At 55.5% G+C, this 57,671-nt stretch carries 42 protein-coding genes, 2 tRNA genes and 21 pseudogenes (1 of these 65 running past the window's edge); 51 read left to right on the top strand and 14 right to left on the bottom strand.

The annotated features are described in order from the left end of the window. The 4 genes and pseudogenes from B4967_RS13530 to B4967_RS13515 all read left to right on the top strand — a co-directional run. Nucleotides 1-413, top strand: a pseudogene (locus B4967_RS13530) (threonine aldolase family protein); it begins 639 nt to the left of the window's first position. A 266-nt stretch (nt 414-679) separates the two neighbouring features. Further along, nucleotides 680-2,604: pseudogene (locus tag B4967_RS13525) on the top strand (PrkA family serine protein kinase). Between the two features lie 71 nt (nt 2,605-2,675). Continuing rightward, nucleotides 2,676-3,965: pseudogene (locus tag B4967_RS13520) on the top strand (YeaH/YhbH family protein). A 20-nt stretch (nt 3,966-3,985) separates the two neighbouring features. After that, a complete protein-coding gene (locus B4967_RS13515) occupies nt 3,986-5,548 on the top strand; it encodes a SpoVR family protein (protein WP_083025745.1) in 1,563 nt (520 codons plus the stop codon). A gap of 76 nt (nt 5,549-5,624) precedes the next feature. On the opposite strand, the gene B4967_RS13510 is transcribed toward B4967_RS13515, so the two are convergent. Beyond that, nucleotides 5,625-5,939, bottom strand: a complete 315-nt coding sequence (locus B4967_RS13510) for a high-potential iron-sulfur protein (RefSeq protein WP_083025743.1) — start codon at nt 5,937-5,939, stop codon at nt 5,625-5,627. A 252-nt stretch (nt 5,940-6,191) separates the two neighbouring features. Between B4967_RS13510 and B4967_RS13505 the strand changes: the two genes are divergently transcribed. Together B4967_RS13505 and B4967_RS13500 are read left to right on the top strand one after the other, a co-directional pair. Further along, complete coding sequence (locus B4967_RS13505) at nt 6,192-6,467, top strand: Lrp/AsnC family transcriptional regulator (RefSeq protein WP_044628486.1); 276 nt, start codon at nt 6,192-6,194, stop codon at nt 6,465-6,467. Nucleotides 6,468-6,529: 62 nt separating this feature from the next. Then, nucleotides 6,530-7,393 carry a DNA/RNA non-specific endonuclease gene (locus B4967_RS13500; protein ID WP_192859214.1) on the top strand — a complete coding sequence of 288 codons (864 nt, stop codon included), beginning with the start codon at nt 6,530-6,532 and terminating at the stop codon, nt 7,391-7,393. Nucleotides 7,394-7,623: 230 nt separating this feature from the next. Here B4967_RS13500 and B4967_RS13495 read toward each other — a convergent pair. After that, nucleotides 7,624-7,710, bottom strand: a tRNA-Leu gene (locus B4967_RS13495). 86 nt (nt 7,711-7,796) lie between these two features. Continuing rightward, a tRNA-Leu gene (locus tag B4967_RS13490) sits at nt 7,797-7,884 on the bottom strand. A gap of 344 nt (nt 7,885-8,228) precedes the next feature. On the opposite strand from B4967_RS13490, the pseudogene rnr reads away from it, so the two are divergent. The 12 genes and pseudogenes from rnr (at nt 8,229) to B4967_RS13445 (ending at nt 17,204) form a co-directional block, all read left to right on the top strand. Then, nucleotides 8,229-10,614 (top strand): annotated as a pseudogene (rnr, locus tag B4967_RS13485) (ribonuclease R). A gap of 2 nt (nt 10,615-10,616) precedes the next feature. Next, nucleotides 10,617-11,418, top strand: a pseudogene (rlmB, locus tag B4967_RS13480) (23S rRNA (guanosine(2251)-2'-O)-methyltransferase RlmB). A gap of 211 nt (nt 11,419-11,629) precedes the next feature. Beyond that, a complete protein-coding gene (gene rpsF, locus B4967_RS13475) occupies nt 11,630-12,007 on the top strand; it encodes a 30S ribosomal protein S6 (RefSeq protein WP_044628490.1) in 378 nt (125 codons plus the stop codon). A 33-nt stretch (nt 12,008-12,040) separates the two neighbouring features. Next, entirely contained in the window at nt 12,041-12,268 is a 228-nt protein-coding gene (rpsR, locus tag B4967_RS13470; protein ID WP_083025740.1) for a 30S ribosomal protein S18, read from the top strand. A 12-nt stretch (nt 12,269-12,280) separates the two neighbouring features. Continuing rightward, entirely contained in the window at nt 12,281-13,132 is an 852-nt protein-coding gene (locus B4967_RS13465) for a hypothetical protein (RefSeq protein ID WP_083025739.1), read from the top strand. A gap of 15 nt (nt 13,133-13,147) precedes the next feature. Next, nucleotides 13,148-13,594 carry a 50S ribosomal protein L9 gene (rplI, locus tag B4967_RS13460; RefSeq protein WP_044628492.1) on the top strand — a complete coding sequence of 149 codons (447 nt, stop codon included), beginning with the start codon at nt 13,148-13,150 and terminating at the stop codon, nt 13,592-13,594. A 156-nt stretch (nt 13,595-13,750) separates the two neighbouring features. Continuing rightward, a pseudogene (gene dnaB / locus B4967_RS19695) lies at nt 13,751-14,923 on the top strand (replicative DNA helicase); the annotation flags it as partial. Then, entirely contained in the window at nt 14,906-15,457 is a 552-nt protein-coding gene (locus tag B4967_RS19690; RefSeq protein WP_340638780.1) for a hypothetical protein, read from the top strand. The pseudogene dnaB and the gene B4967_RS19690, both read left to right, overlap by 18 nt. A gap of 101 nt (nt 15,458-15,558) precedes the next feature. Beyond that, nucleotides 15,559-16,143, top strand: a pseudogene (locus B4967_RS19685) (LAGLIDADG family homing endonuclease); the annotation flags it as partial. A 27-nt stretch (nt 16,144-16,170) separates the two neighbouring features. Continuing rightward, nucleotides 16,171-16,386: pseudogene (locus tag B4967_RS19680) on the top strand (DnaB-like helicase C-terminal domain-containing protein); the annotation flags it as partial. Nucleotides 16,387-16,469: 83 nt separating this feature from the next. Next, nucleotides 16,470-16,762 (top strand): annotated as a pseudogene (locus B4967_RS13450) (hypothetical protein). Between the two features lie 139 nt (nt 16,763-16,901). Continuing rightward, entirely contained in the window at nt 16,902-17,204 is a 303-nt protein-coding gene (locus B4967_RS13445; RefSeq protein ID WP_074210310.1) for a DUF6482 family protein, read from the top strand. Nucleotides 17,205-17,224: 20 nt separating this feature from the next. On the opposite strand, the gene B4967_RS13440 is transcribed toward B4967_RS13445, so the two are convergent. Continuing rightward, nucleotides 17,225-17,611, bottom strand: coding sequence for a thiol-disulfide oxidoreductase DCC family protein (locus B4967_RS13440; protein WP_083025737.1), 387 nt, complete (start codon nt 17,609-17,611; stop codon nt 17,225-17,227). Further along, a pseudogene (locus B4967_RS13435) lies at nt 17,608-19,193 on the bottom strand (cryptochrome/photolyase family protein). The gene B4967_RS13440 and the pseudogene B4967_RS13435 overlap by 4 nt, the downstream one beginning before the upstream one ends. 112 nt (nt 19,194-19,305) lie before the next feature. Between B4967_RS13435 and hemH the strand changes: the two are divergent. The 13 genes and pseudogenes from hemH (at nt 19,306) to rloA3 (ending at nt 30,683) form a co-directional block, all read left to right on the top strand. Then, nucleotides 19,306-20,383, top strand: a pseudogene (gene hemH / locus B4967_RS13430) (ferrochelatase). Between the two features lie 200 nt (nt 20,384-20,583). Then, nucleotides 20,584-22,932, top strand: a pseudogene (locus tag B4967_RS13425) (putative monovalent cation/H+ antiporter subunit A). Further along, nucleotides 22,925-23,356 (top strand): Na+/H+ antiporter subunit B, encoded by a 432-nt coding sequence (locus B4967_RS13420; RefSeq protein ID WP_083025735.1) that lies wholly within the window; start codon nt 22,925-22,927, stop codon nt 23,354-23,356. The pseudogene B4967_RS13425 and the gene B4967_RS13420 overlap by 8 nt, the downstream one beginning before the upstream one ends. Before the next feature lie 33 nt (nt 23,357-23,389). Further along, nucleotides 23,390-23,736 (top strand): annotated as a pseudogene (locus B4967_RS13415) (Na+/H+ antiporter subunit C). Further along, a pseudogene (locus tag B4967_RS13410) lies at nt 23,733-25,321 on the top strand (Na+/H+ antiporter subunit D). Before B4967_RS13415 ends, B4967_RS13410 begins: the two co-directional pseudogenes overlap by 4 nt. After that, nucleotides 25,318-25,790: pseudogene (locus B4967_RS21060) on the top strand (Na+/H+ antiporter subunit E). The pseudogenes B4967_RS13410 and B4967_RS21060 overlap by 4 nt, the downstream one beginning before the upstream one ends. Beyond that, nucleotides 25,790-26,059, top strand: coding sequence for an MrpF/PhaF family protein (locus B4967_RS13400; protein WP_083025733.1), 270 nt, complete (start codon nt 25,790-25,792; stop codon nt 26,057-26,059). Before B4967_RS21060 ends, B4967_RS13400 begins: the two are co-directional and overlap by 1 nt. Next, on the top strand, nt 26,052-26,456 hold the full coding sequence (gene mnhG / locus B4967_RS13395) for a monovalent cation/H(+) antiporter subunit G (protein ID WP_044628503.1): 405 nt from the start codon (nt 26,052-26,054) through the stop codon (nt 26,454-26,456). The genes B4967_RS13400 and mnhG overlap by 8 nt, the downstream gene beginning before the upstream one ends. A gap of 192 nt (nt 26,457-26,648) precedes the next feature. Next, a complete protein-coding gene (locus tag B4967_RS13390) occupies nt 26,649-26,825 on the top strand; it encodes a DUF2256 domain-containing protein (protein ID WP_083025732.1) in 177 nt (58 codons plus the stop codon). Then, nucleotides 26,809-28,229 (top strand): annotated as a pseudogene (locus B4967_RS13385) (DASH family cryptochrome). The gene B4967_RS13390 and the pseudogene B4967_RS13385 overlap by 17 nt, the downstream one beginning before the upstream one ends. 2 nt (nt 28,230-28,231) lie before the next feature. Next, the gene (locus tag B4967_RS13380; RefSeq protein WP_083025730.1) at nt 28,232-28,678 is read left to right on the top strand and encodes a DUF3429 family protein; all 447 of its coding nucleotides are present in this window, start codon (nt 28,232-28,234) and stop codon (nt 28,676-28,678) included. 68 nt (nt 28,679-28,746) lie between these two features. Next, the gene (locus tag B4967_RS13375; RefSeq protein ID WP_083025728.1) at nt 28,747-30,039 is read left to right on the top strand and encodes a lytic murein transglycosylase; all 1,293 of its coding nucleotides are present in this window, start codon (nt 28,747-28,749) and stop codon (nt 30,037-30,039) included. A 71-nt stretch (nt 30,040-30,110) separates the two neighbouring features. Further along, complete coding sequence (gene rloA3, locus B4967_RS13370; protein WP_083025726.1) at nt 30,111-30,683, top strand: retropepsin-like aspartic peptidase RloA3; 573 nt, start codon at nt 30,111-30,113, stop codon at nt 30,681-30,683. On the opposite strand, the gene B4967_RS13365 is transcribed toward rloA3, so the two are convergent. Beyond that, nucleotides 30,669-31,379 (bottom strand): 16S rRNA (uracil(1498)-N(3))-methyltransferase, encoded by a 711-nt coding sequence (locus B4967_RS13365; protein WP_083025724.1) that lies wholly within the window; start codon nt 31,377-31,379, stop codon nt 30,669-30,671. The two genes, rloA3 and B4967_RS13365, sit on opposite strands and share 15 nt — an antisense overlap. Before the next feature lie 135 nt (nt 31,380-31,514). Between B4967_RS13365 and phaR the strand changes: the two genes are divergently transcribed. From phaR to B4967_RS13340, 5 genes and pseudogenes are all read left to right on the top strand, one after another. Further along, the gene (gene phaR, locus B4967_RS13360) at nt 31,515-31,979 is read left to right on the top strand and encodes a polyhydroxyalkanoate synthesis repressor PhaR (protein WP_083025722.1); all 465 of its coding nucleotides are present in this window, start codon (nt 31,515-31,517) and stop codon (nt 31,977-31,979) included. 78 nt (nt 31,980-32,057) lie between these two features. After that, nucleotides 32,058-33,345: pseudogene (gene purD, locus B4967_RS13355) on the top strand (phosphoribosylamine--glycine ligase). A gap of 47 nt (nt 33,346-33,392) precedes the next feature. Further along, a complete protein-coding gene (locus B4967_RS13350; RefSeq protein WP_083025719.1) occupies nt 33,393-33,833 on the top strand; it encodes an acyl-CoA thioesterase in 441 nt (146 codons plus the stop codon). Continuing rightward, entirely contained in the window at nt 33,833-34,705 is an 873-nt protein-coding gene (locus tag B4967_RS13345; protein WP_083025718.1) for a phosphoribulokinase, read from the top strand. The genes B4967_RS13350 and B4967_RS13345 overlap by 1 nt, the downstream gene beginning before the upstream one ends. Before the next feature lie 59 nt (nt 34,706-34,764). Next, nucleotides 34,765-35,106 carry a histidine triad nucleotide-binding protein gene (locus B4967_RS13340; protein ID WP_083025716.1) on the top strand — a complete coding sequence of 114 codons (342 nt, stop codon included), beginning with the start codon at nt 34,765-34,767 and terminating at the stop codon, nt 35,104-35,106. 95 nt (nt 35,107-35,201) lie between these two features. Here the strand turns inward: B4967_RS13340 and ettA are convergent, their stop codons facing one another. The 4 genes from ettA to B4967_RS13320 form a co-directional block, all read right to left on the bottom strand. Then, nucleotides 35,202-36,863: an energy-dependent translational throttle protein EttA gene (gene ettA, locus B4967_RS13335; protein ID WP_083025714.1), complete on the bottom strand. Its 1,662-nt coding sequence runs from the start codon at nt 36,861-36,863 to the stop codon at nt 35,202-35,204. 199 nt (nt 36,864-37,062) lie between these two features. Beyond that, nucleotides 37,063-37,275 carry a PA3496 family putative envelope integrity protein gene (locus B4967_RS13330; protein ID WP_044628513.1) on the bottom strand — a complete coding sequence of 71 codons (213 nt, stop codon included), beginning with the start codon at nt 37,273-37,275 and terminating at the stop codon, nt 37,063-37,065. Nucleotides 37,276-37,402: 127 nt separating this feature from the next. Next, complete coding sequence (locus B4967_RS13325) at nt 37,403-37,876, bottom strand: PAS domain S-box protein (RefSeq protein ID WP_083025713.1); 474 nt, start codon at nt 37,874-37,876, stop codon at nt 37,403-37,405. Nucleotides 37,877-38,062: 186 nt separating this feature from the next. Next, nucleotides 38,063-39,376, bottom strand: coding sequence for an MFS transporter (locus tag B4967_RS13320; protein WP_083025711.1), 1,314 nt, complete (start codon nt 39,374-39,376; stop codon nt 38,063-38,065). 157 nt (nt 39,377-39,533) lie between these two features. On the opposite strand from B4967_RS13320, the gene B4967_RS13315 reads away from it, so the two are divergent. Together B4967_RS13315 and B4967_RS13310 are read left to right on the top strand one after the other, a co-directional pair. Further along, nucleotides 39,534-39,803, top strand: a complete 270-nt coding sequence (locus B4967_RS13315) for an Rdx family protein (protein ID WP_083025710.1) — start codon at nt 39,534-39,536, stop codon at nt 39,801-39,803. Then, nucleotides 39,800-40,661 (top strand): annotated as a pseudogene (locus B4967_RS13310) (DMT family transporter); the annotation flags it as partial. The gene B4967_RS13315 and the pseudogene B4967_RS13310, both read left to right, overlap by 4 nt. Before the next feature lie 231 nt (nt 40,662-40,892). On the opposite strand, the gene B4967_RS13305 reads toward B4967_RS13310, so the two are convergent. The 3 genes and pseudogenes from B4967_RS13305 to B4967_RS13295 form a co-directional block, all read right to left on the bottom strand. Continuing rightward, entirely contained in the window at nt 40,893-41,195 is a 303-nt protein-coding gene (locus B4967_RS13305) for an addiction module antidote protein (protein WP_083025790.1), read from the bottom strand. Then, nucleotides 41,192-41,416 carry a type II toxin-antitoxin system RelE/ParE family toxin gene (locus B4967_RS13300; RefSeq protein ID WP_479694234.1) on the bottom strand — a complete coding sequence of 75 codons (225 nt, stop codon included), beginning with the start codon at nt 41,414-41,416 and terminating at the stop codon, nt 41,192-41,194. The genes B4967_RS13305 and B4967_RS13300 overlap by 4 nt, the downstream gene beginning before the upstream one ends. 154 nt (nt 41,417-41,570) lie before the next feature. Next, a pseudogene (locus B4967_RS13295) lies at nt 41,571-42,258 on the bottom strand (arylesterase). Here B4967_RS13295 and B4967_RS13290 point away from each other — a divergent pair. From B4967_RS13290 to B4967_RS19655, 13 genes and pseudogenes are all read left to right on the top strand, one after another. Further along, entirely contained in the window at nt 42,257-43,072 is an 816-nt protein-coding gene (locus B4967_RS13290) for an ABC transporter ATP-binding protein (RefSeq protein ID WP_083025708.1), read from the top strand. The pseudogene B4967_RS13295 and the gene B4967_RS13290 overlap by 2 nt on opposite strands. After that, nucleotides 43,065-45,630: pseudogene (locus B4967_RS13285) on the top strand (ABC transporter permease). The gene B4967_RS13290 and the pseudogene B4967_RS13285 overlap by 8 nt, the downstream one beginning before the upstream one ends. Nucleotides 45,631-45,983: 353 nt before the next feature. Further along, complete coding sequence (locus B4967_RS13280) at nt 45,984-46,601, top strand: DUF6036 family nucleotidyltransferase (RefSeq protein ID WP_044630553.1); 618 nt, start codon at nt 45,984-45,986, stop codon at nt 46,599-46,601. Nucleotides 46,602-46,603: 2 nt separating this feature from the next. Beyond that, nucleotides 46,604-47,032 (top strand): hypothetical protein, encoded by a 429-nt coding sequence (locus tag B4967_RS13275; RefSeq protein ID WP_044630554.1) that lies wholly within the window; start codon nt 46,604-46,606, stop codon nt 47,030-47,032. Between the two features lie 458 nt (nt 47,033-47,490). Beyond that, nucleotides 47,491-48,558, top strand: coding sequence for a hypothetical protein (locus tag B4967_RS13270; protein ID WP_083025706.1), 1,068 nt, complete (start codon nt 47,491-47,493; stop codon nt 48,556-48,558). 28 nt (nt 48,559-48,586) lie between these two features. Next, complete coding sequence (locus tag B4967_RS13265; protein ID WP_083025705.1) at nt 48,587-48,883, top strand: hypothetical protein; 297 nt, start codon at nt 48,587-48,589, stop codon at nt 48,881-48,883. 155 nt (nt 48,884-49,038) lie between these two features. Further along, nucleotides 49,039-50,302 (top strand): annotated as a pseudogene (glyA, locus tag B4967_RS13260) (serine hydroxymethyltransferase). 246 nt (nt 50,303-50,548) lie between these two features. Next, nucleotides 50,549-52,303 (top strand): type I secretion system permease/ATPase, encoded by a 1,755-nt coding sequence (locus tag B4967_RS13255; protein WP_083025703.1) that lies wholly within the window; start codon nt 50,549-50,551, stop codon nt 52,301-52,303. A 1-nt stretch (nt 52,304) separates the two neighbouring features. Then, nucleotides 52,305-53,684, top strand: a complete 1,380-nt coding sequence (locus B4967_RS13250) for an HlyD family type I secretion periplasmic adaptor subunit (protein ID WP_083025702.1) — start codon at nt 52,305-52,307, stop codon at nt 53,682-53,684. Nucleotides 53,685-53,788: 104 nt separating this feature from the next. After that, on the top strand, nt 53,789-54,394 hold the full coding sequence (locus B4967_RS19665; RefSeq protein WP_243470586.1) for a TolC family protein: 606 nt from the start codon (nt 53,789-53,791) through the stop codon (nt 54,392-54,394). 88 nt (nt 54,395-54,482) lie between these two features. Then, nucleotides 54,483-55,148 carry a TolC family protein gene (locus tag B4967_RS19660; protein WP_243470585.1) on the top strand — a complete coding sequence of 222 codons (666 nt, stop codon included), beginning with the start codon at nt 54,483-54,485 and terminating at the stop codon, nt 55,146-55,148. A 53-nt stretch (nt 55,149-55,201) separates the two neighbouring features. After that, complete coding sequence (locus tag B4967_RS13240; protein ID WP_243470584.1) at nt 55,202-56,248, top strand: sugar transferase; 1,047 nt, start codon at nt 55,202-55,204, stop codon at nt 56,246-56,248. A 46-nt stretch (nt 56,249-56,294) separates the two neighbouring features. Further along, on the top strand, nt 56,295-56,534 hold the full coding sequence (locus B4967_RS19655) for a sugar transferase (protein ID WP_243470583.1): 240 nt from the start codon (nt 56,295-56,297) through the stop codon (nt 56,532-56,534). 69 nt (nt 56,535-56,603) lie between these two features. Here the strand turns inward: B4967_RS19655 and B4967_RS13235 are convergent. Further along, the coding region (locus B4967_RS13235; protein WP_083025700.1) for an acyltransferase family protein at nt 56,604-57,671 on the bottom strand (1,068 nt) is incomplete at its 5' end.

Below are 57,671 nucleotides of genomic sequence, written 5' to 3'. Positions count from 1 at the left end.
TTTGGCGAGGCAATTCTGTTCTTCAACCGTGAGCTGGCGGAAGATTTCTCTTATCGCTGTAAGCAGGCGGGACAGCTGGCGTCAAAAATGCGCTATATATCAGCGCCCTGGCTAGGCCTTTTGGAAAGCGGTGCTTGGCTGACGAATGCCGAACATGCCAATGCCATGGCGCGCTACTTATCGGAAGGGCTACAAGCGCTGCCCGGCGTGTCGCTGATGTTCCCCACCCAGGCCAACAGTGTGTTCGTTGAATTACCTCCTCACGCTATCGAGCGTTGAAAGCCAAAGGGTGGACCTTCTACACCTTTATTGGTGCAGGCGGGGCACGGTTTGTCTGCGCCTGGAACACTACCGTTGAATTGTTGGACCAGCTGTTGGCAGATGTGAAAGCCGTGCTTGACGTTCGTGCTTGAACAATACCGCCGCTAAAAACTGCTCTGACGTTAAGCTCTCAAGCGCCGCCTTCTCAGGCGGCGCGTTGCGTTGTGGAGTTGCCACAACATTTCACGCAACTAAACCCCTGTTGCTGTGCTCATATCGTTAACAGCGCTGCGTTGAAGGTTTAGTCATCACTTTTTGCTAATGCTGACTACGCTGATAGAGCGACACCTCGAATTGCACGCCGCTTAAGGGATCTGGCTGGGCGGTTGCTGCTGGGGATGGGCCACAGGAGAGTTCCATGAGCATCTTTGATCACGTTCAAGACCGATTTGCCCGCGTTCAAGCAAGAGGACATGAGCCTTGAGGAGTACTTGGCGCTTTGTCGCCGTGACCCCAAGGTTTATGCCAGCGCCGCCGAGCGCATGCTGGAAGCGATAGGCGAGCCTGAAGTGATCGACACGGCGAAAGACCCGCGTCTATCACGTATTTTCTCGAATAAGGTGATCCGCCGCTATCCCGCTTTCGCCGAGTTTCATGGGATGGAAGAAGCCATTGAGCAAATCGTGGCGTACTTCCGCCACGCGGCCCAAGGCTTGGAAGAGCGCAAGCAGATTCTTTATCTACTGGGGCCGGTCGGTGGCGGTAAATCGTCACTGGCCGAGCGCTTGAAGCTGTTAATGGAGCGTATCCCTTTCTACGCCATTAAAGGCTCGCCTGTTTATGAGTCTCCTTTAGGGCTCTTCTCCCCCGAGGAGGATGGGGAACTGCTGGAGAAAGAGTACGGCATTCCCGGGCGCTACCTGCGCAGCGTGATGTCGCCCTGGGCGGCTAAACGCTTAAAAGAGTACGGTGGTGATATTTCCCAGTTCCGGGTGGTGCGCCTCTACCCATCGCGGCTGAATCAAATTGCCATTTCCAAAACTGAGCCGGGGGACGAGAACAACCAGGATATCTCGTCACTGGTCGGCAAAGTCGATATTCGTCAGCTGGAGCTTTACTCCCAAGACGATCCGGATGCCTACAGCTTCTCTGGCGGGCTGTGCCGCGCCAACCAGGGTCTGATGGAGTTCGTGGAGATGTTCAAGGCACCCATCAAGGTGCTCCACCCGCTGCTTACCGCCACCCAGGAGGGTAACTACAACCCCACGGAAGGCATGGGCGCGATTCCCTTTGACGGCGTCATTCTGGCTCACTCGAATGAATCTGAGTGGCAGGCGTTCCGCAATAACCGTAACAACGAGGCCTTCCTGGACCGCGTCTATATCGTCAAGGTGCCTTACTGCCTGCGGGTGTCGGAAGAGATCAAGATTTATCAGAAACTGTTGGAGGACTCCTCGCTGAATGCAGCGCCCTGCGCGCCAGATACGCTGCGCATGCTGGCGCAGTTCTCGGTGCTGTCGCGGCTTAAAGTACCGGAGAACTCCAGTATCTACTCAAAAATGCGGGTGTATGACGGTGAGAATTTAAAAGACACCGACCCACGCGCCAAATTCGATTCAAGAGTACCGCGATGCAGCTGGGGTCGATGAAGGTATGCAAGGGCTCTCTACCCGCTTTGCGTTCAAAATTCTCTCGAAGGTGTTCAACTTCGACAGTACCGAAGTCGCAGCCAACCCGGTGCACCTGCTGTACGTGTTGGAGCAGGCGCTGGAGCGCGAGCAGCTGCCTTCCGAGGTGTTCGAGCGCTATCTGGGCTTTATCAAAGAGTTTCTGGCCCCGCGCTATGTGGACTTTATCGGCAAGGAGATTCAAACCGCTTATCTCGAGTCCTACAGCGAGTACGGCCAAAACATCTTCGACCGCTATGTGACCTATGCTGACTTCTGGATCCAGGATCAGGAGTACCGTGACCCCGAAACCGGTGAGCTGCTTAATCGCCAGTCGCTGAACGAGGAGCTTGAGAAGATCGAGAAGCCGGCAGGTATCTCCAACCCGAAAGACTTCCGCCATGAAGTAGTGAACTTTGTGCTGCGGGCGCGGGCGCAAAACAACGGTATGAACCCTAGCTGGCAGTCGTATGAGAAGCTGAAAGGCGTCATCGAACACAAGATGTTTGCCAACACCGAAGAGCTGTTGCCGGTGATCTCGTTCAATGCCAAAGCGTCGAAGTCGGATCAGAAAAAGCACGAGGATTTCGTGGCGCGCATGGTGGACCGTGGCTATACCGAAAAACAGGTGCGCCTGCTCTCCGAATGGTACCTGCGCGTGCGGAAGTCTCAGTAGCGGGCCGCTGTTGGCCCGCATACAAGAGCGCCAAGAGTCGGCGCTCAAGATCGAGGTGTTGAGGAGGTCGAATGACCTACTTTATTGATCGCAGACCTAACGCTAAGCACAAGAGCGCGGTCAATCGGCAGCGCTTCTTGGAGCGTTATCGCAAGCACATCAAGCGCTCGGTGGAGGAGGCGGTCAACCGCCGCTCCATCACCGACATGGAGCGTGGCGAGAAAATTTCGATTCCTGCCAAGGACATTTCAGAGCCCGTGTTTCAGCACGGGCCGGGCGGGGCGCGCAATAGCGTCTCGCCGGGTAATAAGGAGTTTCTGGAGGGGGATAAGATTCGTCGCCCGGCGGGCCAGGGGGGCGGTAATGGTGCGGGCGAGGGCGGCGCCTCCAACCAGGGGGAGGGAAACGACGAGTTTGCCTTCACCCTCAGCCGTGAAGAGTTCTTGGAGTTTGTGTTCGACGGCTTGGAGCTGCCCCATTTGCAGCGCAAGCCGCTCAAGTCGCTGGAAGAGATCAAAATGGTGCGTGCAGGCCTTGCGCGGGATGGCGTGCCCTCACGCATTAGCATTACCCGCTCGATGCGGGAGGCCTACGCACGACGTATTGCCATGCGCGCGCCGATTAAACGCGCCCTGAAGGAGGCCCAGGAAGCGTTAGCGGCAGAAGAGCGCAAAGATCCGGTATTGCGAAACCCAGCACGCATCGTAGAGCTGAAAGCGGAGATTGAGCGGCTGGAGAGGCGTATTGAGGCGGTACCGTTTATCGATACCTACGACCTGCGCTACCACCAACTGGCCGCTCAACCGCAGCCTTCTAGCCAAGCGGTGATGTTCTGCGTGATGGATGTGTCGGGCTCCATGACCCAAAACCATAAAGACATTGCTAAGCGCTTTTTCTTACTGCTTTAACTCTTTTTAGAAAAGCACTACGAGAAAGTGGAGCTGGTGTTTGTGCGCCACCATACCGCCGCCAGGGAAGTTAATGAGGAGGAGTTTTTCTACTCCCGAGAAACCGGCGGCACCATCGTTTCCAGCGCGCTGAATTTGGTCAATAAGATCATTGAAAAACGCTACCCCGCCGGGCAATGGAACCTCTACGTAGCTCAGGCATCCGATGGCGACAACTGGGACGACGACTCCAATGTCTGTCGCGACCTGCTGGTAAAACAACTGATGCCCCAGCTGCAGTACTACGCCTATGTGGAGATCACCCCCCATGACCACCAGTCGCTATGGCACGAGTACGAAGCGGTAGCTACCCAGTTTCCCGAGCGGTTTGCCATGCGCCAGATTGTCGAGGCTGGCGATATTTACCCGGTTTTCCGTGAGCTGTTTAAGCGCCGCTTGAGCCAAGAGCGGTAGTGCGAGTTGAGGAGTGCGCCATGAGTGTAACCCGCAAGCCTATAGCGACCGGTTCTGACTGGAATTTCAGCGTACTGGAGCGTTTTGATGAGGAGCTCGCCAGGCTCGCCGATGAGTATCGGCTGGATACCTATCCCAATCAAATCGAGCTGATTACCACCGAGCAAATGATGGATGCCTACGCCAGCGTTGGCATGCCAGTGGGCTACCATCACTGGTCGTTTGGTAAGCAATTTCTCTCTGTGGAGCAGGCCTACAAACGAGGGCAGATGGGGCTTGCCTATGAGCTGGTGATTAACTCCAACCCCTGCATTGCGTACCTGATGGAGGAAAACACCCTGATGATGCAGGTGTTGGTGATTGCCCACGCCTGCTATGGCCATAACTCTTTTTTCAAAGGTAACTATCTGTTTCGCACCTGGACAGATGCGGAATCTATCGTCGACTATTTGGTGTTTGCCCGTAAATACATTGCCCAGTGCGAAGAGCGTCACGGCGTGCATGCGGTTGAGCAGTTGCTGGATGCGTGCCACGCGCTACAAAACTACGGCGTTGATCGCTACAAGCGGCCATCGCCTATCTCGGCCGAGGAAGAGGCCAAACGTCAGGATGAGCGTGAAGCGTACCTGCAGACACAGGTCAATATGTTATGGCGCACCATTCCTGAGCCACCTGCCGGGATGGCGCCTCTACCGGGAAGCTTGCACAGCGATGATGACCCGCTAGGCCTGCATAGCGGCGGCTGCTACCCCTCAGAACCACAAGAAAACTTGCTCTATTTTATCGAGAAGAACGCACCGTTGCTGGCGCCTTGGCAGCGTGAGATTGTGCGTATCGTGCGCAAGCTGGCTCAATACTTCTATCCTCAACGGCAAACCCAAGTGATGAACGAAGGGTGGGCCTGTTTTTGGCACTACACGCTGATGAACCGGCTTTACGATGAGGGCAAAGTAGATGAGGGACTAATGCTGGAGTTCTTACAGTCGCACGCGGCGGTGATCAACCAGCCAGGGTTTGATAGCCCTTATTATAGTGGCCTTAATCCCTACGCGCTGGGGTTTGCCATCTTCATGGATATTAAGCGTATTTGCGAAGCGCCGACGGCTGAAGACCGCGAGTGGTTTCCCGATATTGCAGGTAGCCCCTGGCGGGAAACCCTTGAGTTCGCGATGCGCAACTTTAAGGATGAGTCTTTCATACAGCAGTTCTTGTCACCTAAGGTGATTCGCGACTTAAAGCTGTTTTTAATTGTCGATGACGACCAGGTAGAGATGCTTGAGGTTGCTGCTATTCACGATGACCGTGGCTACAAACGCGTACGTGAAGCGCTTTCAAGCCAATATGCTCTGTCGGTGCGTGAGCCGAATATTCAGGTGGTAGAAGCTGCCATTCGCGGTGATCGCTCATTAACGCTGCATCACATTCAGGATAGTCGTCGGCCACTGGGGAGAAGTGTCTATCCGGTGATTCGCCATTTACAGCAGCTGTGGGGCTTCCCTGTACACTTGGTATCCATGGAAGATGGGAAAGTCACCCGCCGTTATCACTGGCCGGTAGAGGAAGAAAGCAAAGGGGCTGGCTAAAAACAGTGACCCCGCGCAGGGCGCGGGGTCATGGATATCGCAGTAGCCTAAGGTTTGCTTACACCTTGGGGGTTGCTTACGCTTTGGCCGTCCACGATTGGCACCAGCCTTCCGGTGCAACGCTGTTTTCTGGGAAGAGTTGGCAACCCTCTGTTTCCGCATTGAAGAACATGCAGTTGGAGCACTTCTCACCTTCTTCATAGGCGGGGTGGTCGCTGGCTTCGCTGGCCACTTCGACGTAGTTAAGCGCCTGTGCTGTGGGAGAAGAGGGATCCAGACGCGGCAGTTCCTGAGCAAATGCAGTCTTCGACAGAATGCCAGCACCAAACGGTAGGGCAGCGAGGCCTAGCACACTATTACGCATGAACTTACGACGGCTCTGATTAGCCATGGTGTCTCCTTATCGTCACGGTCTGACGTTTTGCTACGGTTGTCGGGTGGTGATCCACCTCTTAATACTCCGACAAGTCTTATAAATCGGAGGTCTACGGTACATGCTAGCGCATGCTCAAAATTAGTGCGAATAACCTTATAAATAGCGCGACAATTAGCCACGCTGTCAGGCAGCGCTTGGCCGTACCTAGCAGGCTGCTATACTCGCCCCGTAGCGTGATATCCACAAGACATGATTAGTGAGGGCGCCATGCAAAACGCAGTGATCTTGATTAATACCGAAAAAGGCCAAGTAAAGGCAGTGGCTGAACGCCTAGCCGATGTGGAAGGGATCAGCGAAGTGTACTCCACCTGCGGCCGTTACGACCTAGTCGCCATTGCCCGCACCCGCGATTTTGAGAGCCTAGCGGAGCTGGTGACCGAGCGCCTAAATGCCGTAGAAGGGATTAGTGATACCGAAACGCTGAATGCCATGCAGGTTCACTCTCGTCACGACTTGGAAACCATGTTTTCACTCGGCTGGTAACGTTAGCTACCTACTAAAAAACATACTGGTCTATCTAAAAAGCTTGTAGGGGAGTGACTCCGTTGGGGAAATCGCTTGTGCACTGGCGTCGTCAGGGGCGACGCCTGGGCATCGCTGTGCTGTTTGTAATAGTGGGAACCGGGTTATGGGAATTCCAGGGGCGCCAACATCAAGATGCCTATACCTGGCAAGGCGTGCCCACTTGGGAGGAGTTTCGCCCCACCACGTTTCATCGCGTTTTACGCAACGATGGCTTTTTAGCGGGATGGTCGGATGTTCGTGTCGGTGCGCTATGGGTGAGCTATCAAGTGAAGGCCGTACCGGACAATACCCGGATCGGCGGGCGGCCCAACTTTCAGGCTGACTGGCGCACGCTATGGCCGGTGGATACTGATAGCTACTCAGGGAGCGGCTACGACCGCGGGCATCTGGCGCCTAACTACGCTATTGCTGCCGTGCATGGGCGTAGTGCGCAAATCGACACCTTCTTAATGAGTAATATGGCTCCGCAGCGGCCCAACTTAAATCGCCAACTGTGGCAGCGTTTAGAAGAGTCGGTGATGGACCACTTCGCGCCGCGTTTTGAGCGCTTACAGGTGATCACCGGGCCGATCTACCCTGAGCGCTTTATGGATAACGTGTTTAACCGCGTCGGCTTTGTGGAAGTGCCCCAGGCGTTCTACAAAATTATCGTTGCGCCTCACGACGAAGCGCCTTTAGCGCTGGCATTTATTATGCCCCAAGACGTCAGAGGCAATGAGCCGCTGGATGACTACCTCGTCACCATTGATGATATCGAAGCGCAAACGGGACTGAACTTCTTTCCTGACTTAACCCCTACCATGGAAGCCGTGCTAGAAGGCGAGCTGCGGACACAAGGATGGGCGCTGGAAGAAATTGCTCGCCGCCCTGGGCGCTATCAATAAGCACGGAGATGCATTAACCAGCAATCACGGCGGGCGAAGCCGCATTAATGTTTCGCCCGCTTGACATGTTTGGCAAGTAAGCTAAAGCGGTAGGGTGCAATCGCAGTCATGAAGATAAGACGCAAAAAAGCGCCATACAAAGATGGTTCTCTATTAAGAATAACTCTGAGCGAGGCATTTATTGAATATCTATTAGGAAGATAAAGAGTGATGCGGACGGGACCATAAAATGGTGCCCAGGAGAGGACATGAACCTCCACGTCCATACGGACACTAGCACCTGAAGCTAGCGCGTCTACCAATTCCGCCACCTGGGCGAATACAAACTAACTGCTTTCACATCTACTTCTTGCTTGCCGCTGCACCTTACGACTTCATGAAAAGGGGATAACATGAAGTGGTTTGGTGCCCAGAAGAGGACATGAACCTCCACGTCCATACGGACACTAGCACCTGAAGCTAGCGCGTCTACCAATTCCGCCACCCTGGGCGCATCATTCTTTTTACAACTAAAACAGTTGTAGCGTCTGTATTCGTAGCGCGTCTACCAATTCCGCCATCTGGGCAAGTGGCGCGTATGATACCGAGGCGTGGTTAAATGCAAGCCCTAAGGCGCTTTTTTTAATACTGAAATCGCATTAATGCGGTGTTAGGTGGTTGGGTGATTGAACGGGCAGCGCTATACTGCGCCTATGACCAAACAAAACATGACATGCTTCAGCTTATTAGCAGCTGACAACGGCGCTAACGCCGTCGAAGACAACTCCCACCCGCAGTGCACCACGCCTGCGCTAACTGTCCGCCTCCCGCAAACGCTATCAAGGATGTTGATCGCATGAAGTATTGGACGTTGAGTGATGATCCGCACGCCGAGCGCGAGGCGCAAAAGTACGATAATCCTGCGCCCAGCCGCGAATATCTACTGGCTGCCTTAGAAAGCTACGGTAAACCGATTACTCATGAAAACATGAGTAGAATGCTGGGCATTGAAGATGAAGACCACCTAGAAGCCATTCGTCGGCGCATGGCGGCGATGGAGCGCGATGGTCAAGTGCTGCGCGACCGCCGTGGTGCTTACGCGCTGATTGGATAAGCTAGACCTAATAAAAGGCAAAGTGCTGGGCCACCGAGATGGCTTTGGCTTTGTGCTCCGTGATGACGGTAAAAAGCCGGACTTAGTACTGCCCCCGCGCCAAATGCGCCGTGTGTTCCACGGTGACCATGTGCTGGTGAGGGTTAGTGGTCGTGACCGTCGTGGCCGCGATGAAGCAACCATTGCTGATGTGAGTGCGCGCAATACCCAAACCCTTGTTGGCGTATACCGCAGCAATACGCCGGAGTTTGGGGTGCTGATTCCTGAGAATCCACGCATCACCCAAGAAGTTATTATTCCCCATACGGCTAGCGCCGGCGCCAAAGACGGACAGGTGATTTCTGCCAAAATTGTGCAGCAGCCTGCGACCCGTGTGCAGCCGGTGGGCGAAGTCATCGAAGTGCTGGGTGAGCGTATGGACCCCGGCATGGAAATCGATATTGCGATTCGCAGCTACGACATCCCTGCCGAGTTTCCGCCAGAGGTGCTGGATCAAACCAGCGAAATCTCTGCAGAGGGCTTGCAGGAGGATAAGCAGCATCGCGTCGATCTGCGCGATATCCCGCTGGTCACTATCGACGATGAGTCCGCCAAAGACTTTGACGACGCGGTCTGCGCTTGGAAAACCAAGTCCGGTAGCTGGAAGCTGTTGGTGGCGATTGCCGATGTTTCCCACTATGTGCGCCCCGGCACCGCGCTGGATGATGAAGCGCGCACGCGAGGTAACGCGGTCTACTACCCCGGCCAAGTGGTGCCGATGCTGCCAGAGCTGCTGTCGAACGGCTTGTGTTCATTGAACCCGCACGTCGACCGCTTGGTGATGGTATGCGAGATGAATATCTCCAAGACTGGTGCCATCAGCCGCTACTCGTTCTATGAAGCTGTCATGAACTCCCACGCTCGCCTCACCTATAACAAGGTAGCGGCTATGTTGGATGGCGAGAGCGAAGAAGGTGAGACGCTGCGTCGTGAGCATGCTGAGCTAGTCAAGCCACTGCAAAACCTGCACGAGCTATACGGACTGCTGCGTTCCGCCCGTGAAGAGCGCGGAGCGATTGATTTCGATACCACTGAAACTGCGATCATCTGTAACGATGAGCGCAAGATCGAAAAAATCGTGCCGCGTAACCGCAACGATGCCCACAAGCTCATCGAAGAGTGCATGCTGGCCGCCAACGTTGCCACGGCACGTTTCTTGGATAAGCATGACTTGCCGGCGCTTTACCGTATCCACGAGCGGCCTACACCTGAGCGCCTTGATAAGCTGCGTCTGTTCCTCAGTGAACTGGGCCTCTCGGTAGGCGGTGGTGATATGCCGACGCCGCAGGATTATCAGGCACTGCGGGAAGCCATTGTCGACCGCCCGGACGCCGATATTATCCAGACCGTCATGTTGCGCTCGATGAATCAGGCGGTCTATTCGCCGCAAAATGAAGGACACTTCGGCTTGGCGTACCAAGCGTATGCTCACTTCACGTCACCGATTCGCCGTTACCCGGATCTACTGGTTCACCGCGCAATACGTTCGGTCATTCGCGGTCCGCGTCAGACCAATACGGTGGTACGGGTAGAGGGAGCGCCGGTTGAGCCGCCGAGCAAGTGGTGCCCGTATACCTTCGAGCAGATGCTAGAGCTAGGCGAACACTGCTCAATGACCGAGCGGCGCGCGGATGAAGCGACCCGCGATGTCGAGAGCTGGCTCAAGTGTGAGTTTATGTCGGATAAGCTGGGCGAAACGTTCGATGGCACGATTGCTTCTGTAACGCAGTTCGGTCTGTTTGTTCGTCTGGACGACTTCTATGTAGAAGGCCTAGTGCATGTCACCTCGCTGCCGTCGGACTACTATCATTACGAAGCCGAGAAGCATCGCCTAAAAGGGGAGCGCACGGGGACTACGTATCGCTTAGGCGACGGTTTGACCGTGCAGGTAGCGCGTGTCGATATGGATGACCGTAAAATCGACTTTGGCCTCGCCGACGATAAGCCACGCCCGCGCCGCCAACCGCGCAAGCGCCGTGGTGAGAGCGGCGGCCCGAAAGCCGCTGCCGTAACCGATAAACAGCCGACTCGTCGTGGCCCGCGCCGCACTCGGAACGGCCCGCGTAAACCATCAGCGAAAAAGGGTTGAGCATGAAGTCGTCGTCATCTCGACGTAACCCGCGTACTGCCGCCATTCGCACGCCGGATGGCTTGGACCAAGTGTATGGTGTTCACGCGTTAGAGAGCCTGATCGAACGCGGTGAAGCCCCGCGCGAGCTTTGGGTTCAGCAGGGGGCGGGCAACCGCCTAAAAGACGTGGTAGCAAATGCCCAGGCAAGCGGTGCGCGTATTAAAGAGCAGCCTCGCGAGGTGCTTGATCAGCTCACCCAAGGTGCGGCACACCAAGGCGTGGTGGCGTTTTGCACGCCATTAACGCCGGAAGGCGAAGAGTCGTTATGGCTGAAGTTGCGCGCCTGGCAAGCGCCTACCCCGCCGCTACTGCTGGTGCTGGATGGCGTCGCCGGATGTGCACAACTTCGGTGCCTGCCTGCGAAGTGCCGATGCGGCTGGTGCCCATGGCGTGATTGTCGCAAAAGACAAAGCAGCACCTTTGAATGCCACGGTCAGAAAAGTCGCCTGCGGTGCTGCGGAAGTGGTGCCGGTGTATCAGGTCACTACCCTTTCCCGCACCTTGGCCAAGCTCAAAGATGCGGGCGTTTGGATTACCGGCACCGCCGGTGAAGCAGAAGCCAGCGTGTTTGAGATTGATATGACTGGCCCCACCGCGTTGGTGATGGGGGCAGAAGGGAAGGGCATGCGCCGTTTGACCCGCGAAGCCTGCGATAATCTTGCCAAGCTGCCTATGGCAGGGCAGGTGTCGAGTCTTAATGTCTCGGTGGCTACCGGTATTTGTTTGTTTGAAGCCGTTCGTCAGCGGCAGCTTGCAAGTTAGCGGCCAGCCCACTAGAATGCTTGCGCCCGTTTATTCATAAGCGGGCGTTCGTATTGGTAAGTGACTTATACGATCAACAGTTCTGCTTGATGTCCTGTCTCGGCTGTTCGCGGCCAACAACGGGCATTTCAGTTAACTCCTTGCTTCCCTGTCGCGGTTAAGGCATTTGCCCTAACGCACACCGGAAGCTGCCAAACCGCAAGGAGATTCCATGCGTCATTACGAAATCGTGTTTATGGTCCACCCGGATCAGAGCGAGCAAGTGCCAGCTATGGTCGAGCGCTACACCAGCATCGTTACCGAAAACGCTGGTACTGTGCATCGCCTTGAAGATTGGGGCCGTCGTCACCTGGCTTACCCGATCAACAAGATCCACAAAGCCCACTACGTGCTGATGAACGTTGAGTGCACCGGCGAGACTCTCGAAGAAATCGAGAACATCTTCCGTTTCAACGACGCCATCATCCGCAGCCTGGTTGTTCGCTGCAAAGAAGCGATCACCGAAGCTTCCCCGATGATGAAGCCGGCAGAAGAAAAGCGTCCGCGTCGCGAAGAAAAACCGCGCGCTGAAGCTGAAGAAACTGCCTGATTTTATCCACCGCACGTTTTAAGGAGCTAGTCCATGGCACGTTTTTTCCGTCGCCGTAAGTTTTGCCGCTTCACCGCTGAAGGCGTCAAGCAGATCGACTACAAAGATCTTGACACGCTGAAGGCTTACATCACCGAAACCGGCAAGAGCGTTCCGAGCCGCATCACCGGCACCAAAGCACGCTATCAGCGTCAGCTGGCGACCGCTATCAAGCGTTCACGCTACCTGGCACTGCTGCCCTACTCCGATAGCCACCAGTAAGCGTTTAACGTGATGCTGGCACTAGCAAGATGGCTGATGCGTGGCACGCCCTATGCCGCAGGCGGGGCAGCGCTAGCAGCGCTAGTGCCTTGGCTGTTTTTGCTAGGTGCTGCCATCGCGGCGTTAGTAACCTTGCGCAAAGGGTTCGCCCCAGCGCTTCCGGTGATTATCGCTGCGGCATTACCAGCAGGTTTTTGGTGGGTTCAGGGTGACGTTATTCCGCTGGCGAGTGTGCTGTTAGTGACACTCATGGCGGTCATTCTGCGCGAGAGGATGCGTTGGGGCGAAACATTGATCGTTGGCACCTTAGCGGCCGCGGCAATGGTACAGCTTGGCATCTTCAGTCCACCGGGTGGAACCGAGCTAATGCTAGAGCAACTGCGGGAGAGCTCAGAAGAGATCGACCGCATGCTCACAGAGTTTGCAAACCAAGGAATTGACACGCCTACCCTGGCAGCCACAGTAATTGGTGGTGTAACGGGGTTAGTGGTCCTGTTAGCGGCCATCGCATGTTTGGCGCTAGCACGCAGTTGGCAGGCTGGGCTTTATAACCCAGGCGGCTTTCGTGAAGAGTTCCATACGCTGCGCCTGACCCCTAAAGAGCTCGCTATTTTAGTGGTGCTTGGGGTGGCGGGTATGGCGTTGGGTGCGCAGGCGCTGGCAATGCTTAGTTGGATTCCGCTGCTGATAGCCGGTATTGCGTTAGTGCATGGGTTTATTGGAATTAAGGGGATGAACGGGCTGTGGCTGGTGGCATTTTATGTGCTGCTGATCACGACCTGGCCCACGATTCTCATTGTGCTGCTGTTGGGGCTGATTGATACATTCGCGAACGTTCGCGCACGCCTTGCCCGCAGCAATTGACAAGAGGTTTACGAGATGGAAGTCATTCTGCTCGACAACATTGGTAAGCTGGGCGGCCTGGGTGACAAGGTCACTGTTAAGCCTGGTTATGGTCGTAACTACTTGGTGCCTTACGGTTTAGCTGTACCGGCTACCAAAGAAAACGTTGAAGCGTTTGAAGCGCAGCGTGCAGAGCTTGAAGCTCAAGCCGCTGAGCGTAAAGCAGAAGCCCAAGCACGTGCTGAGCAGCTTAACGACATCGAACTGTCGTTGGTTTCTAAAGCGGGTGATGAAGGCAAACTGTTTGGTTCTATCGGTCCGCGTGACCTGGCCGACGCGATCTCCTCTGCTGGCATCGAAGTTGCCAAGAGCGAAGTCCGTATGCCGCAGGGCCCGATTCGTCAAACTGGCGAATACGACATCGACCTCCACCTGCATGCAGAAGTGGACGCCGTTGTACGCGTGGTTGTTGTCGCCGAGTAATTTTTCTCGACAACGCTAACGCCTCAAAGGGCGCGGGATATCCCGCGCCCTTTGTCTTTTTTAAGCCGCTGCTGACGAGTCGTGCTAGTGGTGTGAAGGAAGCTGCCCGGCTAAGATAAGCGCCGTTGGCAACGCGTTACTTTTAAGGAGCTCGCTATGCAGGACCAGCCCTCTGCTGATCAGGAAACGGCGGCGCTTAAGCTGCCGCCGCACTCGCTAGAGGCGGAGCAGTCGGTGTTAGGCGGGCTTATGTTGGACAATCAGGCGTGGGACAACGTCTCTGAGCGCTTGGTAGCCGACGATTTTTATCGTTATGAGCACCGGTTGGTGTTCAATGTCATGATTCATCTAGCGGAGTCAGGGCAGCCGCTAGACGTAGTCACGCTTTCCGAAGCGCTGGAAGCCCGTGACCAGTTAGATACTGTAGGTGGGCTCGGGTTTTTGGCAGAGCTGGCCCGCAATACACCCTCAGCCAGCAACATTCGCGCCTATGCAGATATTGTTCGCGAACGCGCCACGCTGCGTAAGCTGATTCGGGCAGCCAATCAAATTGCTGAAGGGGCGTTCTCTCCGCAAGGGCGGCCCGCCGATGAGCTGTTAAACGAAGCCGAGCGGCTAGTGTTTCAAATTGCCGAAGAGCGGCCGAAAACCGGTGGCCCTATCGGCATGAGCGAGCTGCTCACAAAGGCCGTAGACCGCATCGATGAGTTGTTTAATCTCAAAGGCGAAATGACCGGTCTTTCCACTGGCTTTCGCGATTTAGATGAGATGACCTCCGGCCTACAGCCTTCTGATTTGGTGATTATTGCCGGTCGTCCTTCTATGGGTAAGACCACCTTCGCCATGAATTTAGTAGAGCATGCGGTGATTGCCAGCGATAAGCCCGTCATGGTGTTCTCTATGGAGATGCCCGCCGAATCGTTAATGCTGCGTATGCTCTCTTCGCTAGGGCGCATTGACCAAACGCGGGTCCGCTCGGGGCAGTTAGAAGATGAGGATTGGCCCCGCCTTACCTCAGCGGTGAATCTACTTAAAGACAAGCAGCTGTTCATCGATGATACCGCCGCGCTCTCACCCAATGAGATGCGCTCACGCTTGCGCCGCGTGGTACGCGAGCACGGCAATATGGCGCTGATCATGATCGATTACCTTCAGCTGATGCAGATCCCAGGCTTTTCTGAAAACCGCACCGGTGAGATCTCTGAAATCTCCCGCTCACTCAAAGGGTTGGCAAAAGAGTTTCAGTGCCCGGTTGTGGCGCTTTCGCAGCTGAACCGCTCGCTAGAGCAGCGCCCCAACAAGCGCCCCGTGATGTCGGATTTGCGCGAATGTGTCACGGGAGACACGTTGGTCATGCTGGCTAATGGAGAGCGACAGCCCATTCGCGAGCTGGTAGGGCAAACGCCTAGCGTTGTCTCGTTAGGGGAGAACGGTAGGCTCCATCGCTCCGCCACGGATCTAGTGTGGTCAGTGGGTGCCAAACCTATATTTGAAGTCTCCCTCGCTAGTGGGCGGCGTATTCGTGCCACTGCTAAGCATCGCTTAAAAGCACTGTGGGATTGGAAAACCGTGGCCGAGCTGAAGGTGGGTGACCGTATTGCGTTAGCAAGGCAACTCCCCGAGCCAGAGAACCCGGTGGTATGGGAGGAGCACGCGCTTATCCTGCTAGCCCATTTGTTGGGCGACGGCAGCTATGTCAAAGGCCAACCGCACGTTACACCACGGCCAGCGAGGCGAATAGTGAGGCTGTCCAGCGCGCCGCTGAGCAGTTTGGTTCAACCGTTACCCGCCATGCCGGGCGTGGTAACTGGCATCAGCTCGTCATTGCTGGTAATGGCAATCGCTGGCATGCACAAGGGGTAGGGCGTTGGTTGAAATCATTGGGGATTTTTGGGCAGCGCTCTGCTGAAAAGTATATTCCTAGCGATGTTTTCAAGCTCTCCAATCAGCAGCTGGCGCTATTTATGCGTCATCTGTGGGCAACCGACGGCAGCATTACGACGGATAAAAATGGCCGAACCCGGCTCTACTTCGCAACGGTTAGCCGTCGCCTTATTGATGACGTTAGCGCCCTGCTGCTGCGCTTCGGTATTGTGGCCAGAATTTGTCACGTTCTATCGGGTGAAGGTGGCGGATGGTATACCGCGGATGTATCGGGAAGCGAGCAACAGCAACGCTTCGCCCGGCTGATTGGCGCATTTGGTCATCAGCAGCCAGCGCTGGAGCGAATTAAAGCGTCAACGATGACGGCCAACACCAATATCGATACTTTGCCGCAGGAGGTATTTGATCACGTTAAACAAGCTATGGCGGCAAAAGGGATCAGCCAGCGGCAAATGGCGGCGATGCGGGGTACGGCCTATGGCGGCGCATCGCACTTTAGCTTCGCACCTTCACGGGCCACGCTCAGCAGTTACGCTGACGTGCTCGGTGATGCTGCTTTATCGCAAATAGCCTCCAGCGAGCTATTTTGGGATCAGGTCGTCGAGATACGTTCCTGTGGGGAAGAAGAGGTGTTTGACTTAACCGTACCGGGGGATGCGTGCTGGTTAGCCGACGGTATCGTGAGCCATAACTCGGGAGCGATCGAGCAGGATGCTGACGTCATTGCCTTCGTTTACCGGGATGAGGTGTATAACCCGGATAACCCTGACAACCAGGGGATTGCGGAGCTGATCATCGGTAAGCAGCGTAACGGGCCGATTGGTACGGTGCACATGGCCTTTATTGGTAAATACACGCGCTTTGAGGACCTGGCTCCCGATAGCTACGGCGAAGCGTTTGGCGATTAACTTGAGCGACATGGGGGAGAACGTATAATGCGCAACCCTATTGAGCAGATAGCCTTGAGCAGATAGATAGACAGGAGTAGCAAATGGCAGGTGGTTTTAGGCGCGGTAACCGCAAACGTCTTCCTAAGTTGGAAGGCCGTGGTGAACTCCAGTCGCTAGAGCGCGAGGGGCCTTTTAAAGAGTGGCTGGGCATGCCCGACCTTTATCGCTACTTTCTGGTAGTGGAGGGAGAGAATACAGCTACCAAACGGAAGATGCTGAGCTTCCCGTCGCGGTCGGCGACAAAGTAGTGTTTCGGTACAAAGAGACCAAAGGCGGTAATTGGATTGACCGCAACTCGCTGGGTAAGGCGATTGACCCGTCCGAGTATCAGTAAATCGACCATAAGTTGACGAATTGGTCAGGAACTCTTTTCTGTTATTGCCCTCTTAGGCAGTTAGTGCCAAGGTAATATTATTGTCATGGGGCCGCGTCATGCTGTGCTCCATGACGATGACCAATAACAGGAGGGAACCATGGAACTGAAAGCGCTCAAACAGTTCGTCGCGAGTCACGACAACTTTGAAATTCGGGTGATTACCCATTCGGGAAGCCGCTTCTACCAAGTAGAGCTAGAAGATGTAGAAGGCGAACGCCATATGCTGATGCAACGTAATAAGCCGATGCTGTTCCGTTCATTAGATGACGTTTATCTGGAGCTAAAACGTGCAGGCATCCATCGCGCTTACCTGGTGCAACATGTGCCGCAGGATGAAGTGATTGGTCGCGACGCCCATTACAGCTCGCCGCTGACCTCGCGTATGCCGCTAGTGTTTTAATCACTGGTTCACGGTTTAACCTAACGCTTTTCCCACCACAGCCCCAGCCGGATACGGCGTCGGGCAAAAAAACGGTAGCCTGCATCCATCATGCTTCGCAGGCCCGGTAAGCAAGAAAGTCTTACCAGCCGCCGGTAGCCCAACACCGCATACAGGGCCCGGCTGGCGTCCATGCCGATAAACCATCTCCCCTGATTATCCTGCACATGCAGCTGCCCCATCATGGCATCGAAGCTGCGGCCGATTTCGCTTGCGTTAAACTCATTGCTTTGAATATCGATAAGCCTTACGCGCTCTTGATGACGGTGCTTGACAAGCCAAGCAACTTCGACCCGACAAAATGGGCAGTGGCCATCGTGATAAAGCGTGACGGGGGCCTGTGCGTTTAGCGTCGCGAATCGGCTCATGAGCGGGTCTCCTGATGAGAATAGCCTTGCGTGTGGGCTGGCTGGCCGTAGCCTTCACTGGTGGGTAGCTTGGCGAGAAACTGCTCTGCCTGCTGGCGAATCGCCTCGCGTTTCTCCTCTTTCATGCGCGAAAGCGAACCGTAGATGAGTTTCATGCGCGGGTTGCGGTTGAGCTGTTCGGCGTTGGTTTCCAGAAAATGCCAATAAAGGCTATTAAACGGGCAGGCCTTGGGGCCAGTGATCTCTTTGGGAGAGTAGCGGCAGTGCTGGCAATGGTCGGACATTTTATCGATGTACTTACCCGACGCGCAGTAGGGCTTGGAGCCCATCAGCCCTCCATCTGCATGTAACACCATACCCAGCGTGTTCGGCAGTTCCACCCATTCGCTGGCATCTGCATAAACGGCCAGATACCAGTCACACAGCGCCTCGGGCTTTATGCCGCAGAGCAGGGCAAAGTTGCCGGTCACCATGAGCCGCTGGATATGATTAGCGTAGCTATTATCGATGGTCATTTGGATAGCACGCTGTAGGCAGCGCATGTCGGTATCCGCATCCCAATAGAAGGCAGGAAGCTCGCGGGTAAACCCTAGCTGATTCTTCTGTTTGTAGCCGGGCATTTGAGTCCAGTAAAGCCCACGCACATACTCCCGCCAGCCAAGGATCTGGCGGATAAACCCTTCCACCGCATTAATCGGCGCCTTGCCCGCATGGTAGTGCGCCTCGGCGGCTTCGCACACTTCAACAGGGGAGAGCAGGCCGATATTCATCGCCGCAGAGAGCCGCGAGTGGTAGAGAAAAGGTGCGCTATCGCTGATCGCATCCTGGTAGCGGCCAAAATCCGCCAGCCCGTGTTCTATAAAGTGGTGTAAATCTACCAGAGCCTGGCGGCGTGTTACCGGTAGATTAAACGTCTCCATCGACCCCATGTGGTCGTCAAAATAGTGCGCCGCGTCATGAAGGGCTTCCTTGGTTACGCTATCCTGGCCGTGCTGAGGCAAGGCGGGGAAGCTCAATGCTGCTTTAATGGGCTCCCGGTTGTCATGGTCGTAGTTCCACTGCCCGCCAACCGGCGTATCGCCTTCCATGAGCAATCCGGTGCGCTTGCGCTGCTCTCGGTAGAAGTACTCCAAACGCAGCTGTTTGCGACCCTCTGCCCAGCGTGAGAAGTCGTCTGGTGTGGTGAAGAAGCGATCATCCTCCATTAGCTGCCAGGATAGAGCGTTGTTTTGGCGCTGCTGCATGTCGCGTTCCACAGTCGCCACTCGCCGGGGCGGGTGACGCGAATTTCGTCACAGCCGTACTGCTTGGCGAGCCGCTCGGCTTCCTCAATAAGTGAGTGAGTGTTGTCTGCGTCATCAATACGGCTGTAGTGCACCGTGTAGCCTTTATCTCTTAAAGTGACGGCAAAGTGACGCATGGCGGCCATGAATAGACCGATTTTATGCAGATGATGTGGCACGTAGCGTGCTTCTTCAGCCACTTCGCATAGCGCAACCACCGCATTGGAAGGCGCGTCGCAAAGCGTTGGAAGCGTCAGCGTGAGCTGGTCACCCAATACGAGCAGTAACGGCTTAGACATGAGTTAGCCTGCAGTTATACAAATAATGTTGATAGTATAACTTTATGCCGCGACTTTGCCGAAAAGTGTTAAGATTTTGCCCATTATGTACTGCACCTAAGGAGTGAGCGAGATGGCCGATAGCGTTGTAAAGGATCAACCCGGTGAGGGGCGTTTAACTCATGCGCCCAGCAGTCACCCTGCGGTTCCCCGCGCCAAGGTGGGCGTGGTTCTGGCCAACCTGGGAACGCCCGATGCCACCGACTACTGGTCTATGCGCCGCTATCTCAGCGAGTTCTTATCCGATAAACGGGTTGTGGATTATGCCGGTTGGAAATGGCAGCCGCTGCTGCAGCTGATCATTCTCACCAAGCGGCCTTTTTCATCTGGCCATGCGTATAAAAGTATTTGGAATAATGAGAAGAATGAAAGCCCGCTGCTAACCATCACGCGTGCCCAAACGGAAAAAATGACCGAGCGCTTAAAGGCGTTGTATGGCGATGATGTAGAAGTTGATTTCTGCATGCGCTACGGCACCCCTCCACCGATAGCGTGCTAAAGCGTATGAAAGAGAAGGGCTGCGAGCGCATTGTGTTCTTCCCGCTTTACCCGCAATACGGCTCGCCCACCACCGCGACGGCGAATGATCAGGCGTTTCGCACGCTGATGAAGATGAAGTGGCACCCTATATTCGCACCGTGCCCGCTTATTTTGAGCATCCTGCCTATATCCAGGCGCTGGCGAATTCGGTACAGGAAGCTTATGACGGGTTTGAGAGCCGCCCGACCAAGTTAGTTGCCAGCTATCATGGGGTGCCTGAGCGTTATTTAATGGAAGGCGACCCCTACCACTGCCAATGCCAGAAAACCACACGGCTGCTGCGTGAGAAGCTGGGCTTAAGCAAGGAGGAGGTGGATACCGCCTTTCAGTCGCAGTTTGGCCCCGAGAAGTGGGTTGGCCCGCAAACAGTGGAGCACGTTGCCGAGCTGGCCAAGCAGGGGCATAAGCATATTGCGATTCTTTCGCCAGCATTCTCTTCTGATTGTGTGGAAACCCTTGAGGAGATCAAAGAGGAGATCCACGACAGCTTTATGGAAGCGGGTGGCGAAACCTTTAGCTATATCCCCTGTTTGAATGACCGCGATGACCATATCGATGCACTGTTAGCAGTGGTCAATAACGAGCTCTCTGGCTGGTTGTCGACACCGTAAAGTCACGTATTTGCTATAAAAACCGTCTAGCGTATTACGTTAGGCGGTTTTTTATTGGGGCCGACTTTTCTAGAAATGTGAGAAACGCTGGTATAAGGTTTGTGCATATAAAATCACACTTATTCAACGTTTAAGCGGCTTATGCACCTGTATAGGCGGCTTATTGGGATGAATGAACGTCACTAGGGAGAAAGCGCCGGATGCAATTTGCCGTGTTAATGGGCTTCGTGTTGGCAGCGTCTTCACCGCTGCTCAACCGTTGGTTTGGGGAGCGAACAAGCCTGCTGCTTGCGCTGTTTCCGGCGTTGCTGGCTGGTTGGCTTTTTAGTCAAGCGCCCCTGGTGTTGAGTGACGGGCCTCAGTTACTTGAGTGGTCGTGGGTGCCTTCGCTAGGCATTAGCCTTAGCTTTTTACTGGATGGCCTTTCTCTGCTGTTTGGCTTGCTGATCACGGTGATTGGCACCTGTGTCCTGGTGTATGCGGGTGGCTACTTAAAAGGCCACCAAGATATTGCCCGTTTTCACCTCGCCCTCGTCGCCTTTATGGTCTCTATGCTGGGGCTTGTGTTAGCGGACGGCCTGCTGACGCTGTTTATTTTCTGGGAACTGACCAGCATCACCTCGTACCTGCTGATTGGCTTTAACCATACCGATATTGAAGCACGCAAATCCGCTCGTCAGGGGCTTTTTGTGACGGTTGCTGGTGGCTTGGCGTTAATGGCAGGTTTGGTGCTATTGGGTATCGCCAGCGGCAGCTGGTCTCTGAGTGAGATTTTGCAGTCAGACGATGACCTGCGCCAGCATGCGCTTTATGCCCCTATGCTGGTCTGCTTATTGCTAGGAGCCTTTACCAAGTCGGCGCAGTTCCCATTCCACTTCTGGTTACCTAACGCTATGGCGGCGCCGACCCCTGTGTCGGCCTACCTGCACTCCGCTACCATGGTGAAAGCGGGGATTTACCTGCTGGCACGCCTACAGCCGGAGTTGGGTGGCACGGCCATGTGGGTGACAATACTCTCAGTGGTGGGGGCGACCACCATGCTGACGGGTGCCTTCTTAGCCATTCACCATACCAATATCAAAAAGCTGCTGGCCTACTCCACCATTATGGCGCTGGGAACGCTCACCCATGCTGCTGGGGATGGGCTCCGAATACGCCATGACCGCTTTTGTCACCTTTCTGCTCGCCCACTCCATGTATAAAGGGGCGCTGTTTATGGTGGCGGGCATCCTTGACCATGAAACCGGCACGAAAGACGTCACCGCCATGGGCGGATTACGAAGCGTTATGCCTGTCACGGCAGTGATCGCTTTTGTGGCGGCGCTCTCCTTGGCAGGGGTGCCGCCGCTGTTTGGCTTTATCGGTAAGGAACTCATGCTGGAGGCAGCGTTAGGCGCCGAGCGCGTTCAACTGTTGCTGGTGCTGTTTGCCTTCCTGGCAGCCATCTTGACCATTGCGGTGGCGGCGATTATTGCGCTACGGCCGTTCTACGGCGCACGCCATGAAACTCCCCAAATACCCCATGAGGCGCCGTTGAGTATGCTGATAGGCCCAGGCCTATTGGCATTCGGGTCGCTCGCGCTTGGCTTGGCCCCTGCTGTGCTAGGGGCCGATGCGCTCTTGACCTCGGCAGCAACGGCGGTGGCGGGGGAGACGCTGCCGGTCTCGCTGTCGCTGTGGTACGGGTCAACGTGGCGCTGATTATGTCGGTGGTGAGCTTGATCCTCGGCTTTTTGCTGTTCAAGCGGTGGGACAGCGTACGCGCCCAGTTAGCCAGGTTGGCACCTGTGATGCGTCATGGCCCCGAGGCGGGGTACGAAGGCTTGATGAATGGCATCGTGCGCTTCTCTGAATGGCAGACACGCCTGCTGCAAAACGGCTATATGCGCAATTACATCCTGGTCATGCTGGTAGTGCTGATCGCGCTGATTGGCAACTCCATACTGCTGCGCCACTCTCCGCAGCTGGCGCTCTCCCTAGACGTGCGTTTCCATGAAGTCATTGTGGTGGGCACCATGGCAATGGGGGCGCTGTTTGCCACAATTTCACGCTCCCGCTTAGGCGCCGTAGTATCGGTGGGCATTATGGGCTTCTCCATCGCGCTGATCTTTATTCTGTTCAGCGCGCCAGATTTGGGGATTACCCAGCTGCTGGTAGAAACCATGACCGTGATTCTGCTGGTGCTTGTGCTCTTTAGGCTGCCGCGTTTTTCGAACCTCTCCACCAACCTTGAGCGCATCCGTGATGGGGCTGTTGCGGCCACCATGGGGGTGTTGATCTTTTTGCTGATCATAACCGCCTGGAGTATCGACCAGTTTGAATCGATCTCTACCTATATGGTGGAAAACAGCGCACCGCTTGCCCATGGCCGCAATATCGTCAACGTCATTTTGGTAGATTATCGTGCCCTCGATACGCTCGGCGAGATGTTTGTTTTAGCGTTAGCCGCGATTGGTGTGATTGCGATGCTAAAGCTGCGTCATGGGGAGACAGCTGCCAAAGCGACGGATAGCGACAAAGCCAGCGTGAAGGAGCCCTACGATGGTTAAATCAGGCACGATTATTCTGAATACGGCAGCGCGGTTTCTGATGCCTCTGCAACTGATGTTCTCTGTTTTTTTGCTGTTGCGTGGCCACGATGAGCCGGGTGGCGGCTTTATTGCTGGGCTGGTGGCCGCCGGGGCGTTCACGCTTTACCTGTTTGCCTTCGGGGTCAGCGCCACCAAAGAGGTGCTGCGCATGGTCGACCCCCGAGACTTGATCGGCGCAGGCCTGTTACTGGGAATGATCTCGGTGGTGCCCGCATGGTTTATGGGGCAGCCCTTTTTCACCGCTCAGTGGTGGACGATTCCGGTGATCGACTTTAAAGCGTCTACGCCGCTGATTTTTGATATCGGAGTATATCTGGCGGTGTTGGGGTCGGTGATGGGCATGGTCATGGCATTAATGGAGGTGGATAAGGATGAGCCGTAAGTTACCCAACCCACTATTTGCAGGGGGCCGCCCATGGAACCGTTAATGGCACTGGCGATTGGTCTGTTATACGCCACCGCTATTTTTATGATGCTACGCCGCTCTATCGTCAAACTCGTGATTGGCTTGTTGCTCTCTCTAATGCCGCCAACCTACTGATTTTTACTACCGCCGGTATGACCCGTGGCGCACCGCCGCTGATTCCTGAAGGGATGATGCAGCCTTTGGGCGATGTCGCTGACCCACTGCCTCAAGCGGTGGTGCTTACCGCTATCGTGATTGCCTTTGGGGTATTGGCGTTTGCGGTGGTATTGATCCGCCGGGCCTACGAAATCGTTAAGGCAGATGATTTAGACAAGATGAAGGATACCGACACGTGAGGCCTGAAGTCGCACTTCCCGTTTTGCTGCCGCTGCTTTCCGGGGCCATTTCGCTGATGTTTTGGCGCTCGCGGCCCATGCAGCGCTTTATTGCCGTGGCTGGCAACGTCGCACTATTTGTCGTGAGTCTTTGGCTGTTTGTCGCAGTGTTGGAAGATGGCTACATCACCATGCAAATGGGCAGCTGGCCCGCACCCTTTGGCATCACTCTCGTCGCCGATATGCTCAGTGCTGTGATGATTCTGCTCACCGGAATCATTGGCTTGGCCATGGGGATCTACTCGCTGGCGACCACCGGCCGGGGGCATGAAAGATTTGGCTACTACCCCCTCATGCATCTGCTGTTGGCGGGTGTGGCGGGTGCTTTTTTAACTGGCGATATCTTCAACCTCTATGTCTGGTTTGAAGTCATGCTGGTGGCTTCGTTTGCGCTCCTGACGCTGGGAGGCGAGCGCGCGCAGATGGAGGGCGCCATCAAGTATGTGACGCTCAATCTGCTGGCATCGGTCATTTTTCTCACTGCGGTAGGCCTGCTTTACGGCACGGTGGGCTCACTCAATATGGCCGATATCGCGCTGCGCATGGATGAAGCTGAGCACAGCCATGGGTCGAAGTGCTGGCGGTGATGTTTATGGTGGCCTTTGGTATCAAAGCCGCTGCGTTTCCGCTGTTTTTCTGGCTACCTGCTTCTTATCACACGCCTCCGGTGGCAGTATCCGCACTGTTTGCAGGCCTGTTAACCAAAGTGGGCGTTTACTCACTGTTCCGGGTATTTACGCTAATCTTCGATCAGACCATGGGCTACCTACAGGACATCATGCTGTGGGGGGCCGTTCTCACTATGGTGACCGGCGTGCTGGGGGCGGCCGCCCAGTATGAATTCCGGCGTATCCTCTCGTTTCATATCGTCAGCCAGATTGGCTATATGATCCTGGGGCTGGCGCTCTATACGCCGCTGGCGATTGCAGGCGGTGTGTTTGCCATCATGCACAACATCATTGTGAAGACGAACCTGTTCTTAATTAGCGGGATTACCCACCGCCTACAGGGCACTTACCAGCTTAAAAAGATGGGCGGGCTATATCGTGAACGCCCTTGGCTGGCCGTGGCGTTCTTTATTAGCGCCTTCTCTCTGGCGGGCATTCCGCCGCTGTCGGGTTTCTTTGCCAAATTCGTGCTGGTGCGCGCAGGCTTAGAAGCCGAGGCGTATGTGGCGACCGGTATTGCTTTAGCAGTGGGGCTGATGACCCTCTACTCCATGGTGAAAATCTGGAACGAAGTGTTTTGGAAGGCGCTGCCCGAAGAGAATCAGGTGCCCCAAACACACACACCGGAAGGGGATGATGGGCGTTTGCTCAAGCCCAGCCTGTGGATGATGTACTTGCCGGTAATAGTGCTCGCCATGATGTCACTGCTGATAGGCGTGTTTGCGGAGCCTATTATGCTGGTAATGAACCAAATTGGTGAGCAGCTAATGACACCGTCAGGTTACATTGAAGCGGTGCTTGGGGCCTCGGCCAGCGCAGAGGCGGCGCTGCTTGAGCCAGCGGTGCAGGTGGGTGATAGCGGAGAGGAGGTACCATGACCGGCGCAATTTGGAACCTCTTATTAGGCCTAGCCTGGGTGCTGCTCAGCGGCGACTTCTCGGGTTTGAACCTGCTAGTCGGCATGGTATTCGGCTATATCGCCCTGGTGCTGATTGAGCCCCAGGTAGACGCCCTAAAAGGCTATCCTGCCCGGGTGCCGCGTATTATCGGCTTTATGGCTTCTTTATTAAGGAACTGGTACGCGCCAATCTGCGGGTTGCCTTCGATATCGTAACACCGCCCTGGCATATGCAGCCGGGTGTGATTGCACTGCCGCTTTCGGCCCGTACCGAAATGGAAATCACCATTGTGGCGAATTTGATCTCACTCACCCCGGGCACGCTAAGCCTGGATGTCTCGGATGACCGTAAAGTGCTCTATATCCACGCCATGTTTTTGGATGACGAGGAGGAGCTGCGGCGCAACCTAAAAGAGATGGAACACCGGGCACTGGAGCTATTTCGTTAATGGATACCGTTATTTTAATCAGCCAGGTGATTATGGGGTTTGCACTGGTGCTGACGTTTGTCCGCGTGGTACGCGGCCCTAGCCTGCCGGACCGCGTGGTTGCCCTGGAGCTATTCTCAACCACCGTGGTGGGGCTTGTCGGTGTGTATGCGATTCAATCGGGCGTCTCGAGCTTCTTGGACGCCGCGATCGTGATTGCGCTGATGGGCTTTTTAGCCGCCATTGGCTTTGCGCGCTTTTTAGAACGTGGAGGGCCGCGGGATGATTGATGTAATTAAAGGGGCCATGCTGCTAACAGGGTCTAGTTTTATGCTGTTAGCCGCCGTTGGTTTACTTCGCTTGCCTGACTTGCTGACGCGTATGCACGCCACCACCAAGGCGGCGGCGCTGGGGGTGATTTTAATCATGCTGGCATCGGCCATGCATTTTGCTGAAGTGGGCGTAGTGGCACGCTCGTTTGCCATTATTGTGTTTATCTTAATCACTGCGCCGATTGCCGCCCACGTGATTGGGAGGGCCGGATACTTCGTAGGCTCAAGGCTGTGGAGCGGCACGGTGAAAGATGAATTGCGTCCTAACTACGACCCGCTTACCCATGAGCTTAAAAGCGGCATGGAAACCCAGGAAAACGCCAAGCGACACCCGCGTAACACCGACCCAGATTAGCGCGACTAGCACTACCAACGACCTCTTTAAGCCACCTCGTCCGTGGCTTTTTTTATGCCTAAAAAAGCCGAAATAGAGGCGCAATTCTGGAAAACTGTTATGTCAATTTATGTACAATAATTGTACTGTATAAGATATTATGTCCATGTATTACAGCGTGGCGTGGCAACTAGCACGCAGCGAGATGGATAGATGAGACGGAAACAAGACTTACCGCAAAAAGACTGCGTTCAATGCCAGCGCCCATTTACTTGGCGGAAAAAATGGGCGCGCTGCTGGGACGAGGTGCGCTTCTGCAGCGAACGTTGCCGTCGCGAGGCCAAGCAGCACAGCACGCCGAGGAGGCAAGAGCATGAACAGCACGACTAATATTGTCTGGTTGCAGGACAATATTCGAGTAGCCGACAACCCCTTATTACATTTCGATAGATCCCCCGACCAGCTGCTTTGCCTTTATGTGCTTGATCAGCGCTGGTTAGAAACGGCTGTCCCCGATGATAGTACGCCCAGGTTAGGGCCAGCTCGGCTGCGCTTTTTATGGCAAAGCCTGATGGAGCTGCGCGGCGAGCTATTACAGCGTGGCAGCGACTTATTGGTACGTATTGGCGACCCGGCAGCAGTGGTGGTCGAGATGGCGACCACGCTTAACGCCCGAGAAGTGAGGGTGGCTGAGCACTCAGGGTGCGAAGAGTTGCAAAATATTCATCGCGTTGCAGCGAATCTGCCTGTCAGTTGCCAGCTTCGTCGCTTTGATAGCGGCTACTTGATTGATGCAGCTGCGCTACCCTTCGAACTCGCGAATCTTCCCGCAAGCTTCTCGGCGTTTCGTCGTAGCGTAGAAAAACAGTGCGACATTACCGCCCCGACACCCGCACCGGTGACCCTACCGACTTGGCCTGAGAGTGCTCCACGTGGCTTTCCACCACTGAAAGCCGTGTGCGAAACGAGCGCTGCGTGGCAGCCAGACCAGCGCCAAGGGTTTGTCTTTGTAGGTGGAGAGTCTGCCGCTAACGACCGCTTGCAGCACTATTTGTGGCGGCAAAATGGTGCAGAGTCCTATAAGAAAACCCGTAACGGGCTATTAGGCGCCAACTTTTCAACTCGCTTTTCCCCCTGGCTGGCACGAGGCTGTCTCACCGCACGCCAAGTGCATCAAGGAGTAAAAGAGTGGGAAGCCGTTAACGGCAGCTGTGAATCCAGCTACTGGATTATTTTCGAGCTGCTATGGCGCGACTACTTTCACCGCGCAGCACAGTTGGAGGGGGCAGCGCTGTTTGGTCGCGAAGAGCTACCTCCGGCGAACGAAGCGTTCAACCGCTGGCGCAATGCCGAAACGGGCGTGCCGTTTATTGATGCGGCCATGCTAGAGCTTAAGCGAACTGGCTGGATTTCAAACCGTGCACGCCAGAACGTGGCAAGTTTTCTGGTGAAGGACCTGCAGGTAGATTGGCGGTTGGGGGCCTGGTGGTTCGAGCACTGCCTGATTGATTATGATGTGGCGAGCAACTGGGCAACTGGCGCTATATTGCCGGTGTAGGCCGCGACCCGCGCCAAGATAGGTATTTCAACGTACTAAAGCAAGCGGGCCATTACGACCCCAAAGGGCTTTACGTAGCATACTGGCTGCCAGCCCTTGATTCTTTGCCCTTCGGTTTAGAGCGACACCAGCCCTGGCGGATAGCCCCCTCTCAGTTTGAAGCACCCTGTGTGCTGCCTAGTGAATGGCAGCGATGGTTGATTGCTGCCACAGAATTTGAAGAAACGGATGAATAGGTATGATTTCAATGGTCAGTGACCGCCGACTAGCATGGGGACTAGGCCTCGCCGGCTTGCTCCCTTTCATAGGTAGCAGCATTGCCGTTTGGGTGGCGCCTACCGTTTGGCAGGTAAGTTCCATTTACGCTTTTACCTACTATGGCGCTGTCATCCTGTCATTTTTGGGAGGTATCCACTGGGGCAGCGCGCTTCAAGTGCCTCGCGCGAATAATGCCCGACGGCTGATCCTCGCCATGGTGCCCAGCTTAATCGCATGGCCTGCGTTACTGTTTAGCCCGGTAACGGGGTTATGGGTGCTGTTGGCAGGCTTTGTACTCATGGGCGGTTACGATATTAGCCGCGAGGGGCGAGAAGGCTTTGCTCCTTGGTACCTTAAATTGCGCTGCGTGCTGACTTTTGTCGTCGCCATTTGCCATCTATGCGTTTTGTGGCGCTTAGCGGCCTAGGGGTGGTATCTCCCTCATTTCTGAGCCATCATCCAGCTCACGCCAAGGATTGCTGAGAGAAGAATGCTATGCCGTTAATACCCGTGTCATTACCCGCCGTGTCGCTGAAACATAACAATTCGTTGAATACACGCCGAGCCGCTGTATTACCGTTGTTATTCGTTGCCGCTACGACGCTTGCTCTCCACAGCCCTGCCACACACGCCAGCCCGCAACTAATGACCGAGGTAGATGCACGAGCCGCTGAAGAGGTGCGCTATGCCAACTTCAATCAGTGGTTAAGCGAGTTTCGTCGCTATGCCGCCAACCAAGGGATTAGCGAAGCGACGCTAGCCTCCGCCTTTGATGGCCTGCGCTACCGCGAGCGGGTGATTGAATTAGACCGCTACCAGCCTGAGTTTGTGCGTGCCATTTGGCAGTATTTGGATAGTGCTGTGTCTACCACGCGTATTGCCAATGGTCAGGAGAAGTACGCGCAACACCGTGAAACAGCCCAACAGATGCAGCAGCGCTATGGCGTACCAGCAGAAATCATCGTGGCCATCTGGGGCGTTGAGAGTAACTACGGTAGCAACTTTGGTGATTTCTCGACGCTAGAGTCCCTCGCCACGCTGGCTTATGACGGCCGTCGGCGCGACTTTGCGCGTAGTGAGCTACTTGCCGCGCTGCGTATTATTGACCAGGGCGACATTGCCGCAGAGCAGATGAAAGGCTCTTGGGCGGGAGCGATGGGGCATACCCAGTTTATTCCCAGCAGCTTTGAGGCCTACGCGGTGGATGGCGATGGCGATGGTCGCCGCGATATTTGGGGCAGTATCCCGGATGTGATGGCCTCTACCGCAAACTATTTGGCGCGGGCAGGCTGGCAGGCCGGGCAGCCGTGGGGTACCGAGGTCGTGCTACCTACCTCCTTTGATTACGCCCAAACCGGCCGCAAGAGCAGCGCTGAGTGGGCCGCGCAAGGCGTGCGTGCGGTGAACGGTGACCTGCCTTCCTTCGATAGCGCCGCAGTGATTGTTCCGGCAGGGGCCAATGGCCCTGCGTTTATCGTAGGCCCAAATTTTCACGCCATCTTGCGTTACAATAACGCCACTAGCTATGCGCTAGCCGTGGCTACGCTAGCCGACGCCATTGCTGGGCGAGAGGGCATTTCGCAAGCATGGCCACGCGATGAGGCACCTTTAACCCGTGACGATGTCAGAACGCTCCAGCAGCGTTTGAACAACGCCGGTTACGCGGTAGGCACTGCCGACGGCATTATGGGGCCGAATACCCAGACGGGGCTGCGTGCCTTCCAGCGGGACCAAGGCCTAGTGCCGGATGGCTTTGCCACTCAGTCGCTGTTAGAACGGCTGCGCTAGCGCAGGGCGCTTTCATCGCTGTTCGAATCTCTTTGATAGCTAGGCAAACTTCTCACCAAGGATGAGTCACAATGGGAAAAGCATTTCTAGGGGTGTTGGGGGCGAGCGTATTGGCTGGTTCCCTGTTGGTCAGTGCTACCGCACAGGCTGAGGATAACGTATTCGGCTGGGTCGAAAACGCTTACATCGAGCCATGGGGGATTGCCGTCAAGGCCAAGTTGGATAGCGGCGCACTTACCTCATCACTGGATGCCCGTGATATCGAGATGTTTGAAAAAGATGGCGAAGAGTGGGTGCGCTTTCGTTTGAAGCTTGAAGACCAGGAGAGCGGCGAGACCTTTAGTGATCAAATCGAGCGCCCACTCTATCGCGAGCAAGCGGTGCGTGGTGCCGGCGGCCGTGACGAACGCCCTGTGGTGCTAATGGATGTGTGCATGGGCGACTCCGTTTACGAAGAGCAGTTCAGCCTACGCAACCGTGAGGAGATGAACTACCCGCTGCTGCTGGGGCGGCGCACCATTAGCCACCTTGGTCTGTTGGATGTGCGCAACACCTTCCTGCAAGAACCCGAGTGTGGGGAGAATGCCACTTACGTTCCCCACGACCGAAAGACGAGCAGTCTTAAGCGCCTAAAACAGCCGTGACAGTAGCGCTGTGACGGCGGTTTCTACCCGTGGGATGCGAGGGCCTAAGTGCATTCCCTCGCAGCCTGCCGCCAGTAGCTGCTCCACTTCCCACGGGATAAACCCGCCTTCAGGTCCTACCAGCAATAGCGTTGGCTCATTAATGCCGCGTGGGCAAGCGTGCTCCATGCCTGGGTGGGCAACCAATCCTCTTCGTTCTGTTAGAAGTGCCGGTAGCTGCTCTTCCATAAAAGGACGAAACCCTTTGCAGAGCGTCACGTTAGGCAGTTGAGTATCCCGCGCTTGTTCTAGCCCAAGTATCAAATGCTGATGAATTTTTTCTGGCCGCAGTTCCGGCGACTGCCAGTAACTCTTTTCCACCCGCTTAGTGTGCAGCAGGGTAATCTCTTTGACTCCTAACGCCGTGACGTGCTCCAGCGTGCGTGCCAGCATACGCGGGCGCGGCAGAGCCAGGACAAGATGAACGGGCAGGGCAGGCGGCGGCGGTTCGTTGATATCTCCCAGCGCAAACAGAGCCTGCGTTTTGTTGAGCTCCGTTAGCGTGGCCTTACCCATGGTGCCGCCTTGAATACCCACGGTTAAGCAATCGCCTTCGTTGGCGCGGTGTACTTCATGCAGATGGGTCAGGCGGCGCGCATCGGTAATACGAGCGTGGTGACCATCGAACTCGCTCGGGTCTAGCATTATCAAATTCATAGTTGTCGTCTATTGGTCATAGGAAAGGCGTACTTAACAGCACTAATCCGCTAAGCTGGCTTGCATGGGCGCGTGTTGCAGGCACAATGGCAGCAACGGCGACAAAAGCCTCTATCGCGTTTAAGGAGATGCGCTGTGCGCGTAATTCGCAAATATGCCAACCGCAGGTTGTACGATACTCAGCAGAGTCGTTATGTCACTCTTGAAGACTTGCGGCGTTTAATCAGTGAAGACGAGCCGTTTCGCGTTGAAGACGCCAAGAGCGGCGAAGATCTGACGCGCACCATTTTGCTATCGATCATTATCGAACAGGAGCAGGCGGATAGTGAAGCCGAAGTGTTCTCGAACGACCTGCTGGCCCAGTTGATCCGTGTGTACGATATGTCCTCACCGCTGCCGCTGGCGCGTTATTTGGAGCAGGGCACCCAACTGATGCTGGAGCAGCAAAAGCGCATGCAGACCCAGTGGCAGCAGGCGATGCGCCACTCACCCATTGAGTTTATGCGTGAACTGGCCGAAGAGAATATGCGCTTTTGGCAAAATGCGCTGAACCAGCCTACCCAAACGGATGACGACGACAAAACGGACAAAAACTCCTAATCCCCCTTTAGGCCACGTTAGGGACGCGTTGTGGCATAATGCGCCCCAACGACGCTCTCCCGTTTGAGAAGGATACCCATCAAAGTTTTGATGATCGGTGGCGGTGGCCGCGAACATGCCCTTGCTTGGAAACTTGCCCAATCCAAAGGATGTCGAGCAAGTGTTTGTGGCACATGGCAACGCAGGGACCGCCACAGAGCCTAAGCTGACCAATGTCGCTATCGGCGCAACAGACCTGGATGCCTTGGTGGCGTTTGCCCAGCAAGAGCAGATTGCGCTAACCGTGGTGGGCCCAGAAGCTCCGCTGGTGGAAGGCGTAGTGGATCGGTTCCAAGCCGCTGGTTTGACCATCTTCGGACCCAGCAAGCGCGCGGCACAGTTGGAAGGTTCCAAAGCGTTCGCCAAAGACTTTCTGGCCCGCCATCACATTCCCACCGCCGATTACCAAACTTTTACCGCTGTCGAGCCAGCATTGGCGTATTTAGCTGATATGGGCGCGCCCATTGTGATTAAGGCCGATGGCTTAGCGGCAGGTAAAGGCGTGATTGTCGCCATGAGCGAAGCGGAAGCCGCAGCGGCAATCCGCGATATGCTCGAAGCCAACGCCTTTGGTGACGCTGGCGCACGAGTCGTCATCGAAGAGTTTTTGGAAGGTGAAGAAGCCAGCTTTATCGTGATGGTGGATGGCGGAAACGTCGTGCCTATGGCCACCAGCCAAGACCATAAGCGTGCCTACGATGGCGACACCGGCCCCAATACCGGCGGTATGGGAGCCTACTCCCCGGCCCCCGTAGTGACCCCGGAAGTAGATGCGCGGATTATGGAGCAAGTGATTTTGCCCACCGTGCGTGGCATGGCGGAAGAGGGCAACGCCTACACCGGCTTCTTGTATGCGGGGCTAATGATTGACCCGCAAGGCAACCCCAAAGTAATCGAGTACAACTGCCGTTTTGGTGACCCGGAAACCCAGCCGATTATGATGCGCCTTATCTCCGATTTAGCGGCGCTCTGTTTAGCAGGTGCCAAGGGCGAACTGGCAGACAAGCAGTGCGAGTGGGATAGCCGCGCAGCGGTGGGCGTGGTGTTGGCGGCAGGTGGCTACCCCGGCAGATACCGCAAAGGTGACGTGATTCACGGCCTAGCCGATGCCGAGCAGGCGCAGTGCAAAGTCTTCCATGCAGGGACGGCGCAAAACGCAGAGGGTGATATCACCACTGCTGGCGGTCGCGTGCTGTGTGTGACCGCCCTGGGCGATAGCGTCTCAGCTGCCCAGCAGCAGGCGTACCAAGGGGTTAAAGCGATTCACTGGGATGGCGTTGAGTTCCGTCGTGATATCGCTTTCCGTGCCATCGCGCGCGAGCAGTAATTACCGGCCTTTTAAGGTCAAACCGTCCCCCGACAAGGAGTTGAACTATGGAGCGTGTTTCGCTGGAGTTCCCTAACGCAGCGGTTATCCATCGTCATCCGCTGACTGTGCGGGTGACGGATATGAACTACGGCCGCCATCTGGGGCATGATGCTCTGGTATCGCTGCTTCATGAGGCTCGCATGCAGGCCTTCGCCTCCCTCGACCTGCCCGAGTGGGATATGCACGGCTACCCAAGCGTTGTGGTTGACCTCGCCGTGCAGTATCAACAGGAGGCCCGCTTTCCCGATGCGCTGGTGATAGAAACGGCAGTGCCCGACCCAGAAGGCAAAGCCTTAACGGTGTTCCATCGGGTGACTAAGGCGGAAACGGGCGATGTGGTGGCTACCGCTCGGGTGACTAAACTACTGATTGACTTGGCTGCTGGCCGCCCGGTAGCGATTCCCGATGCGGTGAAGCAAACGCTTGCTGATGCAAGGGGGGGATAATGTCCCGAGAATATCCCATCATCGCGGTAACGGGTTCGTCAGGGGCGGGTACCACTACCGTGCGCCGCAGCTTTGAGCGCATGTTTTTGCGTGAAGATGTGCATGCTGCCATGGTGGATGGGGATGCGTTTCACCGCTATACCCGCGATGACCTAAAGCGCATTTTCCGTGAAGAGCCAGAACGGAAAAATGAGGTATCCCACTTTGCCGTAGAAGCCAACTTGCTTGATCGCCTGGAAGGGCTGTTTATCGAGTACGGAGAGCACGGTGCTGGCACCTTCAGGCACTATATCCATGCGGAAGATAAGCAGAAAATTGAATCCGGGTATCGGGTGGGCACCTTCACCGAGTGGCAGTCGCTGCCTTGCGGCACTGACTTGCTGTTTTACGAAGGGCTGCACGGTGGGTTAGTGACCCAAGAGTACGATATTGCCCGCCATGTGGATCTATTGGTGGGTGTTGCGCCGACCATGAACCTGGAGTGGATTCAAAAGATCGACCGGGACACGAAGCTGCGCGGCTACTCTCAGGAAGCGGTGATCGACACTATCTTGGCCCGTACGGATGACTATGTGCGCTATATCCAGCCACAGTTTTCCCGTACCCATATCAACTTCCAGAGGGTGCCCACGGTCGATACGTCCAACCCCTTTGAAGTGCAGGATATTCCGACCGATTCGGAGTCGTTTGTGGTCATCCGTTTCCGCGACCCTTCAACCGTCGTTTTCCCTTGGTTACTGGCGATGATTAAAGACTCCTTTATGACCCGCCCGCATACCCTGGTGGTGCCCGGCGCTCGTATGTCGCTGGCGATGGAGCTGATTCTGGCACCGCTGGTTCGCCACTTGCTGTCGCAGCGCCGTTTTCGCTAACGGGGTAAGCGGGGCTGCCTTTTATCGATAATAAACGCGCCAACCCCAAGGAGGCCGCGATGGAGTGCCTGTTCTGCAAAATTATTAACCGCGACATTCCCGCTGATATCGTGTTTGAAGATGAGCACGTGCTGGCGTTTAACGACATTAGCCCTCAAGCGCCGACCCATCAGCTTATTATCCCTAAAAAGCATATCTCGACGCTTAACGATATTGCCGCCGACGACCTAGCCCTCGTAGGCCGCTTGCAACACACCGCCGCGCAGCTTGCTAAGCAGCAGGGGTTTGCCGAGGATGGCTACCGTGTGGTGATGAACTGCAACGAAATGGGCGGGCAGACCGTCTACCATATCCATATGCACTTAATGGGTGGGCGCGAGTTTACCTGGCCCGCAGGCTAAACTGTCTCGCCGACCAACGGTAAACAGCCATCCATAAAAAAGCCCTGCGGCGGGAAACGCCAGCAGGGCTTTTGCATTGCGTAACGCCTAAAACATTAGGCGTCGATGCGCTTGTACTTCATGCGCTTTGGCGTGTCATTACCGACGCGTTTCTTGTGATCTTCTTCGTATTCGGTGTAGTTACCGTCGAAGAACACCACTTCTGAATCGCCTTCAAACGCCAGAATATGCGTGGCGATACGGTCCAGGAACCAGCGGTCGTGAGAGATCACCATGGCACAGCCAGGGAAGGCGAGCAGGGCTTCTTCCAGGGCACGCAGGGTTTCGATATCCAGGTCGTTATAGGGCTCGTCCAACAGCAGCACGTTAGCCCCTTGTTTCAGGGTTTGTGCAAGCTGAAGGCGGCCACGCTCACCACCGGAAAGCTCATCCAGGCGCTTCTGCTGGTCGTTGCCTTTGAAGTTAAAGCGACCAACGTAGGCCCGCGAAGAAACTTCATAGCCATTGATGTTGAGAATATCCTGGCCATCGGACACTGCTTCCCAGACAGTTTGCTTGTCGTCTAGGGCGTCACGCAGCTGCTCAACGTAGGCGATATCAACGGTTTCGCCAATTACCACTTCGCCAGCATCCGGCTGCTCTTTGCCCGTTACCAGCTTAAACAGCGTCGATTTACCGGCACCGTTACCGCCCACAATGCCAACAATCGCCCCTTGGGGAATGGTAAAGGAGAGATCCTGGTAGAGCAGTTTGTCGTCAAAACGCTTGGTAACGTTGTGGAACTCGATCACTTTGTCACCCAGGCGCGGGCCAGGCGGAATGTAGATCTCGTTGGTCTCATTACGCTTCTGGAAATCGCCAGACTGCATCTCTTCAAAGCGGTTAAGACGCGCTTTGCTCTTCGCTTGGCGGCCTTTAGCGTTGCTGCGCACCCACTCAAGCTCTTGTTTGATGGCTTTCTGACGAGACGCTTCCTGTTTGGCTTCTTGGGTCAGGCGCTGCTCTTTCTGCTCAAGCCACTGGGAGTAGTTGCCTTCAAACGGAATGCCTTGGCCGCGGTCCAGCTCAAGAATCCAGCCCGCGACGTTATCCAAGAAGTAACGGTCGTGGGTAATCGCAACGACAGTGCCGTTGTAGTCGTGCAGGAAGCGCTCTAGCCCCGCCACGGATTCAGCATCCAGGTGGTTGGTGGGCTCGTCCAGCAGTAGCATGTCCGGGCTTGAGAGCAGCAGGCGGCAAAGCGCCACACGACGACGCTCACCACCAGAAAGGTTGCCTACTTTGGCATCCCACGGCGGAAGGCGCAGCGCTTCTGCGGCTACTTCCAGCTTACGCTCAAGGTTGTGGGCATCGGCAGCTTCAATGATGTTCTCAAGCCGTGCCTGCTCGCTGGCCAGGGCGTCAAAGTCGGCATCGGGTTCGGCGTAGGCGGCGTATACCGCGTCTAGCTTTTCCTGCGCCTCTTTGATGGCACCTAAGGCCTCTTCGACGGTATCCCGAACGTTTTTCTCGTCGTCCAGCTGCGGCTCCTGGGGCAGGTAGCCCACGTTGATGCCGGGCATCGGACGAGCTTCACCTTCAAACTCTTTATCGACACCGGCCATAATGCGCAGCAGCGTGGATTTACCGGCACCGTTTAAGCCCAGTACGCCGATCTTGGCGCCAGGGAAGAACGAGAGCGAGATATCCTTGAGAATTTGCTTTTTGGGCGGCACTACTTTGCCAACCCGATTCATGGTGAATACGTATTGCGCCATGGAAATCCGTTAGGTTGTGGTAAAAGCGAGACCAGCAAATCTGCTGGCTTGGTGCACAGATGATAGTGCCCAGCGCGGCTAAAGGCCAGCAAAGCAGTGGGGCAAGCGTAGAGTGGTCAAGCCGCAAAGATAAGGGGCACTCATTTGGGTGCCCCTCGGGTATGTCCACCTTGAAAACGCTTAACAGATTGGCAAGGCGCTACTCTTCTTCGTCCCAGTCATCTTCAATCGCGCGCTGTAAGCGACGCTCTTCAAGCCACGCTTCTACCTGACGGCGAGCGCGCAGGGTATCCGCTTTACTGGGTTTGCTTTTACCGTAGTGATCGTCGTTGACTGCATCCAAGTTATCAAACTCGTCAGCATCAAGCCCATCGTTGGTGTAGGTTTCACGATTTAAGGGGTCACGGCTCATGGTATGCCCTCCAACCCAAGCCGGCGCACCGGCATCACAACGGCTCCTTACCCAACAGAAGCAAAGTAAGAAGCGCCTAACGCTAAACAAGCGCCTAGCCGCTATATAACGCCACTTGGATTGAAGTTCAAGCCCTATCTTTGTTTTTATGATGACAAATGTTTATTTGGCGTTTTCCTGCTTGATTTTTTAGCGCTGCCAGTGCCAATTGGGCCTCAACTCGTTCGGTCACATCTTTCTGAACACCGATGTAGTACATCAAGTTGTCGGCTTCGTCATAAACTGGCGTAATTGACAGCTCATTCCAGAACATAGTGCCGTCTTTACGGTAGTTACGCAGCACTTCCCGCGAGGGGCGGCCATCCTGTAACGCTTCGCGAATCGACGATAGCGCATCCTGGTCGCGGTCTTCGTTTTGCAGAAAACGGCAGTCGCGATACAGAATTTCATCCGCACTGTAGCCCGTTAAGCGCTCAAAGCCCTTATTCACGTAAATCAGGATGTTTTCGTCACCTTCCTGCTCCGCAACGACGATGCCATCTTCAGAAGCGTCAATAATGCGCTCAAGTAACTCCGGGTTGATCAAGGGAGATCGTTTCATCAATGGATTCCTGTTGCTTTCGTTCTTTCGTAGCCGTGGCGCTGTTCATCAACGCGGGGCTCTCTTACTGCAGGACGATGCGGAATTTCACACCACCGAATAGAGGTAGAATAGCAAAAAAACAGCTCTCTACCGCCAACTGCTGCCCATCATGGCGAGCGTTGCGGTGCTTTGCAATCAACAACGCTATTCGGCTTCCGGTAATCGCTGTGCGCTGAGCATGGCACCTAAGGCCGTGAGCGCCAATACCACCAGTAGCATGGCACTCCCCAGCCATTGCGCTAACGCGCCAATAATACCCCCGACAACCAGCATCAATACGCCCGTAAGCGTATTGGAAAGCGCTACGTAAAGGGCGCGATTGTCTTGGCTGGCAATATCCACCAAATAGGTTTTGCGACCCAGGCGAACACCGTGATGCACAATCACCAACAGTGCATAAATAGCGGCATAGGGTAAAACGCTCTGCGTCCAGTTGCCCGGCAGCCAAGCCAGGGACGCGCCCAAGAGGCAGCACAACACCGTACCCACGGCAGCGTCGCGCATGACCCGGCGGCTGGACTGATCCGCGCGTTTTCCCCATATCGGGCTTGCCACCATAGCGGCTAGGCCGGATACCACCACTAAAATGCCTAGGCCGCCCAGCTCGGTTCCGCTCTGCTGCTGGCCGAGTAGCGCTAAGTAGGGCAGCGCCAGTGCGCTTGAAAGTAGCAGGGCCCTAGCGACATTGAAGTGTAAAAACGTGCGGTCTTCACGCAGTAGAGATAGCCCCAGCTTAATGCTATCCCAGGCGTTTTCGCCGCCTTCGATGGAACCTGGCACCTCTTTAAGGCGGGCTGCGCTCAGCGCATTGAGTAACCAGCCAGCGGCCGCCACGCCCAAAAGTATGGCCAATGCCAAATTGCCGGGGCGGTCACCAAGCCATATCAATACGCCGCCGGCAACCAGCGTTGCACCACCCGCGACGCTGCCGCTCCAGCCCATCAAAGTGCCGCGGCGCCGCTTGGCGATGGTTTTGCCGAGCACGTCCTTGGTAGCAATGGAGGAGAGCCCCCGTGCCAAGGAGAGCATGACCAACGCGGCCAACACCAGCGAGCCACCGATAGCCCCGCTGCCCATCAGGGCCAGCAACGCCAAAGCGAGAGCCGCCACTGCCTGCAGTGCAGCCCCCGCCACCCACACCCACTTGCGCTGGGGTTTTAGACGAATAAAGCCAGCCACAAACAGCTGGGGGAGGAGGGCGCCTGCTTCACGAATCGGTACTAATAACCCCACCATCCATACCGGAGCGCCGATAATACCCAGCAGCCAGGGCAGCACTAAGCGGGCGCTCGACAGCTCATCCGCTAACTTATTGCCTAACGAAGCGAAAAGGTGCAGGAAAAAGTTGTGCGGCTGCTCTTGGCAGGCATTGTCAGGTATATCGTCGCACATACGGCTATCGTCATCGACTGTCAGCCACTCGTATAACTGCGTCTGTGAAACATCCGGTTGAGCCATGTCGGTTCCTTGGCGATTGCTAATTTAAGATGACAGAATGCCTACTTAGGATGCCACACTGTATTTTAAAACCTGTATTTAAAAAGCCCTGTGTTCCAAAAGCCTGTGCTGTAAAAACCTGCGTTTCAAAGGAACGGATAGATAAGGACTCAAAAAGATGACCCGCATTCACATTCGCTACTGTACCCAATGCCAGTGGCTGTTGCGTAGCGCCTGGTATGCCCAAGAACCTCTCTCCACGTTTGGCGAGCAGCTAACAGAGGTCGCGCTCTCCCCCTCCCACGGCGGTACGTTTGAGATCTGGTGTGGCGACACGCTGCTATGGGAGCGCAAGCGCGATGGTGGCTTTCCCGACATCAAAACACTCAAGCAGCAAGTGCATGACCAGATCGACCCTGCCCGCGACCTGGGGCATATCGACCGATGACCCAAGACCGACAGGCGATGCTGTATGGATTGGGCGCTGTAGCACTGTGGTCGACCGTTGCCACCGCCTTCAAGGTAGCCCTTGCATGGATGAGCCCCCTGGAGCTGATGTGGATAGCGGCGCTGGTTTCCTGGCTGTTGATGGGCGCACTGGTCATCAAACAGGGCAATATGCCGCTACCGCTGCGCCAAGGCTGGCGAACAGCGCTCTGGGCCGGGCTAATGAACCCCGTGGCGTACTATCTGGTGCTATTTGCCGCCTATGACCGGCTGCCGGGTCAAGAGGCCATGGCGCTGACCTACACCTGGGCGCTTGCCATGGCGTTTCTGGCGGTGCGGTTACTGGGGCACCGCTTAACCCGCCTGGATGTGGCGGCGGGGTTGGTGGCCTATAGCGGCGTTTGGGTAATTGCTACGCGGGGCAATGTCTTCAATGTCGCGTTTGAAGACCCCTTGGGCGTGCTGCTGGCGCTCTCATCAACCCTATTGTGGGCACTCTACTGGCTGCTCAACGCGCGGGATCAACGACAACCCCTGGTAGGCCAGTGGCAAAATTTTAGCGTTGGGTTACCGGTGCTAACCATATTGTTACTGCTTGGCCCAGGCTTGCAGTGGCATGGTTGGCCAGCGATAGGCGCAGGCGTTTATGTCGGCCTGTTTGAAATGGGCGTTGCCTTTGTACTCTGGCAAATGGCCGTACAAAAAGTGTCCCGCACGGCTAAAGTCTCTAACCTGATCTTTCCTATCCCCGCCGGTATCGCTGCTGCTGCTCTACCTTGTGGTTGGCGAGCCAATGCTCCCCTCCACGCTGGTCGGATTAGTGCTTATTTTATGCGGGCTGGAATACAGCAGCTGCCAGGTAAACGAGAAAAGCGCGCAGCCAAAAGATGGATTGAATCGTCAACCTACGACCTCTTTGTGTAATAACGCTGTGCTATTAGGCATTAATGATGTACGTGGACCGCGGGAAGCCACCGTGCCCAACGCCAACCGCCGCAAGCTGCCTATTGGCATCCAAACGTTTTCAGATATTCGGGAAGGAAATTATTACGGCAGAGCGCTTGGTCAGATCAAACACAAAGGCAATGTTTTATGCTGTTGGTTCTTCTTGGTGTGGCTTCGCCGTCAAGTCCATACCCAGTGCACGCATGACGGCCAACATTGTCTTCAGCGTTGGGTTGCCTTGCTCGCTGAACGAACGATAGAGCTGCTCACGGGAGAGGCCGGTTTCGCGAGCAAGCTCTGTCATTCCTTTAGCGCGCGCTACGATACCCATCGCTTTAGCAACATAAGTGGCATCTCCGGTTTCCAGCGCATCAGCGAGAAAGAGCGCGATGGCTTCATCGTTCTCTAAGGCTGCTGCTGGGTCATAGTCGTAAATCTTATCGCTCATGATTCCTCCCATTCTGCTGCCAGACGCTGCGCTGTATCGATATCGTTTTGCTGTGTGCTTTTATCGCCACCACACAACAGGATGACAAGCTCATTACCGCGTTGTTTAAAATAGACACGATATCCTGGGCCATGATGAATACGCAGTTTACTGATGCCTTGGCCAACGGGTTTTACATCGCCAGCTAATCCGTTGGCCAGCCTGAAAATATGGGCGGCAATTTGGCGCGCGAATCGCTGAGCTTACGTTCCCATCGCCGGTAAATGTCAGTCTGTTTAATAGCAAGCATGAAAACATAGAAGTTCTTAGACTACATGCGTGCAAGGCATGAAAAAATGGCGTTGCTCAGCGAGTCAGTGCCGTACGCAAAGTACGCTACTGAGAAGAAGCCTGGTACGTCTCTTCCAACATGGGCTCAAGCGCTGGCCACACGTTATCCAATATAATCGGCTGGGCCTCGGCGGTAGGGTGAATACCATCGCTTTGCATCAGTTGTTTATTAAGCGCGATGTCTTCCAGCAGGAAAGGCACTAACGAGAGATCGTACTCCTCCGCTAGGGAGTGATAGACCCCAGTGAAAGCATCGCGGTAGGCTTGGCCGTAGTTTGGTGGAACTATCGATACCCAGCAGCAGTACCTCAGCATCGGCTTGTTGGCTCTGCTCAATCATGGTGGCTAGATTGGCGCGCATTTGGGCAGGTGGTAAACCGCGTAAGCCATCGTTGCCGCCAAGTTCTAAAAGAACGATATCTGGCTGCTGCTGTCCGATAATATCGGCAAATCGCTGGGCGCCGCCTGAGGTGGTTTCCCCGCTGATGCTGGCATTTACCACCTGCGCGTCGTCTTCCAGGCGCTCCGCGAGCAGCGTTACCCAACTCTGATCCTGCTCAATGCCGTAGGCAGCGCTTAAGCTATCGCCCATTATTAGCAGTGTAGGTGGCTCTTCGGCGTAAAGGGGCGCAGTGCTTATTAAAGCGACCAGCGCAAAAGCGCACGAAAATCTAAGGCGAGCCGTGACTCGATCAGCCAGTTTTTGAATTGCTAAAGGGAATCCACGCTTCATGTCCTACTCCTCTGACCCTACGTCCAATATGCCCACCGAAGACGCTCGCACGCGTCAGCCCTCCACCGACACACCACAGGCCAAGAAGGTTCCCCACGAAGCAGCCAGTCAGCCAGTGCTAAAGGCGGAAAAGCTTGCCAAGCGAGTGATCAGTGGTGAGCGCACTCTCACCATCTTACACGACCTTTCCCTAAGCGTGGCGGCAGGAGAAAGCGTGGCGATCCTGGGTAAAAGCGGGGCGGGGAAATCAACGCTATTAGGCCTGCTGGCAGGGTTGGACACCCCCAGCGATGGCGAGCTAACGCTTTTCGGCCACGCGTTAAGCCGCCTGGATGAGGATGGCCGCGCGGCGTTGCGGGCGGGGCGAGTGGGGTTCGTGTTCCCAAACTTTCAGCTGCTGCCGACCCTCAGCGCGCTGGAAAACGTGCTGCTGCCGCTAGAGCTTTCGCCCCGCGCCGGAGAAACCCGTACTGCCCAGCAGTGGTTGGAGCGTGTAGGGCTTGGCGAGCGCACTTCCCACCAGCCCAAACAGCTCTCTGGCGGTGAACAGCAGCGGGTCGCCATTGCGCGTGCCTTCGTGACGGACCCTGAGCTGGTGTTTGCCGCTGAGCCGACTGGCAACCTGGACCCGGATACCGGCGCGCAGATCATCGACCTGCTTTTCACGCTGAATAAAGAAGCGGGCACAACGCTGATTCTCGTCACCCACGACCACGCCTTAGCGCGCCGCTGCGACCGCTGCCTGCGCCTGACCAACGGCCAGCTCGTCCCGTTCGAGCCAGCCCCAGCCAACAGCGGGGAAGGCGATGAGTGATATTAATTGGCGTTTGGCTGCTCGGAGCTTAAAGCGCGACCTGCGCGCGGCGGTTGTGCGGGCGCTGTTCGTCGCGCTGGTACTGGCGGTGGCCGCTTCAACCATGATTGCCTTCTTTCTTGATAGGTTAGAGCGTGGCCTTGAGCGCCAAGCCGGGCAGATGCTGGGTGGCGATTTAGTGCTCGAACAGCGCGACCCTTTCCCAGAAGAGCTGCGCAATACGCTAGAGCAGGCAAGTTTTAAGCTGAGCGATCAGGTGGACTTGGTCTCCATGATCAGCCAGGGGGAGCGCTTCCAGCCCGCCAGCCTCAAAGCGGTGGATGACGTGTACCCGCATTACGGTGTATCTCACGTAGATAGGGGCAACGGCGTCGAGCAAATCGCCTCTGGCCCACCTGCAGGCGAAGCCTGGGCAGACCCACGGTTAGCCGAGCTGATTGAGATAGAGATTGGCGACCGCGTGCAGGTGGGGCAAACGGAGCTGACCATTAGCGGGATTATCGAGCGCGAAGCGGACCAGTCCGCAGGTTTTGGTAACTTCAACCCGCGTTTGATGCTCAATACCGCTGACCTTGAAGCCACCGGCTTAGTACAGCCAGGGTTCGCGCATTGAATTTGAACTTCTGGCCGCCGGGCCGCCCGCCGCGTTAGATCAGGTGCAAGGCTTGTTGGCACAGCTAAGGCGCGACGGCGTAGAAGTACGTGATGTGCGGGTAGACCGCCCGCAGCTTGGTAATGCCCTGCAACGTGCGGAAAGCTACTTAGGCCTTGCCGGGTTAGCAGCGGTGCTGTTGGCTGGGGTGGCGGTTGCTATGTCGCCCCGCCGCTACGTAGAGCGTCACCTGGATACCGCTGCGCTGCTGCGCTGCTTTGGGGCCAGCCAGTATCAGCTTGTGACGATTTTCAGCCTGCAACTCATTGGGCTGGCGTTAATGGCCTCCCTCATTGGCGCGCTGCTGGGCTTGGTAGGCCAAGCAGTGCTGCTGTGGCTATTGACGAGCTTTCTGCCCATGACGCTGCCACCCCCTGGCATTATGCCGCTATGGCTCGGTATCTTCACCGCGCTGGCGGTGCTGGTGGGGTTTGCAGGCCCAACGCTGCTGCGTATCAAGCAGGTGAGCGCGCTGAAAGTCCTGCGCCGAGAGCTGGACCCGCTGCCGCCCGCCGCTTGGCTGGTGGTGGGGGTGGCCCGCATCGGATTTGGCGGCCTGCTGTGGCTCTATTCAGGCAGCTTCCCTCTAGCCTTGGCGCTTCTGGTGGGTGGCTCGGCTTTACTGGCGCTGCTGTGGGGCGTGAGTTCTTTATTGCTGAATGGTTTGCTTCGCGCTGTGCAGCGCCTTAAGGGCGGCAGCGAGTGGGTTCAGGCATTTCGCTTGGGCGGGCGGCAGTTGGCCCGCCGCAAGCAGGCGGGGCTTGGCCAACTGCTGGCATTTTCGGTTACGTTTTTTGCTATGGCGATGATCGTCCTGGTGCGTGGGGATCTGCTCACTACTTGGCAAGATCAACTACCAGAAGACACCCCCAACTACTTTGCCATCAACATTCAGCCCGGCGAGCGGGATGCGTTCGAGCAAGCGGTGGCACCTCGAGTCGATACCCAAAGCACTCTTTATCCCATGGTGCGTGGGCGTATTACTGAGATTAACGGACAAGCGCCCAGAGATGCGGTGCCCGCCGATGCTCGAGGCGACAACTCGCTGCGCCGTGAACTTAACCTGACGTGGCAATCCGAACTGCCCGAAGGCAACCAAGTGGTGGCAGGGCAGTGGTTTACGCCCGCCAGTGAGCCAAAAGGCTGGATGAGCGAAGTGGACGCGACGCCTTCGAGCGACTCAGAAACTGTCCCCATTTCGGTAGAAGATGGTTTGGCTGAGCGTCTAGGTTTGGGATTGGGAGACGAAATCACATTCGCCGTGGGCAGCGACAGCATCACCACCCGTATTGAAAGCCTGCGCAGCCTGAATTGGGACAGCTTTAACCCGAACTTCTTCGTGATCTTCCCGCCCGGCGTGCTGGAATCGTTCGGCCATAGCTTCATCACCGCTTTCCATCTGCCAGACGAAGAGCAGGGCTTGGTGCGCGAGCTGGTCAGCGACTTCCCCGGCGTTTCGCTGCTCAACGTGGATGCCATCCTAGGGCAGGTGCGCGATGTATTGACCCAAGTGACTCGCGCAGTAGAACTCGTGCTTATCCTGGTGCTGTTGGCGGGCGTGAGTGTGCTCTACGCCGCGCTTACCGCCAGCCGCCCGGTGCGCGCCCACGAGAGTGGCCTGCTGCGGGTATTTGGTGCTGGCAACCGGATGATCTCCCGCGTGCAAGGGGCCGAATATGCCTTGCTCGGGTTTGCCAGCGGCCTACTAGGGGCAGTCCTGGCGGAACTGGCTACTGCTGCGCTCTACCTCTACTGGCTCGACTTAACCCCGCGCCTACATATCGGCCTATGGCTAACGCTACCCATCGGCGGCGCGCTGCTGATAGGTATCATCGGCCACGCGCTCTCCTACAGCCTGCGTAGACAAGCCCCAGCCGCCAGTTTAGGGCTGCTAGGCGAAGCTTAATCTACAGCCATAAAAACTCCCTCCTACAGCAGTTTATCGGGGCATTGCCGAAGGCAGGTGTAGGAGGGGCACCTGATTAGGCGATGAAGCAACCGTCGTAGGGGCCAATTGATTAGGCGATGAAGACACGAGTGTGAGGCCAATTTATTGGGGGACGGCGGCACCAGCCGCCCTTAGCCTGCCGAGGCCCCAGTGCCTTCATCATCGCGAGCTAAAGCTCCCATTTCCCACAGCAGTTTATCTCTACAGTCAGCCATATTAGCCAAAGCACTTGCTGGCAGCTATTCACAGTTTCGTCTGCTTAGCGGCGAGCCAATTAGAGGTAACTTTTTCTTGTATATTTAGGAGAGATTATGCCGATTGCGCCAGGTAATTACCCAATCATCGAGCCCAACACACCACTTGGGCGCGCGCTAGTTGAGTTTTTTGATGTGCTCGTGCCTGTCTATGGGAGCGGAGAAAAGGGGGTCTTCCAGGCTATTGTATTCGGTGGCTGTGCGGTTCATATCCACACACAAGCTCGAGGCAGTGCCGATATTGACGCTGAGGTAGCATCACATGGATTGGCTAAGAAGTCTGATATTATCGCCCTTCTGGGCGAAGATGCCTATGTGTTTACCGATGATGCAGGAGTTGTGCAAATATTGGAGCTAGATATCAGCTTTAACACGACATTAGCTCCATTGCATGAAGATTATGAAGATCGTGTCATTCGGTTGATGATCCAAAGTCATGCCCCTAACGTTGAAGTCTATGTCGCGAGTGCGCTAGATGTGGCAATCTCAAAGCTTGGTCGTTTTGGCGAACGCGACCAAAATGATATTCAAACATTGCTGCAACTCCCCTATGTTGATATCGAAGAATTCGAACGGTTAGCTCGGGAAGCGATCAGTTACTATGTTGGCGATGAAACTCGTATTTTAGGTAATCTGAAAATGATGCTGGATGAGTATCATCATAGCGAGGGTTAAAGATGCAGTTTTCCGTCACGCATAAGCAGCTATATCGGGTGGGGGCTCGTCCCCTTGAGAGTGCTGTTGAGGATATCAAAAAGCTGGCTGATTCCATCTGGTATAAAGGGTATCGGCCTACTTGGAGAGAGCTCGAAACCCTCGCTACTGCTATGCCTCATGAGCAGTTCCAACGTTCGCTCTGTGTTCTTGAAATGCTGAGCCAATATCCTGTTTGTCACCGTGATACTGCGCTAGATTTACAGCAGATGACTCAGCGGTACCATCAGCAGTTGTTAGGAAAAGATGAGGTTTTAACACCGGGCCGATATTCTCCTAGCAAAAGATGGGGGCTAAGTGATACCACCGTATCGCTTCGAAAAGCCCTGCTACCTTTGCAAACACGTACTTATGCTGACAAACACAGCCGCTTCCACGGGCTTAGCGCCTGAAAGATAAGAAAGCCCTTGCAGGGTCCCATTGCCCACCGTCTCAATCATCGCGAGCGGAAGCTCCCTCCTACAACAAGCCTGATCGATTCCCGAGTAATGAGCCCCCACCGTGGGAGGCTAATTTATTGGGCGACGGCGGCGCCATTGCCTTCATCATCGCGAGCTAAAGCTCCCTCCTACAGCAAGCCTGATCGATTCCCGAGTAATGTGCCCCCACCGTGAGGCCAATTTATTGGGGGACGGCGGCACCAGCCGCCCTTAGCCTGCCGAGGCACCAGTGTATGCATCATTGCGAGCTAAAGCTCCATCCCACCGTAGTTTATCGCTAAAGACTGGCATGCCCGCTCCCTCCTGCAGCAGTTTCTCGCCATAACTACATCACCAATCCACCCTCTTCTTGATATGGCGGTGGTGTGGCTTGGTGATATGCTGAAGGTATCACTTAAGGGGGGCAGGGTATGCGGACGCGTTGCTTAGTGAAGTTAAGCGTTACGGGGCTATCGCTCTGGTTTGTCTCAGCGGCGGCGAATGCGTCGGTTCAGCAGTTAGAGGCAGATCTGCAAGCAAGGCTGGCAGGCGATGGCGCTAGCATGGCCATTGGGCAGCTAGTGGAAGAAGCCAACAGTTACGTGGCGGAAGATGTCGCGATTACCTACGCCAACGGCGATTTACTTTCCATCGCCCGTTACCGTGTGGAAGGCAATTACGCCGCTCCTAATTCGATTACGCTGGATGGCCTCAGTATCAGCGAAGTAGGCATGAACACCCCCGTGTTCAGCGTGGGCGAACTGGTGCTGATGGAACCAGAGGCCGCCGTGCCCGCAGTGGAAACTTTCAAGGCAGAGGGCAGCGTACTCAAGGCGTTAAACGCGCGCGATATCACCTTCCGGTTAGAAGGCAGCATGGCCGAAGAACTGGCGGCAGAGCTGGATAGCAAAGCGCTCGCTGGCTACCTCTCTATTGACTCCCTCGATCTAGAAGCAGTGAGCAGCGCCGCCGTGGGCTTGATGGCAATGCAAGGCATCAGCGGTGAGCTAAACGACCTAGAAACAGGCATCTCTGCCACCTTGGCCCTGGCGGATATGCGCCTTGAGGCGTTAGAAGGGCTCGACCACCCAGGGGAAGAGCGCCTGGAGCATGGCGAGCTAAACGGCTTCAGCCTGATAGGCGAGGAGTGGAGCGTACTGCTGGAAAACGCCTGGGTAAAAGGCAACAGCTATATAGGAGAGGCTGGTTTCAGCGGTGCCGAGTTTGATCTTGGCGAGTTAATCCACCTCGTTCCGCCCGCCGAGCGTGAAGAGCTGCAGGCCATCAATCGTGTGCTAACAGGCGGCACCGGGCGGCTAAGCGCTGAAGGCCAAAGCCAATCGCAATGGCGTGAAGAGGGTGGCCGCCACCGTCTCACGTCGGAAGGGTTTTTAAATCTAAGCGGGGCGGGTAGCCTTGAGTTTTCAATGGATCTCCCGGTTAGCCTGCCCAAAAGGCGCTACGCTCGAACAGGCCACGCAAAACCCCGCACTGTTTGAAGCCGCCACCTTGCATGGTGGTAACGTCGTGGTGGCCTACGCTGATGAAGGCATGTTGCCGCGCATTGCAACGGAAATGGCCGCCCAAGAGGGGATCAGCGAAGAGCAGGCGATATCTGAAGCCTGGGCTCAGGCCCGGCAGCTGGGGCCGCTGCTTGGTCCACAAGTAACGAAGTTAATGGTAGGCATGGTAGATATTATGGCAGGCAAAGCCCAGTCATTGACCGTTAATGTGGCGCTGCCCGATCCGTTTATGCTTAACCAATTCATACTCAACCCCATGAGCAGCAGCGAGCGGCTCACCTTCACCTTTGAGCTGAAATAGCGTGGTTGTCCAGTCGGTCAGGTTTTTGATCCGGCTGGCAACATGAAACATGCTCATGCACCACCTGACGCGGATGCGATGAAAGTCGCGTCAGGCTGCGGTATGATAGCCGCCTCGCTTCTCCATGATGATCCTTTCGAACGAGGTTCCCGCCGATGTTCAGCCGCGATATGACAATTGCCGGATTCGATGATGCGCTGTTTGACGCGATGCAAAAAGAAGTTGCACGCCAAGAAGCCCACATCGAACTGATTGCTTCTGAAAACTACGCCAGCCCCCGCGTACTAGAAGCGCAAGGCAGCCAGCTGACCAACAAATACGCCGAAGGCTACCCAGGCAAGCGCTACTACGGCGGCTGTGAATTTGTCGATATCGCTGAAAACTTGGCCATCGACTACGCCAAGCAGCTGTTCGGCGCGACCTATGTCAACGTGCAGCCGCACTCTGGCTCCCAAGCCAACAGCGCTGTTTCCAAGCGCTGGTTACACCGGGCGACACCATTCTCGGTATGAGCCTGGACGCGGGCGGCCACCTGACCCACGGTGCCAAGCCCAACTTCTCCGGCAAGCACTACAACGCCATTCAGTACGGCCTGAACGAGCAAGGCCTGATCGACTACGACCAAGTCGCTTCCCTGGCCCGTGAACACAAGCCGAAAATGATCATCGCCGGTTTCTCTGCCTACTCACAAATCGTGGACTGGGCAAAATTCCGTGAAATCGCCGACGAAGTAGGCGCTTACTTACTGGTGGATATGGCCCACGTATCCGGTCTAGTGGCTGCTGGCGTTTACCCCAGCCCGCTGCCCCACGCCCCACGTGGTCAGTCCACGACGCACAAAACCCTGCGCGGCCCGCGTAGCGGCGTGATTCTCTCGGCCGAGAACAACCCGGATATCGAGAAGAAGCTGCAGTCGGCAGTCTTCCCCGGTGGCCAGGGCGGCCCGCTGATGCACGTCATTGCCGCCAAAGCGATCTGCTTCAAAGAAGCCATGGAACCCGAGTTCAAAACCTACCAACAGCAGGTAGTGAAGAACGCGCAAGCAATGGCGAAGGTATTCATTGACCGTGGTTACGACATCGTCTCCGGCGGCACTGAAGACCACCTGTTCCTGCTGTCTCTGATCAAGCAGGGCGTGACTGGTAAAGATGCGGATGCCGCCCTTGGCCGTGCCCACATCACCGTCAATAAAAACGCCGTACCGAACGACCCGCAAAGCCCGTTCGTTACCTCTGGCCTGCGTATCGGCACCCCAGCGTCACCACGCGCGGTTTCGGTGAAGAGGAGTGTACGCAGCTGGCAGGCTGGATTTGCGATATCCTCGACGTACTGGCCAAAGGCGAAGACACCAGCAGCGTCGAAGCCCAAGTGCTCGATAAAGTCGCTGAAGTTTGTGGCCGCTTCCCGGTTTACAAATAAGCTACTTGTCAGTAAGTTCGTGTTAAGGCTCTCTCACAGTCTCTCCTAGGCTACGGAAAGCCCAAGAAACGGGCACCCTCAAACAGGGTGCCCGTTTTTTGTATCACCAAGGCAACATGCAGGCTAGCGCTGTTGGAGAGCAGTGCAGGGCGAGCAACCCTACCCCCAGGAAGGGCATTTCTGTTATGCTGCCGCGATTAGTTTTACCTGCACTTGACGCCTTTTCGATTCAACGGTGACCCCTTCATGGCAAAGCAACAGGAAGCAACGGATCTGCAGCGCGCGCTAAAAGCCTGCAAAGGTTCGTTTGTATCGGTCGGTTTTTTCAGTATGTTTGTTAACTTACTGATGTTAGTACCGCCGATGTACATGCTCCAAGTGTACGACCGCGTACTCACTACCCAAAGTTTCGACACCCTGCTCATGCTCACTTTGGTAGTGGTGTTCCTGTTTATGATTATGGGCGGGCTAGAGCTGGTACGCTCGCGGATGCTGGTGCGGGTAGGCAACCGGCTAGATACCGCCATTAACGAGCGCCTTTACAGTGCCATGTTCCGCCGCAGTTTGGTCGCACAAGGCAGCCAAAGTGCCCAACCGTTGAACGATCTAACCAGCCTACGCCAGTTTCTGACCGGCAACGGCCTGTTTGCCTTTTTTGATGCCCCCTGGGTGCCGGTTTACCTGGGCGTACTGTTTCTATTCCACCCCTGGCTGGGCGTGTTTGCCACCTGCGCGGGGGTCATCTTGCTAGCGCTGGCCATTGCCAACGAAAAGGCCACCAAAAAGCTCCTCGCAGACGCCAACAGCGAGCATATTCAAGCTCAGAATCTAGCTAACTCAAACCTGCGCAACGCCGAAGTGCTGCACGCCATGGGCATGTTGCCCGGCATTATGGGGCGCTGGTCGAAAAAGCATCACGAGTTTCTATCCAAGCAGTCCCAAGCCAGCGACCGTGCCGGTGCGTTAACCAACACCTCCAAAATACTCCGCCTGATGTTTCAATCGCTCATCCTGGGCTTAGGGGCACTGCTGGTGTTAAGAGGCGAAATGACCCCCGGTATGATGATCGCAGGCTCGATCCTGATGGGGCGGGCGCTGGCGCCTATTGATCAAATGATTGGCGGCTGGAAAGGCTTTGTTGGCGCCCGTGGCTCCTACGAGCGCCTAAACGAACTGCTCACCCAAATCCCCAGCGAGCAGCGCAAAATGTCGCTACCCGCGCCTAAAGGTGAAGTAGCCCTGGAAGGCGTAGCCGCAGCACCCCCCGGTGCCCGCATGGCGACCATTCGCGGTATTAACTTCTCCGTACCTAAAGGTGAACACGTCGGCATTATCGGCCCAAGTGCGGCTGGTAAATCGACTCTGGCGCGGGTGCTGTTAGGTATCTGGCCCTCGCAAGTGGGCGATGTACGCTTAGATGGCGGTGTTATTACCCAGTACAACCGCGATGAAATTGGCCCCTACATCGGCTACCTGCCCCAGGATATCGAGCTGTTCGACGGCACGATTAGTGAAAATATCGCCCGCTTTGGCGAGATAGACCCACAGAAAGTGGTTGATGCCGCCAAGAAAGCGGGCGTCCATGAAATGATTCTGGAGCTGTCGAACGGCTACCATACCATCATTTCCTCCACCAGTGGCGCGCTATCCGGCGGCCAGCGCCAGCGTGTTGGGCTTCCTCGTGCGCTTTACGGCAACCCGGTGCTGATCGTACTGGACGAACCCAACGCCAACCTGGATGACGCAGGCGAGCGCGCTCTGGCACAAACCATTGCCCAGCTAAAAGCGGAAGGCACCACGCTATTTGTGATTAGCCACCGCACCAGCGTACTGAAAAGTATGGATAAACTATTGGTAATGAAAGAAGGCCAGGTCAGCATGTTTGGCCCCCGCGACCAAGTGCTAGCCCAATTTGCCAAAAAGCCACGCTCTCAAGTTAGCCAGCAGAATTCAGCACGGCTTTCAGCGATTCCCGGCGGTCGCGGAGGCGAGGAGAAGTAACATGAGCAACGACCAACGCAACCTACCCGCGAACCAAGAAATAGACGTTCCCCCCAACGGCCCCGCCACGATTGATGGTGAAGCCTCAGAAAAGCTACCCACCAGCGACAAAGGCTACCGCAGGCTAGGGTATGGCATCCTGCTGTTTGCCCTGGGCGGTTTTGTTCTGTGGTCAATAACGGCCTCGCTAGCGATTGCCGTGGTAGCGCCTGGCAGTGTCTCTATTGAATCCTTCAAGCGCACCGTACAGCACCTTGAAGGTGGCATTGTGCGCGAACTGCCGGTAGAAGACGGCGATAAAGTGCAAGCAGGCGACACACTGCTTGTATTAAGCGATACCCAGGCGCGCTCACAGCTGGAAATTGCCCGCTCGCAATACCTGATCAACCGTGCCATGGAAGCCCGCCTGCTTGCCGAGCAGGAAGGGGCAGAAATGATGGTGATACCTGAAGATATCAAAGACGCCGACAACCCCCGCGTGCAGCAGGTGATTGCCGTACAGCAAAGCCTGTTCACGGCGCGTCGCCAATCGCTGATCAGCACGCTGGAATCCCTGGATGAGCAGATCATCCAGATGCAGGAACAAATCGACGGGCTAGAGCAGCGCATTTCGGTGAATACTCAGCGTATCTCCTCGCTGCGCTCGGAAGCAGAAGACTTCCGCTCGCTCTACCGTGAAGGCCTGGGCGACAACCAGCGCCTACGCGAGCTAGAGCGCCAAGTGTTGCAGTACGAAGGCGACAACGCCGAATTCCGCGCCAACATCGCCCAGCTGCGTTCGCAAATCAGCGAAAACCGCATGCAGAAAGAGATTCAGCAGCAAGAGTTCCAGAAAGAAGTGGGCGAACAGCTGCGGGAAGCTCAGGCGCAAATAGCCCAAGCCGAAGAGCAAATCGTCTCGCTGAGCGACCAAGTAGAGCGCACCGTGATTACCGCCCCGGTATCCGGCACCGTGGTAGGCCGCCAAGTGCATACGGTAGGCGCAGTCATTCGCGGTGGCGATACCATTATGGATGTGGTGCCCTCTAACGACGGCTTTGTGGTGGAAGCCCGCATTCCCACCCGTGATATCGACAACATCTACATCGGCCAGTTTGCCGAGATCCGCTTTAGCGCCTTCAACCAGCGGCTGACCGATGTCATTGACGGCGAAGTAATCCACGTCAGTGCCGACAGCTTTGAAGATGAAGCCACCGGCGAGCGCTACTACGGTGCGCGGGTTCGCGTGACCGAAGAGGGCTACACGCAAATGAACGAACACATGCAACTGCTCTCGGGTATGCCGGCTGAAGTGATGATCCGCACCGGTGAACGCACCTTCGCCAGCTACATCGCCAAGCCGATCACCGATATGCTGGCACGCGCCCTACGGGAGGACTAATGACACGGACGCTAACACGCCTCACTCCGTTGGCACTGGCTATCGGCATGCTCGCGGCACCTTAGGCCCACGCCCAGCAAGACCCGCCCGCAGGCAACGAGGCCATGGCAGAGCTAGCCGCCCTAGAGCAAAACAGCGAGCTGCCCGCAGTGCTACCCTCGCTGCCTGGGCTGTTTGCCCGGGCGCTAGAGAACGACGCCGACCTCTCTCGCCATCGCTATGAGCTAGCCGCCACGCGGGAAGAAGTCCCTATGGCGCGCTCGCAGCTGCTGCCGCAAGTCAGCGCCACCGGCGGCTACCTATGGCAAGACTCCACCAATCTTCAAACCTCACCGGATGATTTTGGCCTCGACCAGCCTGCCCAGCGCCCAGGTGAGATAAATGAAGAGTATTGGCAGCTGCAGCTACAGCAGCCGCTGTTCAGCCTAGAGCGCTGGCGCGGTATGGATGTCGCTAACGCCCAGGTAGATGCGGCAGAACTCCAGCTTGCGGTGGTGGAGCGTGATCTCGCCCTGCAAGTAAGCGAAGCCTACATACAAGCGTATCTCGCCTCCCAGCGTTTGGGGTTGTTGGAATCCCAGCAGGAGTCGTTAGAGCTGCAGGTGCGCCAAGCACAGCGTGCCTATGATTTAGGCGTAGGCGACCGTATTAACCTGTTGGAAGCCCAATCGCGCCTAGACCAAGCAATATCGGATGCCGTACTGGCGTGAATGAGCTGATAACGCCCTAAACACTCTGGAACGGCTAACCGGCACGCTGCCCGAGTTTCGTGGCCTAGCGGTAGGGGAGCTATCAGAAGTGACCCTGCAAAACGAATGGGGCAGCCAGGATGACTGGATCGCCCGCTCCGGCCAAAATTTAGACGTGTTGCTTGCTCGCCAAGAGCAGCGTATTTCTGAAGCCGATGCTGGCACCCGCCGGGCAGGCTACTACCCAGAGCTAAACCTCAACCTAAGCTACTCCGACCGCCAAAGTGACGATGAGCTAAGGGAGAGCGAAGACTACCGCGCCAGCGTAGAAATGAGCGTGCCCATTTACCGGGGCGGCTACACCACCGCCAACGTGCGCCAGGGCGAACGACGCATTGATGCCACCCAGGCAGCGTTTGATAACCAGCGTAATTTAGCCGTGCAGGAAGTGCGCCAGCGGCTACGCTCATTAAACGGCCACGTACGCCGTATAGAAGCGCTGAAGCAAGCGATTGCTTCGAGCGAGCTGTTTTTGGAAGCTGCCGAACGTGGCGAACAGCTTGGCCTGCGCGATTTAGTAGACGCACTGGATGCCCGCGCAAGCCTGTTTGACCAACGCATACAGTACGTAGACACCATTGGCGAGTATGCCCTGGATAGCCTGGCACTGCAGTCCGCAGTGGGTGAATTAAGCAGCGCAGATTTACAGGCAGTGATGGCGCTACTCATTTCGTTAACGGATACCACGGCCATAGCCGCAAACCGCTCAGGTTAAACGCCATGTCTACAAGGCGAGGGACGCACAGTAGCGAATGGCTTAAGCGTGGCATGCGATGCTTTGACGCGGCTATTGCCGTCATTATATCCATGATAGCGCTGTGGTTAATGCCAAATGTGATGGTCGATGGCGATGATTACCTGCTTCTCATCGTCATTGGTAGCTTGCTATTACCCGCCGTGGGCGAACTGTTAGGCCTTTACCAGCCCTGGCGCGGGCGAAGTCTCTACACCATGCTGGGCGTTTACTCGCTCAGCTGGATGGCCACGATTGCACTGATCAGCCTGTTACTAGTGGCCACCCACACTACCCAAAGCTTTGCTCGCCTATGGATGGGAACCGCTGCGCTGTGTGTGCTAAGTGCCGGGATGGCAACCCGCTCTGCGCTTTATGTGTACCTGCGCCGTTTGCGCGCACGCGGTGCCAACATAAAACGTGTGCTGCTGATTGGCCATAGCAGCAACATAAAGCGCTTGGAAAACCGTCTGCAAGAGATGTCCTATGCCGGGTATAAAATCAAAGAAGCGTTCGTTGATGACAACAGCGACAACTTTATAGAGTCCATTGCCGCCTTAACGGCGCGTTGCGCTTTTAAGCGCGATTTTGACGAAATTTGGCTCAGCTACCCGCTAAGCGATGGCGAAAAAATTCGTCGGCTATCGGCTAACCTTATTGGCATACCGGTTAGCGTGCGTTACTTCCCCGACCTAACCGATATCCGGCTGTTGAACCACCGCATGGCCCAGGTGGTTGGCCTTTACTCCTTAGAGCTAAATTACAGCCCGTTGGATAGCACGCCGCTACGCCTAGTAAAAACCGTAGAAGACCGTATCTTAGGCTTACTGATTTTTGTCGCTTTTATACCGGTCATGCTGCTCATGGCAGGGTTAATAAAGTGGAAGATGGGCGGCCCCGTACTGTTTAAGCAGTACCGCCACGGCATTGATGGCAAGCGTTTTCGGATTTATAAGGTCCGCACCATGAGCATTCATCATGCCAAGCACACGCAGCAAGCCTGCTATGGCGACCCGCGTATTACCCCGCTGGGTGCCTTTTTACGCCGTACCAGCCTAGATGAGCTGCCCCAAGCTATATAACGTACTGCAAGGGCGCATGTCGCTTGTGGGGCCACGGCCACACGCCATGGACCACAACGAATACTACAAAGACGTTATTGAAGACTACATGCAGCGCCACCGAGTAAAACCCGGCATGACCGGCTGGGCGCAAGTGCACGGGTGGCGAGGCAATACCGAACAGCTGCAGGATATGAAAAAGCGGGTAGAGTACGATCTTTACTACATTGATAACTGGTCGCTGGGGCTGGATTTAAAAATTCTCATCATGACCCTAGCAAAAGGCTTTATTAACCAAAAGCCCTAACGCACGGCGCATAAAAACGGCTTCCACCCAGGGAAGCCTTATCCACTTACGCTTTATCCACTTTGAACGTCAGCTGCCTGGACGTGGCCTTGGTAAGCCCCCAAACCTTTCGGCCACAATCGCCAGCGCCATACAGCCAAGCAGGTAAGCCGAAAAGTACCCGGCTTGTAAAAATAGGTCGCTCTGATTGTTGATTGTAAACCCAGCAGCGCGTTTCACAGTGGTGAAGAGATGCACAAAGCAAATGTGCGTCAAAAATAGTGTAAATGAGTATTTGCTAAATTTTAGTAGCAGCTTAGCGCCCCAGGTATCCTTGATAAACAGAAAGCCGCTGATAATAAACGGAATAAAGCTAAGCGTTAGGGCACCAATAACAAGACGATACTTAAAGTAAGCAAACATCGACGGTTTTACCGCCACAATCAGTACGCAAATACAAAGCGTTATGAAAATGTAGAATTTCAGGCTGAGCAAGGTCGTAAAGTTGCTGGGTTTAGGAATGCTCCACTGCCGCTGTGAAAAGAAATAGCCTACCGTATAAAACAGCAGCATGTCCGAGCGGTATAAAACCCCCACCTTAGTGTCGAGAATCGAGGCATAAATACCAATGCTGGTGAAGTTAATATGTAGCAATACTAATATAAAGAGAGCAAATAAGTAGGGTCTTTTGACAATGAAATGAATGAGCGGTGTGAACAGAGAAATGATAAATAGGTCTCTCAGAAAATAGAGAGGCGGATTGATAGGCAGCCGGTTGTAACCCAAAATGGCGCTAATCAGATCCCCCATGCTTTGGGAGGCAGCAGCCACGTTGCCCAAATTTACCCCGGTCGAGAGCAGCGTAACGTGCAGTGTCAGAAATAGAGCAATATTAAAAACGAAAAAAGGCAGGAGTAGCGCATTTGTCTTTTTAACAACAAAGTCTTTGTAGCTGTATTTTTTAAACGAGTGGTACGCCAAGTAGCCGGAAATAATAGTTAATAAAGGCACCGCACCACGGGCAATGACATCTTTCAGATAAACGCTAAAGAGCGTCTGGGTGGTGCCCAGTGTGGTGGTCTCGGCGCTAAATCCAGCGATATAGGGAATGTGCACTAAACATACGAAGAGTATTACCTGAATCCGTGAAGCCGGCGC

The sequence above is a fragment of the Vreelandella lionensis genome, assembly GCF_002087295.1.
Taxonomy (GTDB): domain Bacteria; phylum Pseudomonadota; class Gammaproteobacteria; order Pseudomonadales; family Halomonadaceae; genus Vreelandella; species Vreelandella lionensis.
Note: the sequence above shows the minus strand (reverse complement) of the source record. Positions and strands in the feature narration are given on the sequence as shown.

Excerpts from the sequence above, each read along its gene's own strand:
- B4967_RS19665 (WP_243470586.1), top strand. The coding sequence starts at position 53,789 with ATGGCAGAGCTAGCCGCCCTAGAGCAAAACAGCGAGCTGCCCGCAGTG.
- B4967_RS13340 (WP_083025716.1), top strand. The coding sequence starts at position 34,765 with ATGGAGTGCCTGTTCTGCAAAATTATTAACCGCGACATTCCCGCTGAT.
- B4967_RS13465 (WP_083025739.1), top strand. The coding sequence starts at position 12,281 with ATGCTGGCACTAGCAAGATGGCTGATGCGTGGCACGCCCTATGCCGCA.
- B4967_RS13400 (WP_083025733.1), top strand. The coding sequence starts at position 25,790 with ATGGATACCGTTATTTTAATCAGCCAGGTGATTATGGGGTTTGCACTG.
- B4967_RS13380 (WP_083025730.1), top strand. The coding sequence starts at position 28,232 with ATGATTTCAATGGTCAGTGACCGCCGACTAGCATGGGGACTAGGCCTC.
- B4967_RS13510 (WP_083025743.1), bottom strand. The coding sequence starts at position 5,939 with ATGGCTAATCAGAGCCGTCGTAAGTTCATGCGTAATAGTGTGCTAGGC.
- B4967_RS13280 (WP_044630553.1), top strand. The coding sequence starts at position 45,984 with ATGCCGATTGCGCCAGGTAATTACCCAATCATCGAGCCCAACACACCA.
- B4967_RS13365 (WP_083025724.1), bottom strand. The coding sequence starts at position 31,379 with ATGAATTTGATAATGCTAGACCCGAGCGAGTTCGATGGTCACCACGCT.
- B4967_RS13275 (WP_044630554.1), top strand. The coding sequence starts at position 46,604 with ATGCAGTTTTCCGTCACGCATAAGCAGCTATATCGGGTGGGGGCTCGT.
- B4967_RS13270 (WP_083025706.1), top strand. The coding sequence starts at position 47,491 with ATGCGGACGCGTTGCTTAGTGAAGTTAAGCGTTACGGGGCTATCGCTC.
- mnhG (WP_044628503.1), top strand. The coding sequence starts at position 26,052 with ATGATTGATGTAATTAAAGGGGCCATGCTGCTAACAGGGTCTAGTTTT.
- B4967_RS13515 (WP_083025745.1), top strand. The coding sequence starts at position 3,986 with ATGAGTGTAACCCGCAAGCCTATAGCGACCGGTTCTGACTGGAATTTC.
- B4967_RS13375 (WP_083025728.1), top strand. The coding sequence starts at position 28,747 with ATGCCGTTAATACCCGTGTCATTACCCGCCGTGTCGCTGAAACATAAC.
- B4967_RS13325 (WP_083025713.1), bottom strand. The coding sequence starts at position 37,876 with ATGAAACGATCTCCCTTGATCAACCCGGAGTTACTTGAGCGCATTATT.
- B4967_RS19690 (WP_340638780.1), top strand. The coding sequence starts at position 14,906 with ATGTCGGATTTGCGCGAATGTGTCACGGGAGACACGTTGGTCATGCTG.
- B4967_RS13320 (WP_083025711.1), bottom strand. The coding sequence starts at position 39,376 with ATGGCTCAACCGGATGTTTCACAGACGCAGTTATACGAGTGGCTGACA.
- rpsF (WP_044628490.1), top strand. The coding sequence starts at position 11,630 with ATGCGTCATTACGAAATCGTGTTTATGGTCCACCCGGATCAGAGCGAG.
- B4967_RS13390 (WP_083025732.1), top strand. The coding sequence starts at position 26,649 with ATGAGACGGAAACAAGACTTACCGCAAAAAGACTGCGTTCAATGCCAG.
- B4967_RS13350 (WP_083025719.1), top strand. The coding sequence starts at position 33,393 with ATGGAGCGTGTTTCGCTGGAGTTCCCTAACGCAGCGGTTATCCATCGT.
- B4967_RS13315 (WP_083025710.1), top strand. The coding sequence starts at position 39,534 with ATGACCCGCATTCACATTCGCTACTGTACCCAATGCCAGTGGCTGTTG.
- rpsR (WP_083025740.1), top strand. The coding sequence starts at position 12,041 with ATGGCACGTTTTTTCCGTCGCCGTAAGTTTTGCCGCTTCACCGCTGAA.
- ettA (WP_083025714.1), bottom strand. The coding sequence starts at position 36,863 with ATGGCGCAATACGTATTCACCATGAATCGGGTTGGCAAAGTAGTGCCG.
- rloA3 (WP_083025726.1), top strand. The coding sequence starts at position 30,111 with ATGGGAAAAGCATTTCTAGGGGTGTTGGGGGCGAGCGTATTGGCTGGT.
- B4967_RS13250 (WP_083025702.1), top strand. The coding sequence starts at position 52,305 with ATGAGCAACGACCAACGCAACCTACCCGCGAACCAAGAAATAGACGTT.
- B4967_RS13505 (WP_044628486.1), top strand. The coding sequence starts at position 6,192 with ATGCAAAACGCAGTGATCTTGATTAATACCGAAAAAGGCCAAGTAAAG.
- B4967_RS13345 (WP_083025718.1), top strand. The coding sequence starts at position 33,833 with ATGTCCCGAGAATATCCCATCATCGCGGTAACGGGTTCGTCAGGGGCG.
- B4967_RS13240 (WP_243470584.1), top strand. The coding sequence starts at position 55,202 with ATGCGATGCTTTGACGCGGCTATTGCCGTCATTATATCCATGATAGCG.
- B4967_RS13255 (WP_083025703.1), top strand. The coding sequence starts at position 50,549 with ATGGCAAAGCAACAGGAAGCAACGGATCTGCAGCGCGCGCTAAAAGCC.
- B4967_RS13305 (WP_083025790.1), bottom strand. The coding sequence starts at position 41,195 with ATGAGCGATAAGATTTACGACTATGACCCAGCAGCAGCCTTAGAGAAC.
- rplI (WP_044628492.1), top strand. The coding sequence starts at position 13,148 with ATGGAAGTCATTCTGCTCGACAACATTGGTAAGCTGGGCGGCCTGGGT.
- B4967_RS13290 (WP_083025708.1), top strand. The coding sequence starts at position 42,257 with ATGTCCTACTCCTCTGACCCTACGTCCAATATGCCCACCGAAGACGCT.
- B4967_RS13440 (WP_083025737.1), bottom strand. The coding sequence starts at position 17,611 with ATGAGCCGATTCGCGACGCTAAACGCACAGGCCCCCGTCACGCTTTAT.
- B4967_RS19655 (WP_243470583.1), top strand. The coding sequence starts at position 56,295 with ATGGACCACAACGAATACTACAAAGACGTTATTGAAGACTACATGCAG.
- B4967_RS13420 (WP_083025735.1), top strand. The coding sequence starts at position 22,925 with ATGGTTAAATCAGGCACGATTATTCTGAATACGGCAGCGCGGTTTCTG.
- B4967_RS13330 (WP_044628513.1), bottom strand. The coding sequence starts at position 37,275 with ATGAGCCGTGACCCCTTAAATCGTGAAACCTACACCAACGATGGGCTT.
- B4967_RS13445 (WP_074210310.1), top strand. The coding sequence starts at position 16,902 with ATGGAACTGAAAGCGCTCAAACAGTTCGTCGCGAGTCACGACAACTTT.